This window comes from Caldibacillus debilis DSM 16016, from assembly GCF_000383875.1.
GTDB classification, from domain to species: domain Bacteria; phylum Bacillota; class Bacilli; order Bacillales; family Caldibacillaceae; genus Caldibacillus; species Caldibacillus debilis.
Genome location: NZ_KB912913.1, coordinates 1 through 57,671 on the forward strand (window position 1 = coordinate 1; position 57,671 = coordinate 57,671).

The 57,671-nt window shown below is 54.1% G+C and carries 50 protein-coding genes, 1 other RNA gene, 1 pseudogene and 1 riboswitch; of the genes and pseudogenes, 39 read left to right on the forward strand and 13 right to left on the reverse strand.

Features of this window, described 5'->3' with window-relative positions:
- Positions 1 to 219 (forward strand): annotated as a pseudogene (locus A3EQ_RS22815) (IS1634 family transposase); the annotation flags it as partial.
- 253 nt (positions 220 to 472) lie between these two features.
- On the opposite strand, the gene A3EQ_RS0114535 reads toward A3EQ_RS22815, so the two are convergent.
- Complete coding sequence (locus tag A3EQ_RS0114535) at positions 473 to 3,148, reverse strand: penicillin-binding protein 1A (protein ID WP_020155881.1); 2,676 nt, start codon at positions 3,146 to 3,148, stop codon at positions 473 to 475.
- 48 nt (positions 3,149 to 3,196) lie between these two features.
- A complete protein-coding gene (recU, locus tag A3EQ_RS0114540; RefSeq protein WP_020155882.1) occupies positions 3,197 to 3,808 on the reverse strand; it encodes a Holliday junction resolvase RecU in 612 nt (203 codons plus the stop codon).
- 627 nt (positions 3,809 to 4,435) lie between these two features.
- On the opposite strand from recU, the gene A3EQ_RS0114550 reads away from it, so the two are divergent.
- The 12 genes from A3EQ_RS0114550 to A3EQ_RS0114630 all read left to right on the forward strand — a co-directional run bounded on the left by A3EQ_RS0114550 (position 4,436) and on the right by A3EQ_RS0114630 (position 17,676).
- A complete protein-coding gene (locus A3EQ_RS0114550) occupies positions 4,436 to 4,630 on the forward strand; it encodes a hypothetical protein (RefSeq protein ID WP_020155884.1) in 195 nt (64 codons plus the stop codon).
- A 160-nt stretch (positions 4,631 to 4,790) separates the two neighbouring features.
- A complete protein-coding gene (locus A3EQ_RS0114555; RefSeq protein WP_020155885.1) occupies positions 4,791 to 5,186 on the forward strand; it encodes a YppE family protein in 396 nt (131 codons plus the stop codon).
- Between the two features lie 193 nt (positions 5,187 to 5,379).
- Entirely contained in the window at positions 5,380 to 5,676 is a 297-nt protein-coding gene (locus tag A3EQ_RS21230; protein WP_244874600.1) for a YppG family protein, read from the forward strand.
- A gap of 292 nt (positions 5,677 to 5,968) precedes the next feature.
- On the forward strand, positions 5,969 to 8,275 hold the full coding sequence (locus A3EQ_RS0114570; RefSeq protein WP_040369544.1) for a DEAD/DEAH box helicase: 2,307 nt from the start codon (positions 5,969 to 5,971) through the stop codon (positions 8,273 to 8,275).
- On the forward strand, positions 8,272 to 9,585 hold the full coding sequence (locus A3EQ_RS0114575) for a ribonuclease H-like domain-containing protein (RefSeq protein WP_020155889.1): 1,314 nt from the start codon (positions 8,272 to 8,274) through the stop codon (positions 9,583 to 9,585). Before A3EQ_RS0114570 ends, A3EQ_RS0114575 begins: the two co-directional genes overlap by 4 nt.
- 455 nt (positions 9,586 to 10,040) lie before the next feature.
- Complete coding sequence (locus A3EQ_RS0114585) at positions 10,041 to 10,274, forward strand: CotD family spore coat protein (RefSeq protein ID WP_020155891.1); 234 nt, start codon at positions 10,041 to 10,043, stop codon at positions 10,272 to 10,274.
- A gap of 157 nt (positions 10,275 to 10,431) precedes the next feature.
- Positions 10,432 to 10,728 (forward strand): cell division regulator GpsB, encoded by a 297-nt coding sequence (gpsB, locus tag A3EQ_RS0114590; protein WP_020155892.1) that lies wholly within the window; start codon positions 10,432 to 10,434, stop codon positions 10,726 to 10,728.
- Between the two features lie 662 nt (positions 10,729 to 11,390).
- Positions 11,391 to 13,460: a M14 family zinc carboxypeptidase gene (locus tag A3EQ_RS23010; RefSeq protein ID WP_020155894.1), complete on the forward strand. Its 2,070-nt coding sequence runs from the start codon at positions 11,391 to 11,393 to the stop codon at positions 13,458 to 13,460.
- Positions 13,461 to 13,828: 368 nt separating this feature from the next.
- Positions 13,829 to 14,219, forward strand: an RNA gene (rnpB, locus tag A3EQ_RS22275) — RNase P RNA component class B.
- Positions 14,220 to 14,903: 684 nt separating this feature from the next.
- Positions 14,904 to 15,089, forward strand: coding sequence for a hypothetical protein (locus A3EQ_RS0114620; RefSeq protein ID WP_020155898.1), 186 nt, complete (start codon positions 14,904 to 14,906; stop codon positions 15,087 to 15,089).
- A gap of 90 nt (positions 15,090 to 15,179) precedes the next feature.
- Positions 15,180 to 16,700 (forward strand): carboxypeptidase M32, encoded by a 1,521-nt coding sequence (locus A3EQ_RS0114625; protein ID WP_020155899.1) that lies wholly within the window; start codon positions 15,180 to 15,182, stop codon positions 16,698 to 16,700.
- 79 nt (positions 16,701 to 16,779) lie between these two features.
- A complete protein-coding gene (locus A3EQ_RS0114630) occupies positions 16,780 to 17,676 on the forward strand; it encodes a DMT family transporter (protein ID WP_026499993.1) in 897 nt (298 codons plus the stop codon).
- A 218-nt stretch (positions 17,677 to 17,894) separates the two neighbouring features.
- On the opposite strand, the gene A3EQ_RS0114635 is transcribed toward A3EQ_RS0114630, so the two are convergent.
- Genes A3EQ_RS0114635 through A3EQ_RS22280 form a run of 3 tightly spaced genes read right to left on the reverse strand, consistent with a single transcriptional unit; the run spans position 17,895 to position 20,201 of the window.
- Complete coding sequence (locus A3EQ_RS0114635) at positions 17,895 to 19,544, reverse strand: b(o/a)3-type cytochrome-c oxidase subunit 1 (RefSeq protein ID WP_020155901.1); 1,650 nt, start codon at positions 19,542 to 19,544, stop codon at positions 17,895 to 17,897.
- Positions 19,541 to 20,017, reverse strand: coding sequence for a cytochrome c oxidase subunit II (locus A3EQ_RS0114640; protein WP_020155902.1), 477 nt, complete (start codon positions 20,015 to 20,017; stop codon positions 19,541 to 19,543). Before A3EQ_RS0114640 ends, A3EQ_RS0114635 begins: the two co-directional genes overlap by 4 nt.
- Positions 20,018 to 20,039: 22 nt before the next feature.
- Positions 20,040 to 20,201, reverse strand: coding sequence for a cytochrome c oxidase subunit 2A (locus A3EQ_RS22280; RefSeq protein ID WP_020155903.1), 162 nt, complete (start codon positions 20,199 to 20,201; stop codon positions 20,040 to 20,042).
- Positions 20,202 to 20,453: 252 nt separating this feature from the next.
- Positions 20,454 to 20,555: riboswitch (purine riboswitch) on the forward strand.
- A 117-nt stretch (positions 20,556 to 20,672) separates the two neighbouring features.
- Here A3EQ_RS22280 and A3EQ_RS0114655 point away from each other — a divergent pair.
- Entirely contained in the window at positions 20,673 to 21,269 is a 597-nt protein-coding gene (locus tag A3EQ_RS0114655) for a xanthine phosphoribosyltransferase (RefSeq protein WP_020155905.1), read from the forward strand.
- Positions 21,266 to 22,576 (forward strand): nucleobase:cation symporter-2 family protein, encoded by a 1,311-nt coding sequence (locus tag A3EQ_RS0114660; RefSeq protein WP_020155906.1) that lies wholly within the window; start codon positions 21,266 to 21,268, stop codon positions 22,574 to 22,576. Before A3EQ_RS0114655 ends, A3EQ_RS0114660 begins: the two co-directional genes overlap by 4 nt.
- Before the next feature lie 525 nt (positions 22,577 to 23,101).
- Here the strand turns inward: A3EQ_RS0114660 and cspD are convergent.
- The gene (cspD, locus tag A3EQ_RS0114675) at positions 23,102 to 23,302 is read right to left on the reverse strand and encodes a cold-shock protein CspD (RefSeq protein ID WP_020155909.1); all 201 of its coding nucleotides are present in this window, start codon (positions 23,300 to 23,302) and stop codon (positions 23,102 to 23,104) included.
- Between the two features lie 317 nt (positions 23,303 to 23,619).
- Here cspD and mntR point away from each other — a divergent pair, with 317 nt between their 5' ends.
- A complete protein-coding gene (gene mntR, locus A3EQ_RS0114680) occupies positions 23,620 to 24,036 on the forward strand; it encodes a transcriptional regulator MntR (RefSeq protein WP_020155910.1) in 417 nt (138 codons plus the stop codon).
- A gap of 35 nt (positions 24,037 to 24,071) precedes the next feature.
- Here the strand turns inward: mntR and A3EQ_RS21240 are convergent, their stop codons facing one another.
- Both A3EQ_RS21240 and A3EQ_RS0114690 read right to left on the reverse strand, forming a co-directional pair.
- Positions 24,072 to 24,290 carry a DUF3892 domain-containing protein gene (locus tag A3EQ_RS21240; RefSeq protein WP_020155911.1) on the reverse strand — a complete coding sequence of 73 codons (219 nt, stop codon included), beginning with the start codon at positions 24,288 to 24,290 and terminating at the stop codon, positions 24,072 to 24,074.
- Between the two features lie 81 nt (positions 24,291 to 24,371).
- On the reverse strand, positions 24,372 to 25,526 hold the full coding sequence (locus A3EQ_RS0114690; protein WP_020155912.1) for an MGDG synthase family glycosyltransferase: 1,155 nt from the start codon (positions 25,524 to 25,526) through the stop codon (positions 24,372 to 24,374).
- Between the two features lie 183 nt (positions 25,527 to 25,709).
- Between A3EQ_RS0114690 and A3EQ_RS0114695 the strand changes: the two genes are divergently transcribed.
- From A3EQ_RS0114695 to A3EQ_RS21245, 11 genes are all read left to right on the forward strand, one after another.
- Complete coding sequence (locus A3EQ_RS0114695) at positions 25,710 to 26,255, forward strand: hypothetical protein (RefSeq protein WP_020155913.1); 546 nt, start codon at positions 25,710 to 25,712, stop codon at positions 26,253 to 26,255.
- A gap of 98 nt (positions 26,256 to 26,353) precedes the next feature.
- Positions 26,354 to 27,472, forward strand: coding sequence for a conserved virulence factor C family protein (locus A3EQ_RS0114700; protein ID WP_020155914.1), 1,119 nt, complete (start codon positions 26,354 to 26,356; stop codon positions 27,470 to 27,472).
- A gap of 40 nt (positions 27,473 to 27,512) precedes the next feature.
- Positions 27,513 to 27,947, forward strand: coding sequence for a BrxA/BrxB family bacilliredoxin (locus A3EQ_RS0114705; protein ID WP_020155915.1), 435 nt, complete (start codon positions 27,513 to 27,515; stop codon positions 27,945 to 27,947).
- Positions 27,948 to 28,199: 252 nt separating this feature from the next.
- Positions 28,200 to 28,784, forward strand: coding sequence for a DeoR family transcriptional regulator (locus tag A3EQ_RS0114710; protein WP_020155916.1), 585 nt, complete (start codon positions 28,200 to 28,202; stop codon positions 28,782 to 28,784).
- 61 nt (positions 28,785 to 28,845) lie between these two features.
- Positions 28,846 to 29,580 carry a FixH family protein gene (locus tag A3EQ_RS0114715; RefSeq protein WP_020155917.1) on the forward strand — a complete coding sequence of 245 codons (735 nt, stop codon included), beginning with the start codon at positions 28,846 to 28,848 and terminating at the stop codon, positions 29,578 to 29,580.
- 446 nt (positions 29,581 to 30,026) lie between these two features.
- Positions 30,027 to 30,821: a thymidylate synthase gene (locus A3EQ_RS0114725; protein ID WP_020155919.1), complete on the forward strand. Its 795-nt coding sequence runs from the start codon at positions 30,027 to 30,029 to the stop codon at positions 30,819 to 30,821.
- Positions 30,818 to 31,336, forward strand: a complete 519-nt coding sequence (locus tag A3EQ_RS0114730; protein WP_020155920.1) for a dihydrofolate reductase — start codon at positions 30,818 to 30,820, stop codon at positions 31,334 to 31,336. The genes A3EQ_RS0114725 and A3EQ_RS0114730 overlap by 4 nt, the downstream gene beginning before the upstream one ends.
- A gap of 2 nt (positions 31,337 to 31,338) precedes the next feature.
- Complete coding sequence (locus A3EQ_RS0114735; protein WP_020155921.1) at positions 31,339 to 32,010, forward strand: SOS response-associated peptidase; 672 nt, start codon at positions 31,339 to 31,341, stop codon at positions 32,008 to 32,010.
- Positions 32,011 to 32,061: 51 nt separating this feature from the next.
- Positions 32,062 to 32,904, forward strand: coding sequence for a DegV family protein (locus A3EQ_RS0114740; protein ID WP_211212069.1), 843 nt, complete (start codon positions 32,062 to 32,064; stop codon positions 32,902 to 32,904).
- Positions 32,905 to 33,150: 246 nt separating this feature from the next.
- Positions 33,151 to 33,726: an SCO family protein gene (locus A3EQ_RS0114750; protein ID WP_020155924.1), complete on the forward strand. Its 576-nt coding sequence runs from the start codon at positions 33,151 to 33,153 to the stop codon at positions 33,724 to 33,726.
- 77 nt (positions 33,727 to 33,803) lie between these two features.
- Positions 33,804 to 34,625, forward strand: coding sequence for a GDSL-type esterase/lipase family protein (locus tag A3EQ_RS21245; RefSeq protein ID WP_169382711.1), 822 nt, complete (start codon positions 33,804 to 33,806; stop codon positions 34,623 to 34,625).
- 685 nt (positions 34,626 to 35,310) lie between these two features.
- Here A3EQ_RS21245 and A3EQ_RS0114765 read toward each other — a convergent pair.
- Positions 35,311 to 36,681 carry an RsmB/NOP family class I SAM-dependent RNA methyltransferase gene (locus A3EQ_RS0114765; RefSeq protein WP_020155927.1) on the reverse strand — a complete coding sequence of 457 codons (1,371 nt, stop codon included), beginning with the start codon at positions 36,679 to 36,681 and terminating at the stop codon, positions 35,311 to 35,313.
- Between the two features lie 424 nt (positions 36,682 to 37,105).
- Between A3EQ_RS0114765 and A3EQ_RS0114770 the strand changes: the two genes are divergently transcribed.
- The 6 genes from A3EQ_RS0114770 (at position 37,106) to A3EQ_RS0114805 (ending at position 43,476) form a co-directional block, all read left to right on the forward strand.
- A complete protein-coding gene (locus A3EQ_RS0114770; protein ID WP_020155928.1) occupies positions 37,106 to 38,587 on the forward strand; it encodes an NAD(P)/FAD-dependent oxidoreductase in 1,482 nt (493 codons plus the stop codon).
- A gap of 32 nt (positions 38,588 to 38,619) precedes the next feature.
- Complete coding sequence (locus tag A3EQ_RS0114775; RefSeq protein WP_020155929.1) at positions 38,620 to 38,859, forward strand: YozE family protein; 240 nt, start codon at positions 38,620 to 38,622, stop codon at positions 38,857 to 38,859.
- A gap of 135 nt (positions 38,860 to 38,994) precedes the next feature.
- Positions 38,995 to 39,615, forward strand: coding sequence for a hypothetical protein (locus A3EQ_RS0114780; protein WP_020155930.1), 621 nt, complete (start codon positions 38,995 to 38,997; stop codon positions 39,613 to 39,615).
- Positions 39,616 to 40,179: 564 nt separating this feature from the next.
- Positions 40,180 to 40,884, forward strand: coding sequence for a purine-nucleoside phosphorylase (gene deoD, locus A3EQ_RS0114790; RefSeq protein WP_020155932.1), 705 nt, complete (start codon positions 40,180 to 40,182; stop codon positions 40,882 to 40,884).
- A gap of 164 nt (positions 40,885 to 41,048) precedes the next feature.
- Positions 41,049 to 41,945: a M15 family metallopeptidase gene (locus A3EQ_RS0114800; protein WP_020155934.1), complete on the forward strand. Its 897-nt coding sequence runs from the start codon at positions 41,049 to 41,051 to the stop codon at positions 41,943 to 41,945.
- A gap of 70 nt (positions 41,946 to 42,015) precedes the next feature.
- Positions 42,016 to 43,476: a lmo1851 family serine protease gene (locus A3EQ_RS0114805; RefSeq protein WP_020155935.1), complete on the forward strand. Its 1,461-nt coding sequence runs from the start codon at positions 42,016 to 42,018 to the stop codon at positions 43,474 to 43,476.
- Positions 43,477 to 43,636: 160 nt separating this feature from the next.
- On the opposite strand, the gene A3EQ_RS21820 is transcribed toward A3EQ_RS0114805, so the two are convergent.
- The gene (locus A3EQ_RS21820) at positions 43,637 to 44,098 is read right to left on the reverse strand and encodes an Hsp20/alpha crystallin family protein (RefSeq protein WP_020155936.1); all 462 of its coding nucleotides are present in this window, start codon (positions 44,096 to 44,098) and stop codon (positions 43,637 to 43,639) included.
- Positions 44,099 to 44,550: 452 nt separating this feature from the next.
- Here A3EQ_RS21820 and A3EQ_RS0114820 point away from each other — a divergent pair, with 452 nt between their 5' ends.
- The gene (locus A3EQ_RS0114820; protein WP_020155938.1) at positions 44,551 to 45,324 is read left to right on the forward strand and encodes an SDR family oxidoreductase; all 774 of its coding nucleotides are present in this window, start codon (positions 44,551 to 44,553) and stop codon (positions 45,322 to 45,324) included.
- An 8-nt stretch (positions 45,325 to 45,332) separates the two neighbouring features.
- On the opposite strand, the gene A3EQ_RS0114825 is transcribed toward A3EQ_RS0114820, so the two are convergent.
- Both A3EQ_RS0114825 and A3EQ_RS0114830 read right to left on the reverse strand, forming a co-directional pair.
- Positions 45,333 to 46,706, reverse strand: a complete 1,374-nt coding sequence (locus A3EQ_RS0114825) for an MATE family efflux transporter (protein WP_020155939.1) — start codon at positions 46,704 to 46,706, stop codon at positions 45,333 to 45,335.
- 60 nt (positions 46,707 to 46,766) lie between these two features.
- A complete protein-coding gene (locus A3EQ_RS0114830) occupies positions 46,767 to 47,324 on the reverse strand; it encodes a GNAT family N-acetyltransferase (RefSeq protein WP_020155940.1) in 558 nt (185 codons plus the stop codon).
- A 390-nt stretch (positions 47,325 to 47,714) separates the two neighbouring features.
- Between A3EQ_RS0114830 and A3EQ_RS0114845 the strand changes: the two genes are divergently transcribed.
- Positions 47,715 to 48,287 (forward strand): TlpA family protein disulfide reductase, encoded by a 573-nt coding sequence (locus tag A3EQ_RS0114845; RefSeq protein ID WP_020155943.1) that lies wholly within the window; start codon positions 47,715 to 47,717, stop codon positions 48,285 to 48,287.
- Positions 48,284 to 49,276, forward strand: a complete 993-nt coding sequence (dapF, locus tag A3EQ_RS0114850; protein WP_020155944.1) for a diaminopimelate epimerase — start codon at positions 48,284 to 48,286, stop codon at positions 49,274 to 49,276. The genes A3EQ_RS0114845 and dapF overlap by 4 nt, the downstream gene beginning before the upstream one ends.
- 221 nt (positions 49,277 to 49,497) lie before the next feature.
- On the opposite strand, the gene ligD is transcribed toward dapF, so the two are convergent.
- A complete protein-coding gene (gene ligD / locus A3EQ_RS0114860) occupies positions 49,498 to 51,318 on the reverse strand; it encodes a DNA ligase D (protein ID WP_020155946.1) in 1,821 nt (606 codons plus the stop codon).
- A gap of 119 nt (positions 51,319 to 51,437) precedes the next feature.
- On the opposite strand from ligD, the gene ku reads away from it, so the two are divergent.
- The 3 genes from ku to A3EQ_RS0114875 all read left to right on the forward strand — a co-directional run bounded on the left by ku (position 51,438) and on the right by A3EQ_RS0114875 (position 57,227).
- Entirely contained in the window at positions 51,438 to 52,262 is an 825-nt protein-coding gene (gene ku, locus A3EQ_RS0114865; protein ID WP_020155947.1) for a non-homologous end joining protein Ku, read from the forward strand.
- 252 nt (positions 52,263 to 52,514) lie between these two features.
- On the forward strand, positions 52,515 to 56,831 hold the full coding sequence (locus A3EQ_RS0114870; RefSeq protein ID WP_020155948.1) for a S8 family peptidase: 4,317 nt from the start codon (positions 52,515 to 52,517) through the stop codon (positions 56,829 to 56,831).
- Between the two features lie 195 nt (positions 56,832 to 57,026).
- Positions 57,027 to 57,227 carry a cold-shock protein gene (locus A3EQ_RS0114875; RefSeq protein WP_020155949.1) on the forward strand — a complete coding sequence of 67 codons (201 nt, stop codon included), beginning with the start codon at positions 57,027 to 57,029 and terminating at the stop codon, positions 57,225 to 57,227.
- Positions 57,228 to 57,671 lie beyond the last annotated feature (444 nt).

Genomic DNA, 57,671 nt, shown 5'->3' on the forward strand with positions numbered 1-57,671 from the left:
CTTCACACCAAGGGAATTGATTATTCAACAGAAAAAATCCAGGATGCCATCCGGAGTGCGACGATTACGAAAGTGCACTTGGATGGAAAAGAAATCTTTATAAAAAATAAATCTGACGACGTATTTTCCGATATTTTAAAGGCATTTGGGCTAGAAGATATCCCCGCATATGGGGTTAAAGATAAAAGGACGAAAACATATCTACATACCAAAAAATAAAGAACTCCCCAAAAAACGCGATCATGACGCTGTTTTCGGGGAGTTTTTGTTTCTGGAACTGTAAAAGTCGGGAAATCGGCCGGTTTCCGGTTTTTCGCCCATTTCTTTTTCCGCGGCGGCAAAAGATAAGGCTGTTTCCGGAGGGATTCCTCCGAAAACAGCCTTTTTCCTTTTCCGGCCGGGACAAGTATTGTCCGGCGCCGTTTTCGCGGGAAGAAACCTAAACGTTTCTTCCCGCCTGTTTCATGAATCCTCAATCAGCGCCATTTTCCCTGGCGGGCGTCGTGAAATTCCTGCTGTTTTGATTGTTCAGGCCGCCGTTCCTTCCTTCGCTGCTGTTTCCGCCGTTTCCGCCGTTTCCACCGCTTCCGCTGCTGCCGCTGCCCCCGTTATTTCCGCCGTTTCCTCCCTGACCGTTGCCGTTTCCGCCATTATTCTGGCCTCCGCCGCCCTGGTCGTTTCCTTGGCCGTTGTCATCCCCGCCATCATCCTGCGGCTGTTCCTCGGAGGCTTCATCGTCGTCATCCGACCCGTTCTGTCCGCCGTTCGGCTGGCCGTTCCCGTTTTCGGGCAGGCCGGGCTGCTCCTCGTCGGAATAGGCCGTCAAATCGACGGTCACGCTGGCCGGGCGGCTCTTCATCCCTTCATATACCGCATAGACGGTAAAGGTATATTTGACCCCGGGCGTCACGTTTTCGATGACGAGCCCTCTTTCGTCCGTCGTCTTCAGCAATTGCGGCGCGCCGCCGTTTTCGGACACGTACACCTCAAAGGCAAGCCCTTCCGCTTTTTTGGCCTTCCATTGCAAGGTGATGGAATTTTCCTTTTCATTGAAGCGCGCCTTCAGATTTTCGGGCGCGGGAATCTCGCTGATTTGATCGGAAACTTCCTTCGGCTCATAACCTTTGACGAAGTATTCATAGATGATTTGGCTGGACGGGGTAAAAGGACCGGCCAGCTGGGGCGGGTTCGTCCCCCTCACGACGCCCAGCCGCACCACGCTTTTCGGCTGGGTGAAATCGGGCGTGTCGATGCCTTGATGGACATAGGCCATTAAGTTTTTGAAGATTTGTTTGGCCAGCGGTTGTTCCGCGGGGCTTAATCCGTCCTTTTTCTTTTCGTACCCGACCCAGACGGCGGCGGTGTAGTTGGTGGAATATCCGCCCATCCAGGAATCGGGCACGAATCGGTCATCCAGCCCGTATTTTCTCAATTCCTCATCCGTATAGTTCGTCGTCCCGGTTTTTCCCGCCAGGGGGATCCCCGGAACATTTGCGCTGACCCCGGTTCCGGCCCGCATGACCGTTTTCAGCATGTCGGTGATCATGAAGGCGGTATAGTCGCTCATGGCGACTTTGGAGACGATGTTCGGTTTGATCTCCGTCTCGCCGTCGCTCAGCACGATCTTCTTGACCGCATGGGGCTCGTTGTATACCCCGTTGTTTCCGAAGGCGCTGTAAGCCCCGGCCAGATGGATCGGCGCGATTCCCTTCTTCATTCCCCCGATGGCGTACGATTCATAGATCGTATCCTCCAAGGGGATGCCCAAATTGACGGCGAATGACCGGGCCTTTTCGAGGCCGACGGTCTGCAGGGCCTTTACCGCCGGAATGTTCAGCGATTTTTGCAGGGCGAACCGCATCGTGACATTTCCGTAATACCGGTTGCCGAAGTTGTTGACCTTCGTTCCGTCCGAGTAGGTGTGGGGCTTATCCTCGAAGATCTGGGCGGTCGACCATTTTAAATATTCGATGGCCGGTCCGTAGTCCAAAATCGGCTTGATCGTCGACCCGGGCTGGCGCCGGATGTCCGTCGCATAATTGAGCCCCCGGAGCACCTTTTGATGGCGGCCGCCGCCGATCGCCCGGATTTCTCCGGTTTTCGTGTCGAGCAGAACGACCCCGGACTGGATTTTGTCATTCGGGAAGGCGATAATTTTATCCGTATTCAGCAGTGTATGGACGTATTCCTGGGCCTTCGGATCCATGGTCGTATAAATTTTTAACCCGTCGGTGTACACGTTGTAGCCCATTTTTTCCACTTCGTCGATGACCCGGTCGATGAACGATTGATACGGGGAATCGTCCTTGAGGTTTTCTTGTTCTTTCACGATCAGATCTTTAACTTTTACCTTTTGCGCCTCTTTCATTTCCTTTTCCGAAATGAACCCGTGCTGGTGCATCAGGCTGAGGACGGTGTTCTTCCGTTTGTCGGCCAGATCCGGGTTGACGAAGGGATTGTAGGCGTTCGGGCGCTGGGGCAGCCCGGCGATCAAGGCGGCTTCCGGCAGGGTCAGTTCGTCCAGGTCCTTTCCGAAATAGGTGTTGGCCGCTGTCTTGATGCCGTAAATATTTCCCCCCATCGGGATTTTGTTGACATAGATCTCGAAGATTTCTTCTTTGGACAAGTTCTGTTCCAGCTGAAAGGCGAGCCAGGCCTCCTGGACCTTTCGTTTGATCGTTTTTTCATTGGATAAATACGACATTTTGACCACTTGCTGGGTTAAGGTGCTTGCGCCCTGGGAGCCGAATCCGTCGGTGATGTTGCTGATGACCGCTCCCCCCAGGCGGATCAGGTCGATCCCGTGGTGTTTGAAGAAGCGGACGTCTTCCGTGGCCAAAATGGCGTTTTTCACGAGATCCGGGATTTCTTCAAATGGCACGTAATCCCGTTTCTGGATGCCGACTTCCGTGATGAGGTCGTTATTCATGTCATAGATCTGCGAAGAAACCGGATCCTTCAATTTTTCCGGATCCAGCTTAGGCGCATCGCTGACCATGATGGCAAAGGCGCTGACGCCGGCAACCAAACAGAAAAAGCAGGCAAGAAGGCAAGTCAAAAACACCTTTTTGGCGATATCCTTCTTTGCCGACCGTTTTTTTCGCTTGATCTTCTTTCTTTCCACTCTCGATTTATATTGTTCGCTCATGGGGAACCTTCCTTTCCTTCCGAATTGGAAGCAGTGCCGCGTCCGTGCTTACGGACAAAGAATGTCGCGGTAAATGGAATCTATTATTCTAATATAATCAATTCTCGGCCGTATTCCAAGGGGAATCCGATGGCCGAATGCGGCGATCTCCTCTTTCTTGATGGATTTCCTTCCGCCCGCTTTCATCCGGTCCCAAAATTGCAGCAGGTATTTCCCTTCCAGCAAAAAAATTTCTTCCGATTTGGCGAAGCGGATGATCAGAAAGGAAATCCCGCCGCAATCGATGACATCGCGGATATGCCGGATCTGGTGCTCGTGGATGTTTTTCAGCGGGAAGCTGGTTTCGTTTCTCGTTTCCTTCGCTTCGAAATCGATGTATCTCCCTTTGTAGACCCCGTTGTAATCCGTCGTCGAGGGGGTTTTGAAATAGGCTTCCTTGATGACCGCCGCGCTTCGGTGCGGATAATCCACCTGAACGATTTGCACGGGAGTGGGCTTTTTATGGATAACGGCGATTCGATGGGCCAGATAATAGGCGTTCGTTTCGTTGATATCCTCTTCCAGGGTCATTCCCCGGTTGGCATATCCGTATTTTTTTTCATCGGTTCGGGATTCGTGCCGGGAATCGTACTTTTTCCCGTTCGGGTAATGGATCGTCATGTTCTTCCCTCCGGTCCGTCCCGATTCCGCTGCACCCATTATTATTCGACGTAAACGGAACGGGTTCGGTTTCATTTTTTCACCGGCACCTCGGAAGGCCGATGGAAAACACGGGCAAGGATGAAGCGTTCCGGGTGCTACTCCCATTTTACCAAAAAACGTTCCTTTCTTCCTCTTTTGGTCCGTTCCCATGGAACCGGACGGTGCCGCCGCTAAGTACATCCGTTCGATCCCGAAAAATTTTTCCCGGCCCGCTTATCAGCGGGGGACGCCATGGACGGGGAGGGATGGAAATCCGAAAAAAACAAGGGATGGCCCCTTGTCTTTTGGAAAACAGATCCGATTCAGGTCGACGGGATGTTCGGCCCTTCCGTTTTTTTCTCCTGTTGGGCGGCCTTTAAATCCTTCCCTTTTCCTTTGCCCGTTTTCCCTTTTTCCGCTTTCTTCTTTCCCATCCGCATTCACCCCCTTCCGTTAGTATCTTTCCCTTTCGGGAGTTCATGCAAAATTGGTCCGGAATTGTCTGATTCCTTCTTTCTTTGCCGATTTCCTTCTGTTTTTGTCAACGGGGAAGGAAGGGGAATCCCCATGCAGAATAAGCTAATACAGAAGAGGGAGGGATGGGTGATGAAAAAGATGGACTTTTCCTCTGCCCTGGAGGAACTGGAGCTGCTCTTGGAAACTGCGGAGCGCCGATTGAGTGCAGCCGTGAAGACGGAAAAAAGGCGTTTGGAGAGGGAGATGGATGTGCAGCTGGTCCGGCTGGAAAAAAACGTGGCCCGGTTATCCTACGGGAACGGAGCGGAGAAAAAGGCGATTTGAGGGATGAAAAGTGATGCGGAACCATATGCGCTTGCGGCCATCGGGACGGGCACGCTTGATTGCCCGAAATACCGGATGGTTTTTCTTTTTCTTATCATTTGCCTTTTTCCGGGGAAGAAAGCTAAGATGGAGATGAATCAAGCAAAAAGAGGGAAGGGAAATGGCGGACATTCCAAAACTTGCCGAATTGACCAAGGAACTGCTCCATTATTTAAAAGAAACCGATGAAATCTTTCAGGAAGTCAAAAGAAAGGGAGAAAAAAGGGATTTTTACACGGAGGTCAAACCTTATTGCGACCGCCTCCACGGCGTCGTCAGCCGGTGGAAGGATCTCGCCGCCGAATGGCAGCGGGAGGCGAAACCGAAAAACATTTTTCCGGTCCAGATTGAAAATACCGCCGAAAATTTCAATACGATCGCCGTGCAGGCCTTCTATCCGGAAACGAGCTATAAGCGGTTCAAGCATCATGCTTCCTCCATCCATTACATCCTGGAAAAAATGCTGGCGGAACTGGAAGGGGATTCCGCCGATGAAAAATCACCTCCCTCCGCATGATCCCATACATTAAAAGCAAAGGGAATCCTGTGGAACGGAAGGAGAAAGGATCATGTTTATGCCGCTCTATCGCCGCCAAGGCGGATTCATGTACAGAAACCTGCCGCAATGGCCCCCCTATCCACCCTTTCCCCTGCCCCCCCAGGGGATGCCGGCGATCCGGCCGTTTGCGCCTCCCCTTTCATCCGGCGGGATGGCGGCGGAAAATTTTTCCGGAGGAAACCCGGCCCAGCCCGCATACGGACAAGGGAATCCTTCCCTCCCCAATCCGGTTCAAGGGAATCCGTTTTCCCAACCGCCGGTTTTTCCGGGCGTCTTTCCCCCAGTTCCCGGCAGGCCTCCGGGATTTTCGCTCCTGCTGAATTCCTTTAAAAACAAGGATGGAACGATCGATTTTCAAAAAATGGTCAACACCGCGGGTCAAATGGTGAACACCCTGAATCAGGTCACCGGTTTGATCAAAGGTTTTTCCCAAATATTTAAAGCGTAGACGTAAATGGGGAAAGGGCGTTTCCAAGGCGGGGGAATGGGGGGTAAAGCGGCGGATCATTCGGGGGAAGACCGGAGATGCGCCCCTTTGACGGATTCGGTCAAGGAAAGGGCGGCCAACGGAAATGGGCCCCGGGGAAAGAGGCCCTCATTTTCCGATCTTTCAAAACGAACATCTATTCGATATAATGAAGATACGGTTGGCCATGCCGGCTCGCAGCGGGGGATGGCGGCTTCGGGGCCGCATCCATCCCGTACGGAGAAAAATATGTTGAAGGCACCGGGTGAAAAAGATGGAGAGGAAAAAGGATATCGGCACGTTCATCGAGTGGTTTCGCAATCATGAAGCGTTCAGGGAAAATATCGTCCATTGGGAAACGATTCCCGAACGGGAGGCCCAATACGCCCCCTTTCCCGAAGCGCTGCATCCGAAATTGAAGGAGATTTTGGAAAAACGGGGGATCAAACGGCTGTACACCCATCAGAAAACGGCCTTTGAATACGCCGCGGCGGGAACGGACGTGACGATCGTCACGCCCACGGCATCGGGGAAGTCCCTCTGCTATCACTTGCCCGTGCTGCAAAAAATTTTGTCGGACCCGAACGCGAGGGCCCTGTACATCTTTCCGACCAAGGCCTTAAGCAACGACCAAAAAAGCGAATTGAACGAGTGGCTGGATGAAGGGGAATTGCCCGTCCACTGCCATACATACGACGGCGACACGAGCCCGACCGTCCGGCAAAAGATCAGGAAGGCGGGCCATATTGTCATCACCAACCCGGACATGCTCCATACCGGGATCCTGCCCCATCATACGAAATGGATCTCCCTGTTCGAAAATTTGCAATATGTGGTCATTGATGAGCTCCATATTTACCGCGGGGTATTCGGCAGCCACACCGCCAACGTGATCCGGAGGCTCCGGCGTCTCTGTAGATTTTACGGTTCGGATCCGACCTTTATCTGCACCTCCGCCACCATCGCCAATCCGAAGGAACTGGCGGAAAAATTGACCGAAAAGCCGATGAAGCTGATCGAGGAAAACGGCGCGCCGGCAAGCCGGAAACACTTTGTCTTTTACAATCCCCCGGTCGTCAACAAGATGATGAACATCCGGAAGAGCCTGATCGCGGAAAGCACCCGCATCGCCGGGGAACTGCTGAAAAACGGGATCCAGACGGTCATTTTCGCAAGAAGCCGGGTAATGGTGGAGCTCATTTTGACCCGCTTGCGGAAGATGATGGGCGACGGGGCCATGGGTCAAAGGATCAGCGGCTACCGGGGAGGATACCTGCCTTCCGAACGGCGACGGATTGAAAAGGGATTGCGGAGCGGCGACATCATCGGGGTGGTGAGCACGAACGCCCTCGAGCTCGGCGTCGATATCGGCCAATTGAAGGCGAGCGTGTTGACCGGATTTCCCGGCACGATTGCCAGCGCCTGGCAGCAGGCGGGACGGGCCGGACGGAGGGACGGGGAGGCCTTCATCCTCTTCGTTGCCGGTTCCTCTCCCTTGGACCAATACATCGTCCGGCATCCCGAATACTTTTTCGGGAAATCTCCGGAAACCGCCCGGATCAATCCGGACAACCTGATTATTTTGGCCGATCATATCAAATGCGCCGCCTATGAGCTACCCTTCCGGAAAGGGGAGGCTTTCGGCGGGGCGGAAGTGGAAGATCTTCTCGATTATTTGGCGGAAAAGAAAGTCCTCTATCCGAACGGGGACAAGTTTTACTGGATGGGGGATTCCTTTCCGGCCCACAACATCAGCCTCCGTTCCGCTACCCAGGAAAACGTGGTCATCATCGAACGGATGGAAGGCAATCGGACGAGGGTGATCGGGGAGATGGACACCTTCAGCGCCTTGACTCTCCTCCATGAAGAGGCCATCTATTTTCATCAGGGCAACCAGTATCAGGTGGAGGAGCTGGACTGGCCGGAAAAAAAGGCTTATGTCCGGGAGGTGCAGGTCAATTACTACACGGACGCCCATCTGGCAGTTCAGTTGAAGGTGCTGGAATCGGACCGGGAAAGGAAAATCCCGAACGCCTCCGTCTTCTTCGGCGACGTGAGCGTCCAGGCGATGGCCACGGTCTTCAAAAAGATCAAACTGGAAACGGGGGAAAATATCGGTTCGGGCCCGATCCATCTGCCCGAGCAGATCCTGCATACCCAATCGGCCTGGTTTTCCCTGGATGAACCGCTCACCAACCGGTTTGAGATCGAGCATATGGAAGAGGCGCTGGAGGGGATCAGCCATGCCCTCCGCCACATCGTCTCCGTGTTCATCATGTGCGATCCGCAGGACGTCCACGTCGTCCCCCAGGTCAAATCGACCTTCAACGGCAAACCGACCGTATTTTTCTATGACCACTATCCGGGAGGCGTCGGTTTGAGCGAACAAATCTACGACCAACTGGAAGAAATCATCGAGGCGGCCAAATCCCTCGTGGAAGGCTGCCCCTGTGAAAACGGCTGTCCTTCCTGCATCGGCGCCGGGTTTCAAAGCCCGAAAGGGAAGAGGGATTGCCTGCGGCTCTTCTCCGGTTTGCTCGGCGCCGGAAGCGGAACGGGGAAAGAAGGGACGGAACGTTGAGCTTGAAAAGGAAACTTTCCCTTTACGAATCCTATGTTGTCCGGAAAGAACATCCGCCGGATGCGGCGGAGGATGTTTCCGCCGGACAGGAAGGGAAAAACCGATCCGGTTCCGCCGCTCTCCCGGCGGAAGCCGCACCCGCCGGACCGAAACGGCGGGAGATCCCCTATATGCGGGAATGGGAGGCGGCGGGCGTCCGCCCCTACTTTTCCGGGGACGGCTATTGCCTGATTCGGGAGACCTCCTTTCCCCTGGATCGGCAAAGGGGCCGATACCGTTTCAGCGATTTTTTTGCCGCCATGGCGGCCTGGCAGGAGGTTTCCTTCGACCATCCCTTATCCGGCAAAGGATACCGGCCGGAGCAGCTCTTCTTTTTTGACATCGAGACAACCGGGCTGACGACGGGAGCCGGCAACACGATTTTTTTGCTCGGTTACGCCTTTTTTTCCGGGGACCGGCTCATCCTGCGCCAGCATTTTCTGCCCGAGCCGGGGCAGGAGATTCCCCTTTACGAAAGTTTTTTGAAAAGCGTCGATTACCGCCTGCTCGTCACGTATAACGGGAAGGCCTTCGACTGGCCGCAGGTGAAAACCCAGCACGCCCTGATCCGGGAGCACCTGCCCAAACTGCCCAAGTTCGGCCATTTCGACCTGTATCACGGTTCGAGAAGATTGTGGAAGCATCGGCTCGATTCCGTCCGGCTGACGGACGTGGAACGGGACGTCCTCGGGATCGAAAGGGAGGAGGACGTTCCGGGTCATCTGGCGCCGATGATTTATTACGATTTTTTGGAGACGAAACGGCCGAAGGGCATCCTGAAAATCATGGAACACAACGAAAAGGATATTTTGACCCTCGTTCCTTTATACACCCACCTCAGCTTCCAGCTGCTGGATCTCGATCCCCGGCAGACGGACGCGGAAAAATTGGCGGCGGGGCGCTGGTACGCCTCCTTGAAGGAAAGCGAGCGGGCCGTCCGGCTCCTGGAAGAGGCCGCCTTTGACGCAAAGGACGAAACCGATTTGTACGAACTGTCCCTCCAATACAAAAGGTTGGGGGAATACGGGAAGGCGATGGAAATCTGGGAATATTTGGCGGATGAGGGGGGCGGAAAACACAAAGTGCTGGCCGCCATTGAAGCCGCCAAATATTTGGAACATCAGAAAAAGGATGCGAAAGCCGCCCTGGCCCTCTGCCGCCGCATCGCTTCCGAGCTTGCCGGCGGCGGTCTGGATTCGGAGAAGTTCCGGGAAGATTTGGCCCGCCGCATTCTCCGTCTGGAAAAAAAGGCGGCGAAACAGGTACCGTAAGTTCCGATGGGAATGGCTGAAGGCGGATGTTTCGGGCGGAAACGGGCGGGATTTTCCGGGAGGGGGGTTCCGCCGCCGTTTTTGTTGCGGCTAGGATTTGCCGGACAGCTTCGTCATTTGGAAAGCGGGGACTTTTGCCGCCGTTTTTTTGCGGGGCAAAAGTTTTCGGCTAAAAAGGCGGCGGAAAAACGGCGGAAACGGAATGGGAGGACGGATCGGCCCCGGATGCGAAGGGGAATGACCGGGACGTCCGGCTCCGGCAGGGTGCGGCCCGCCGTACCGGGCGACCGGTCTTTAGCGGACGCACCGTTTGAAAAAGGCCGGAAACCGGGCGGCTGCGGGAAGGGCTCGCGCCGGCAAAAGGCGGGGAAAATAGGTCAATTCCTTAGTACAGGTTTCCGCCGCTCTTCATAGTGTATTAGTGTATAAACTCTTTCAGGAAAGGAGTTTGCGCGATGTCCCAATTTCCGCCCAATGTTTTGCGGCCGATCGTCTATCCGACGCAGCATTTTGTCAATACAAACCGATTCACCCATGTCGTCCCCCATATTCATCCCTCCCACACGACGACGGTGAACCGGCATTTTTTCAAACATGAACATCATTGCCCGCATACCCACTCCGTCGTCAACGAGGTTTGCCATCAGCACATCGATTGCTGCCATCGTCCGCCGATGTACCCGTTCTGACCGGAGAAAGGAATAGTGCCCGCGACAAAGACGGGCGCTATTTTTTTCCTTTGCGTGCTTTGGAATCGCCGGTTCCCGGTCCCTGATACGAATTGACAAAATCACCGTTTTTTGAAAAAATGTTAGTAATGAGTGTAGACATGACGGGGTGAAAACTGTGATTGCGAGCAAACTGCATCTTTCTGCCCAGGAAATATTGGAGAAGGAATTTAAAACGAGCATGCGCGGATACAATCAAAAGGAAGTCGACGAATTTTTAGATATTATTATTAAAGATTATGAAATCTTCCAGAAAGAATACGAGGAATTGTTAAAAGAGAATCAAAGGCTGAAAAAACAGTTGGAAGAAGCGAGGCGGCAATCGTATCCGTCTCCCGGGGTCACCAATTTTGACATTTTGAAGCGGCTGAGCAATTTGGAAAAGCATGTGTTCGGCGACAAGCTCAACGAATGAGTTCGGCAGGGATCAAAGGTTTCAGAACTTCGATACATACGCCGCGTTGCCTGTCAAGGATCATCCCTCCGCTTTTTAAATCCATCGCGGTCTTTTCCATGCCGGGGCCGGGTTCTCGGGAATTTTCCCACCATGGCCCCGTTTTTTTTCTTGGACGGAATTACTAGCACCAAGCAATGAAAGGATATTATTGATGATGGTTGGTGTTTATGCGTCTTGACTTAAATAAAAATTAGGATCTCGTTTAAATCTTCATTGTTTGACTTGTTCAGCGGAAAAGATATGGATGGGGCATAACTAACCTTTGGTGTTAGTTATGCCGTCCAAGTTTTTTTTGCCCGAAATCATCCCCCCTGGCGTCGGCGAATCCACCGGGATGGTCATGACTTTTCCCGTGGGGGTCTTCCATTTTTCCGTTCCTTTTCCCCCTATTTTTTGTAAATCGGATCCTATTTTCATTTTTTCACTCTTTTTATCTTTTTTTCCTTTAATATGGAAATTTTTCTTTTTTTGCCGATACATCATCAATGAACAATCTTCCCGTGGGGCCTTTCGCCCGCCGTTTCCGGTGACCGGTCTGCCGCCCGGATGAGGAAGGCCCTTTTATGCCTGAAACCGCCGAAAGGCCATTGATTCTGCCAGACATTTAGAGGGGGATCGGAATGCGCAAGTTCAAGGCTGTTCAGTTTCTCGCTGTTTCCTTGCTCTTGATCCAGCTGTTCATTCCGTACGCGCAGGCGGCGGAAGTCCAACCGGATCCGGAAATGTTCGAAGGTTTTGCCGGGAAACAGCCGGTATATGTATACGCAAGTCCGGCGAAAAATGCGAAAATCATCAAAACCTATGCTTACGGCGATAAAATCGCCTACCGGAATTTTTCGGCCGATTGGCATGCGACGGATGTCACGGTGAACGGCAAAGTGCAGACCGGCTATATTGCGGCTGGGGATGTGGGGCAGGCGGTGCCGGGCGCCAGAGGGATTGCCCTGAATGAGAAGACGAATATTTACAGCCAGCCGTCGGTAAATGCCAAAATATTGAAAACCTACCCGGCCGGGACGATCCTGAACTACCAGGCACACGATGCCGAATGGTTCCGGACGACGGTCGACGCCGGAGGAAAACGGCTCACCGGATATATTTACCGTCCCGATGTGGAAACGATTGTCACCCATCCGTCCGCCGGCAGCGGCTTCGCTGCAAAAATACCGACGAACGTGTATGCGTCGCCTTCGGCAAAAGCAAAGGTCATAAAAACCTATAAGCAAGGATCTCCGCTCCAATACCATACCTTTACTTCCCGATGGCATGAAGTCACGGTTGTGGTCAGCGGGAAGAAAATGACGGGCTATGTAAGCAAAGGGGATGTCGGGGATCGGAATACCCAGCTGAGCGGCTACGCCGTAAACAACGAAGCGGCCGTTTACAGCCAGCCTTCCGTCAAATCGCAGAAGTTGAAAACCTATAAAAAAGGAACCCTATTAAAATACAAAGTTTATAACGCCAGCTGGTTTCAAGCCGTCGTCTATGTAAATGGCAAGGCGAAAACGGGCTATATCCAGGCGAGTGACGTCGGAGCGGCGCCGACGCTGAAAGGTTTGTCCCTTAAGAACCCCACGAGGGTGTACAGCAAAATGTCCAGGAGTTCCAAAGTTTTAAAGGCATACGCTAAAGGGCTTGTTTTAACCTACAAACCGGTAAACAATGAATGGCACCAGGCGACGGTAACCGTCAACGGGAAGAAATATACCGGATACATCGCGGCGGGCGATGTGAAGACGATCATTCCGACGGGCGACACGAAGATCGTCAATCCCTACCAGGTCTATTCCTATAACGAAATGGTGCGGGACATCGAAAAATTGTATCTCGCGTATCCGGAACTCATTTCGTATAAAGTCATCGGAAAATCGGAGTACGGCCGGCCCATCTACGCCGTGGCCTTGGGCAAAGGGAAGGCTGCCGCCCTGATCCACGGTTCCCACCACGCGCGGGAATGGCTGACGACCAATTTGAACATGTATATGATCGAGCAATACGCGAAGGCCTATTATAAAAAGCAAAAAATCGGCGGCTTCAATGTGTACGACATTTTGAACGCCGCGACCATCTGGTTCATTCCGATGGTCAATCCGGACGGGGTGACCCTCCAACAGGAAGGTTTAAAGGCCTTCCCGAAAAGTTTGCATAAAAACCTGATCAAAATGAATAAAGGGAGCAAAAATTTCAAACGTTGGAAGGCGAATGCGAAGGGGGTCGACCTGAACCGGCAATACAATGCGGGATGGAAGACCATCAAGGGCAGCCCGAGCGGCCCGATGTACAAAAACTTTAAAGGGTATAAGCCGGAAAGCGCCGCGGAAGTCAAGGCCGTCTTGAAACTCGTTCGGGAAGTGGATCCGGAAATGGCCGTCGCCTATCATTCGAGCGGCAAGATCATCTATTGGAACTACCTGCAGACCGGCGCCCGGTACAAGCGGGACCATGAATATGCGAAAAAGCTGCGGAGCTTGACGGGATACCGGCTCGTTTACCCGAAAGGCGTGCCGTCCGGCGGAGGATTTACCGATTGGTTCATCCAGGCGAAGAAGCGGCCGGGTTTTACCATCGAAATCTGCAAATACGTCTATGAAACGAACCCGCCCGTTTCGGAGTTCAAGCATGTTTGGAAAGAAAACCAGGCCGTCGGTCTGTATGTGGCCCGAGAAAGCGCGAAACTTGCAAAAAAATGAAGGTTTGCCGATGCGCGGCTGGTGTCCCGGCGGCTGTCCCTATAAATCCCAAGAGAGGCGGGGACCGGGCCTTCTTTCTGTGGCAGGCATGAGGAATCATGCCGGGAAGTTTGCCGCCGGCGTTAACGCGCCCATCCGGCAAGCGCCGCGGGATGAGGATGTCCCGGTGGAAAAGCCCTTTCCGGCCGGGAAAATGGCGCCCGGGTCCCCTCGGGAAGGGGACGATCGGCCGGGGATGGGGGATTGCCGGGAAAAACAGGCATGCGGGCCGTTCTTTTTGAACAGTCTGCCGCCCGGTTTGGCAATCATTTCTATTGTCACGGCCGGAATTTTTCGTTATAATATTAAAACGCAAAAATCCGTCCATAGCGTTCGGGTAATCGCTGCAACGCGGCCCTTCGGCCCGTTGTAGAGGAAAGTCCATGCTCGCACGGTGCTGAGATGCCCGTAGTGTTCGTGCCTAGCGAAACCATAAGCTAGGGCAGTCTGGTCTTGCGACTGGGCTGACGGCTGGGGAACAGCCTAAGTCCGTTAAGGATATGGCTTAGTACCCTATAAAAGTGCCACAGTGACGCAGCTCTAAGGGAAACCTTAGAGGTGGAACGCGGTAAACCCCACGAGCGAGAAACCCAAATTATGGTAGGGGCGCTTTCTCCGAGGAAATGAACGAGGAGAAAGGCGGGGATTTCCCCGCAGATAGATGATTACCGCCGGCCTTCCGTCCAAGACGGCGGCCGGTACAGAACATGGCTTATAGAACGTTATGGACGGATCAATAATTGGAAGAAGGTCCCGTTGCATGGGGCCTTTTTCCTGACTTTTGCAGTTAAAATCCCTAATATTCTTTAAAAACGTTGATATATCAAGGGTTTTAAAGGATGTTTGTTATAAATTTAATGTATATATGCTAAAATAGGCAAAATATCCAAATTTTTGTTGTTATAAAAGGATTTATTTGCATATATACAAAAAATAATGATAAAAATTTTTTGTAACCTAAAAAAATCAGTATTCTCAAGGGTTTGGAGGTAATTCTCTCCGGCACAACTGTAAAAGTCGGAAGGTCCCGTTGCATGGGGCCTTTTTTCATGCCCGGATGATGCGGACGAATGAAGGAAATTCCGGCAGCGAAGCGATGGAGCCCATCCCGGCGGATGGAGCGGTACGGGAGCGGGGGAAAAGGCGGCGGGCACCGCAAGTTTGCGGGCCGTGCTTTTCTTCGGTAAAAATGGGTTCATCGCCGCTTCGGCAAGGGAAGGGGAGAAATGGGGTCCGGTTTTAACGCGGGGCCGGGCGGCACCACGGCCGTTCCGGGAGGCGGGCCGGAGGACGGCCGTGCCGCAAAGGATTCTCCCCGGACCGCCGCCATTTGTCCGGTTCGTTGCGGCGAATCATTTTTTCCCCTCCGAATAGAATAGTAAAAAACAAGGAGGGGAACACGGAATGGACTGCAGCGGTTTGGATTTCATGAAGATATCGAAGGCGCTTTCCGCCCTGCACAAAGAGATGGAAAAGGAGGAAAACAACGAAAAGGCATTGGCCAAATTGGAAGAGGCGGAAAAAGAACTGCAAAAGGCCCTCTATTTTTCTTTGGATGCCAACGCCCCTTTCCGAAATTCCGTCCTTTGAAAATTTTTCCGCAAATCATTCTTTTTGCCGGCCGCTTTGTGCTACAATAAATGTCAAACGGTTTGATACTGGAACAAGGGGGAGTATGGATTGACCGTAACATCCATCCAACAAACAGAAAAAGCGTTTTTCGAGGAAATCAAAAAGATTCTTGCCTATCAGGAGGCATTGAACCTCATCTATTGGGATTTGCGGACGAAGGCTCCCGCCAAAGCGGTGGAAGGCCGTTCGCAGGTCATCGGGACGTTGACCGGTGAAGTTTATCAATTGATGACCTCGGAAAAAATGCGGGAATACGTCGGGGAGTTATTGGACCCCGGGGTTCGGGACCGGCTGTCGGAAATTACGGTAAAGTCGGCGGAGCATCTGAAGAAGGAAATCGACCGGATGATCAAAATTCCTTCCGACGAATACCGGCAATTTGTCGAGCTTCAGGCCAAATCGGAGTCGGTGTGGGAAGAGGCGAAGGAGAAGCGGGACTTTCAGCTTTTCAAGCCCTACCTTGAACAGCTGGTGGAAATGACGAAAAAATTCATCGGTTATTGGGGCTATGAAGGGCATCCCTATAACACCTTGCTGGATCAGTATGAACCGGGAATGACCGTCGAACAACTCGACACCGTTTTCCGTCAATTGCGGGACGGCATCGTCCGCCTGCTGGAAAAAATCGAAGGATCGAACGTCCGTTGGAATTCCGAATTTTTACATACCCGTTTTCCCAAGGAAAAACAGGAAGCTTTTTCATTGGAAATCCTCCGCCAGCTCGGTTACGATTTTGCGGCCGGCCGGCTGGATGAAACCGTCCATCCCTTCGCCATCGGCCTGAACGGCGGGGACGTGCGGATCACCACCAAATACAACGAACAGGATTTTCGCGTCGCCATTTTCGGAACGATTCACGAAGCGGGGCATGCCATCTACGAACAGAACTTTTCCGAACGGCTGAAGGGAACGCCCCTTTTCGGCGGGGCATCCATGGGCATCCATGAGTCCCAATCCCTGTTCCATGAAAATTTCATCGGCAGGAACTTGCATTTTTGGGAACATAATTACGGGCTTTTGCAGCAATATGCCGGCGGGGCCTTCGATTCCGTCTCCCTGGACGATTTTTACCGGGCGATCAACGAGGTGAAACCGTCCCTGATCCGCATCGAAGCGGATGAGCTCACCTATCCGTTGCACATCATCATCCGCTATGAACTGGAAAAGGCCCTGTTCACCGGGGAGTTGGCGGTGGACGACTTGCCGGCGGTTTGGAACGACAAATACGAACAATATCTGGGCGTAAGGCCGGAGCATGACGGCCATGGGGTGCTGCAGGACGTTCACTGGTCTTCCGCATCCTTCGGTTATTTCCCGTCTTACGCATTGGGCTATATGTATGCCGCCCAATTGAAAGCGGCGATGCTGAAGAGCATCCCGGATTTCGACCGGCTGCTTGCCAAAGGGGAAATCGCCCCCATCCGGAAATGGCTGACCGAGCATGTCCATCAGTACGGGCGTTTGAAAAAACCGTTGGAGATCTTGCGGGATGCCGCCGGGGAAGGGCTGAACGCCAGCCATCTGTTGAACTATTTGCGGGAGAAATATGCTTATATTTATCAATTTTAGAAGGTACTGAACGAACGGACGGCCTCCGTCCGAATGCCGGGATGGCTCCTCGAGTCATCCCTATTTGCGGGTGATCGGCATGAAAAAATACCGTCCCCATTTCCTCATCGTGGCGGCCGCTTCCCTGTGGGGGCTCATTTCCGTCTTCGTAAAAAATTTAACGGCCATCGGCTTTTCCGCCATGGAGATCGTGGCGGTGCGGGCCGCCTTTGCCTTTTTGCTCCTCGGCTTCTTCGGCATGTTCCGCCGGCGGGGGGAGCTCCGGCTGGACATCCGTCATTTTCCCTATTTTGTCGGGACGGGGATCTTCAGCATCGTCTTTTTTAATTGGTGCTATTTTACCGCCATCAACGAATTGTCCGTATCGCTGGCGGTCATCCTGCTGTATACGGCTCCCGCTTTTGTCGCCCTTTTGTCCGTCCTCTTCTTGAAGGAGCCCTTCTCCCGGCGAAAGGGATGGGGCGTGGCAGGGACGATGGCCGGCTGCCTTCTTTTGTCCGGCGTCATGGATGACCGGCTTTCGGGAAGCAGCCTGTTCGGATTTGCCGCCGGCCTCGGTTCCGGGTTGGGGTACGCGCTGTATACGATCTTCGGAAAATTTTGCATCAGACATTATTCATCCTTTGCCACCACCCTCTATACCTTTTTAGCCGCTTCCCTGTTTTTGGTTCCGTACACCCGGCTCTGGGAAAAGCTTCCGCTGCTCGCCGACGGAAAGGCCCTCCTTTTTTCCCTCGGCCTCGCCTTTGTTCCGACGGTGCTGGCCTATCTGCTGTATACGGAAGGCCTGCGGGGGGTGGACGGCAGCGTGGCCGCCGTTCTGGCGACGGTGGAACCGGTGGTGGCCTTCCTCATCGGGATGACCCTATACGGCGAACGCTTTGCCCCCGTCCAATGGATCGGCGGGATCGTCGTCCTTCTCTCCGTCCTCCTCGTTCAGAAGGAAGATAAGGGGAACATCGGACAGGCGGGGTAGGACCGCAGGTTTCTTGCGTCGCGGACGGCGGTTTTCAGCGGAAGAAAAAACGGGGGATAGGCGCCCCGATTCTTTAGAAGAGGGGGGCCTTCGGGAAGGAAAAAATCGGGTGCAAACTTGCACAAACAAACCGGGGGTTGCCCTCGACAAGCCGTTTACCGGCCTGCGGGGAGAACCCCCATAAAAACAGCCTCACCATTACGGTGAGGCTGTTCCCGTTACCAAAGCTTGAAGCCCTTTGCCCCGGGAGGCGCGTTTTGGATCATGTCGATAAACGGGATCGTGTAGGCGAACAGGATCAATGCGGCAGTGATCCCCACCCACAATTTCCAGTTTTCAAAAACAGGGGACGGCTGCGCCGCATGTTCGCTCGCTTCGCTCACCGGGAATTCTTCTTCCCCCTTCGGAGCGAAGAAGGCCAGATTGATGAAGATGATCAGGCACAGGATGATCGACAGGAAGAGGATGGCTCCTCCCACCGCCTGGGCGATTTGATAGGGGATCCATTCCAGGGCCTGGGGCGCGTCACCGTAAGTGGAAAATGCCGAACGGCGCGGGCCGCCGAGGAGGCCTTCCGCATGCATGGCGCCGGACATGAAGGTCATGCCGACCGCCCATGTCACCCCTTGGATGATCGCCAGGCGGTTCATTTTTTTCGTCAAAACCCTGCCCGTCAAGTGGGGAACGAGCCAATAGGCAACCCCGAAGTAGGTTAAAATTACCGTCGTGGCGATCGTCAAATGGAAGTGGCCCGTCACCCAGATCGTGTTGTGAACCACCGCGTTCAATTGGTGGGAAGCGTTGATTAATCCGCCGATGCCCCCCGGAATGAAGGCGAGCATCCCGATGAACGGGACGGTAAAGCGGGCGTCGTTCCAAGGCAGCTTCTTCACCCAGCCGAACAGGCCTTTCGCCCCTTGGGAACGGCCGTATAATTCAAAGGTCGCAAACATGGCGAACGCCGTCATCAAAGACGGGATGGCAACCATGAAGGTTAAAATGACCTGAATGAATTTCCATGCCGGATCAATCCCCGGTTCCACCAATTGGTGGTGGAATCCGACCGGGATGGAGAAGATCAGGAACAGGATGAAGGCCAGACGGGCCATCGTGTCCGAAAACATCTTTCCGCCGATCACCTTCGGGATGATCACATACCAGCACATATAGGCGGGCAAGAGCCAGAAATAGACGAGCGGGTGGCCGAAATACCAGAACAAGGTCCGGCTGACGGCGACGTTGACCCGATCCACAAGGCCCATGGACCAGGGCAGCAATTGGAACAGGACGGTGGCAGCCACGCCCAGGGTGGCGATGAACCACAGCACCGCGTTTACGACGGACATGAAGGTGAGGAGCGGGCCCGGTTTCCCCGGATTCGCCTTCCGCCATTTTACGTAAGCGGCGACCATGCCCGCGCAGCTGATCCAGCTGCCGACGACGACCAGCGTCAGTCCCAAATAGAAAAGAAAATGGGCTTGCAACGGCGCGTAAAAGGTATACAGGACCGATGCCTCGTTCAAAAGGATCATGGTTGCCGCAAGAACGGTGCCGATCAGCATCGTCCAAAAGCCGGCCCATCCCGTTTTCCGGATCCCGTTCGACAGGGTGCCGGCCGTCCGGCTGATGGCGGCGAATTGGAATCCGATGATAAAGAATGTGGTCAACACGAGGGCGAGAATGACGCCGTGGACGGTCAAAATTTGATAATAACTGATTCCCGCGGGAAGCTGCACCTTCCCCGTACGGACGAGCACCTGAAGCAGGCCGCACAATCCGCCGATGGCCAGGGAAACGAAGGCGACGTATAAATGGGCCATCACCATTTTGGCGTCTTTCCGGTCGATTTTTGTCAGCGCTTTACTCATTGATTTTCCACCACCTTAATCTTGGAATACATCATGTGGTGCCCGGCTCCGCAATATTCGTTGCAAAGCACCAAATATTCCCCGGGTTTATCGAAGGTCGCGACTTTTTCGCTGATATATCCGGGTTCGACCATCATGTTCACATTGGTCCCCGCAACTTCGAAGCCGTGAATGACGTCCTTCGTCGTCACGATGAATTTGACCTTGGCACCCTTCGGAATCTCCACTTCGTTCGGCGTGTAGCTGAACGCTTGGGCGACATAGACGAGTTCATAATCCCAGTCTTTTCCTTCCACTTTCTTCAAACCCGGTTCGTTGAAGGGCGCCGTCTGATCCACCTTATCGGGGTCGATGGTCGCCAAGCAGCTGGGCGGCTGATTTCCCAGATAGAAGGCGCTGACGCCGATGACGGATAAAAAGAAAATTAATGCACCGATACCAAAAACGAGCCATATTTTTTCATACTTATGCATAATGCCCTTTTACCCCCTTCATTTACGGACGGTTTAAAAACAACTGGAATACGCCCAACCAGACGGCGATGATCAATACGCCCATCGTCATGACGGCAACGAGCGTCCCTTTCAGGTTTCCGGATTCTTCGGCGTCCTTCCATTTCTTCTTTTCCGTATCATTTTGCAATGCGGCCTTTGCCATTATCCACCCTCCTTTATTCATGCGAACCTTAACCGATTATACCGGTTACTATCATCATAATAGGGCAAATAGTCTTAAACTGTGATAAAAGTCACATATACGAAGGCCGAATGTGAAATCTTCGTGAAAAAAACGAAATTTTTTGTTTCTTCCCCCAAACGGGTCCCGGCCGGGATAAAATTTTCAGGGAATGAAACGCTTTCATTTCATTTCAACGGTTGATTTCCTTTCTGCCAATGATATAATGGAACCAATAAAATTGTTGTACTCACTCATATAATTGCAAGGATATGGCTTGCAAGTCTCTACCAGGTTACCGTAAATAACCTGACTATGGGTGAGCGATGACTCCTATTGTCTTTTTTGGATCATGACCGTTTTGCCAAAAGTCATTGCTCATCTCATAGATCGAGGTGGGTACAATGATTTTTGGCTTTTCTTTTTTCCGGAATCATTCAGGGAGGTGAAAGGATGGAGAAGCTGATTGAAAAGATCAGGAAGGAAGGAACCGTCCTGGGAGAGGACATTTTGAAGGTGGACCGGTTTTTGAACCATCAGATCGATCCGTTGTTCATGGACGAGATCGGACGGGAATTTGCCCGCCGTTTCCGGGATGACCGGGTGACGAAAGTCCTGACGGCGGAATCGTCGGGAATCGCGCCGGCCGTGATGACCGGCTTGCATCTCGGGGTGCCTGTCGTTTTCGCCAGGAAAAAGAAGTCGGTCACAATGACGGATGCGCTTTATTCGGAAAAGGTATTTTCCTTTACGAAAAAAAGCGAGTACGAACTTTCGGTGTCAAAGAAATTTTTGAGCGCCGATGACCGGGTTCTCATCATCGACGATTTTTTGGCCAACGGCCAGGCGGCAGGCGCCCTCGTGAAGATCACGGAAAAATCGGGGGCATCCTTGGCAGGGATCGGGATCGTCATTGAAAAAAGCTTCCAGGAAGGCGGAAGCCTCCTGCGGAAACAGGGGATCCGGGTCGAATCGTTGGCGAAAATCGAGTCGCTGGCGGGCGGCGTCATTCATTTTGCCGATACAAAAAGGGAGGTTTACGCGCGATGAAATTGTCAGGGGGAAAAATCGCTTCTTTGGGCATCCAGCATGTGTTGGCCATGTATGCGGGGGCTGTCATCGTTCCTTTGATTGTCGGGAGCTCCCTCGGATTGACGGCCGAGCAATTGACTTATCTCGTATCCGTGGATATTTTCATGTGCGGTGTCGCGACCATCTTGCAAGTTTGGAAGAACCGCTTTTTCGGGATCGGCTTGCCGGTCGTGTTAGGCTGCACCTTTACCGCGGTCGCGCCGATGATCGAAATCGGAAATCAATACGGGATCCCGTCCATATACGGAGCCATTCTCGTTTCGGGGGCGGTCGTCCTCCTCATCGCCAAGCACTTCAGCAAACTGATCAAATTTTTCCCGCCCGTCGTCACCGGATCGGTCGTGACGATCATCGGGGTGACCTTGATTCCGGTGGCCGTGGGGAATATGGCCGGCGGCGAAGGGAGCCCGGATTACGGCTCTCCGGAAAATATTTTGTTGTCCTTCGGGACTTTGCTCCTGATCTTGGCCATCTTCCGCTTTTTTAAAGGTTTTGTCCGGTCCATCGCCATCCTCCTCGGGCTGATCGCCGGAACCGCGGCGGCTTCCTTTTTCGGTAAGGTCGACTTTTCCGCCGTCCGGGAGGCGGATGTTTTTCAAGTGGCGCAACCCTTTTATTTCGGCCTTCCCGAGTTCCATTTGGCGCCCATCTTAATGATGACGATCGTCGCCGTCGTCAGTTTGGTCGAATCCACCGGCGTCTATTTCGCCCTCGGGGACATATGCGATAAGCGGCCGGACGACCGGGATTTGACCAGGGGCTACCGTTCGGAAGGCATCGCCATCCTTTTGGGCGGCATCGTCAATTCTTTTCCGTATACCACCTTTTCCCAAAACGTGGGGCTTATCCAGCTGTCGGGCGTCAAGAGCCGGAACGTCATCTATACCGCCGGCGCCTTTTTGATCGCCTTGGGCTCGGTGCCGAAGCTCGGGGCTTTGACGACGATCATCCCGGCATCGGTATTGGGCGGGGCGATGATGGCCATGTTCGGGATGGTGATCGCCTACGGCATTAAAATGTTGAGCACGGTGGATTTTTCGAAACAGGAAAATTTATTGGTCATGGCCTGTTCCATCGGCATGGGCCTGGGCGTCACCGTTGCCCCGGATCTGTTCGAACGGCTGCCCGGGGCCTTGCAAATCATCACTTCCAACGGGATTGTCATCGGCAGCCTGACGGCCATCCTTTTGAACCTGATCTTTAATTTGACCCGGGGAAAAGGGATGGAAGCCCAGCTGGCCGCGGAAAACGTCCCCGCGAAATGACGGGGATTCCCTGAAGGGGCGCCGGAAGCCGGCCTTCTCCGGACGGCGGTTCGGGGAGGGGTCCGGCTGCAAAGACGCGGCCCGTCGGGAAGGGCCCCGTTCTTTCGTTTGTTTCCTTTTGGGGAAAATCGGACCTGGCCAAGCCCGGGCGCGGGAAAGGACGGCAGGCCGGGAAGGCTGTTCGTCTTTTCGCCCCTTTGAATCCCACCCGTCTGCGGCGGACGTTGTCGGGAAAGCCCAAGGAAAGTATTTCTTCTCCCTTTGAATCCCACCCGTCTGCGGCGGACCCCGGGACCGCGGAATCGGAAGGAAAATCGGGACGGCGGCCGGGTCCGAATCTTCCGATCGCCCGGTCATCCCCGCCGGGCCGGGGATCGGGCGGCCGTCCCGGCCGGTCAAGGGGGAGGTGCTTCGCGATTCGTGGCCCGGACGTTCGGTCACGAAATGCGGATATGGAAATGCGGACATAAAAAAAGCCGGCTCAGCCGGCCGGTTTTATCTATTGGAATTTGTCTTCGGTTGCGTTTATAATTTTACCACGTTCGCTGCTTGAGGTCCGCGGTTTCCTTCCACGATTTCAAAGGAAACTTCTTGACCTTCTTCCAGCGTCTTGTACCCTTCGCCTTGGATGGCGGTGAAGTGTACGAAGACGTCGCCCCCACCTTCCACTTCGATAAATCCGTAACCTTTCTCATTGTTAAACCATTTTACTCTACCGGTTTGCATTTTTTTTCCTCCTAAATATCGAGCACTTGCACGTGCAACAGAATTTCAATCAAAAACTAAAATATCTTCCCATTCGAAGTGGAGGATACCGGAATATCTTCTACTTCAAAGCGGAGGATATTCAGTTTTGATTAACTCAACTATACATGAACCGATCGGCAAAGTCAAGGAAGTTGGAGGAAATAATTTTAAAATTCTTTTGCCGCGCCATTTTTTGCATTATCTCCTTGTTCCCGCTCCTTTTCTATAGTACACTTTAGATAATAACGGGCCCATGTCCGAAAAACGGGCCGATGTTCGTCTTGGAGGAAAGAGATATGACGACACCGAGCATGGAAGATTATATCGAACAAATTTATTTGCTGATCGAAACGAAAGGCTATGCCCGGGTTTCCGATATCGCCGACGCGCTGTCCGTCCATCCTTCATCGGTCACGAAAATGGTTCAGAAACTCGATAAAAACGAATATTTGGTATATGAAAAATACCGGGGTTTCGTTCTCACCCCGAAAGGGAAAAAGATCGGGAAACGGCTGGTTTACCGCCACGATTTGCTGGAACAATTTTTGCAGATGATCGGGGTGGACGAGGAAAATATTTACCGGGACGTGGAAGGGATCGAACATCATCTGAGCTGGAACGCGATCGACAGGATCGGGGATCTGGTCCAATATTTCGAGGAAAATCCGGAACGGTTGAACGAGTTGAAACAATTCCAAATGAGGCTCGAATAAAAATCAAAAATCGGCGGGATCGCCGATTTTTATTGCTAAAAAATGGGAGGATAGCCGGCAAAGTCCTGGTCCCCGGGATCGTCGGGGACAATTTTCGGCAGGCCGGAACCGTCCGGCAGGACTTGCGCCCGGCCGATCTTCCCGTTTTTTATTTCCTCCGCCGCTTTGCGGTAGGAGATGATCCTTCCTTCGGAAGTTTGGAAATTGATGATCTCCCCCTGGCGGTTCCGTTCGACGGCCGTGAGGTATTCCAAGGGTTTCCCCTCCTTTTTTTATCCATCTTTCCCATGAAGGAATAAAAATATCCGGCCGCCGCCGAAAGGGCGGGGCCGGTTTTATTTTTCTTTGGAGGCTGCCGTTTTAGGATAGGGGACACGGTTTTCGAGGGAACGGATCACCTCGGAGACGATCGTTCCGGAGGCGTGGGGTTTGTAGATCCGTTCCATCGCCTTTTTCATCTCCCGCTGCTTGTTTCCGTCCCGCAGCAGCCAATTGATTTTCTCTTTGATTTCCGAAAGGTGGTAGGTGACGAAGGCCGCCCCCGACGCCTGGAAAAACTCGGCATTTTCCCTTTCCTGGCCGGGAACGGGTTTGAAAAAAATCAACGGAACCTTCATCGCCGCCGCTTCCGTGATGGAGATTCCCCCCGGCTTCGTAATGACGCAATAGGAGGCGGCCAATATCTCGTGGATGTTTTCCACGTAGCCGAAAACGGTCAAGCGTCCGGGGTATTCCTCCCTCAGGGGGACGATCTTCTGGTAAAGCTTTTCGTTGTTGCCGCAAATGACGATCACCTGGATATCCCGGTTTTCCAGGATTTCCGGCACCAGTTTTTCCACATTGCGCAGCTGGCCGACGGCTCCCGCGACAACGGTGACAATTTTTTTTGCGGGATCGACCGGATAGGTTCTGTAAAATTTTTCCACATCCGGCTCCGATTCAAAGGAAGCGCGGATCGGGATCCCGGAAACGACGATCTTTTCCCGCGCCACCCCCAACTTGTGAAGCTCTTCCCCGACTTTGTCGGAACTGACAAAATAGCGGTGGATATTGGGATGAATCCAAAAGGAATGCAGGCAGTAATCGGTGATCACGGTATAGGTCGGGATCGCATATTGTTCCGTGCTGCCGAGCTTGGGCGCCGAAAGGATCGGGAAAGTGGTGATGATGGCGTCCGGCCGCTCCCTTTCGATGATCTCCCTGATCCGCTTCAGGCCGATGAACTGGCTCAAATAGGCGAGGCCGCTCCGGGAATATCTGTCCGTCCCGTAATAGAACGCCTTGTAGATCGGCAAGCCGATAGGCTTATAGCTTTTTTCGTAAAGGGTGCGGGTAAAATTCGCGAATTTCGGGTATGATTCAATATATACATCCGACAAAATGACCTTTTGGGCACCTTGCCGATAAAATTCCTGTTCAAGGGCATAGGCGGCCTGCTTGTGGCCGTTGCCGTAACTGGCGTACAGGATGAGTATCTTCAAATCTTTCACGATGAATCCCCTTCTCCGGAATTTTAACTTGCGGAAAAATGATGTATATTTTAATTAAATCATAAATACAAGGAATGGAAAGATTTTTTGCATCATTTTTACGATATTTTTAAAATGGCGATAGGGAAAAATGGGAGAAACGGCCCTTTGCCGCGGAATTCATTCTAAAAGGAGACCGGTCGAATGTTTGATCCGACAGCCTATGAAAATATGAAAGTCATTCTGGAAGGGTATTTATATGATTATGACATGCAGGGGGAAATATTAATTAAGGAGAGGAACGATCTCATCAACCTAGCCGATATGTCCAGGACCTTTTCCCTCCTTTTTTCGTTGAACCTCGCCCCCCAGGCCAAGAGAATCCATGTGTACAACGGGGATAAGCTGGAGATTAAAGCGGAGTTCCACGCCGATCTTTGGAAGATGGCCTCCGAATGGTACCCGCTCCAACAGGAAGGGGGAGCGGAATTTAATCTCTATTTGCGGATGTATGAAGATTTCAACGAGGTGCTGCGGAAACGGGTCGACAAATTTCTCCACGAGCAATTTTCCCACGAATACTATATCCATTGGGAAAAAACGATCAGCCAGCATTCCGCCTTTCATCAGTACCTGCTCAAGCGGAAGCAGCCGCTCTTCGAAGAGGAAGCGGACCGGATTCCCGAAATGGTCGATGCCATCATCGATGCCGTCCGCGCCTTGCACCGCCTGATCGATTTTCCCGGTTGACAAAAAATAGCCGGAGGAAAGGCCCGCTTCAGCAAAGAACGGCAGGCGGCGAATCCGCGCGGGGGCCAGAGGGAATTTTCTGAAAAGGAGGATGTCCGATGAAAATCGTCCGTATTGAACCGACCCCGAGTCCGAATACGATGAAGGTCATATTGGACGAGGAGCTTCCCCGGGGGGAGCGGAACAATTATAAAAAGGAGACGATGGACCAAGCGCCGGAAAAGATCAAAGCAATTCTCGCCATCGAAGGGGTGAAGGGGGTTTATCACGTCGCCGACTTTTTGGCCGTCGAACGGAACCCCAAGCATGAATGGCCGGCGATTTTGGCGGAGATCCGGGAAATATTCGGGGAAGCGGAAGCGGCCTCAGGCGGGAAGGAGCCGGCGCCGGCCGAAAAGTTTGGCGCCGTGCAGGTGTTTGTCCAATATTTTAAAGGGATCCCGATGCAGGTGAAATTAACCGACGCCGCGGAAGAAAGGCGTTACGGCCTGCCGGAGATCTTCGCGAAGGCGGCAACGGAAGCCCAGCTCCCCGGCGACAACATCGTCCTGTTGCGGAAGTGGGTGGAAAAGGGGGTCCGTTACGGGGATTTCGATGAAATCGGCAGGACGGTCGTGGAAGAGCTGCAGGCGGCTTACCCCGAGGAACGTTTGGAGGAGCTGGTCAAAAAAGCCAAGGGGATGGAGACGTACCGCCCCAAGTATATCAAGCTCGTGCCGGAAATGCTGGATCATCCCGATTGGCGGGAACGCTACCGCCTGCTCGAACAGATGGCCGAGCCGTCCCTGGAGGATTTGCCCGTTTTGCGGAAGGCGCTGGCCGATGAGAAGCCTTCGATCCGGCGGCTGGCCGTCGTATATTTGGGCATGATCAAGGACAAAGCCGTCTTGCCTTATATTTACGAGGCTTTGAAGGATAAAAACGTCGCCGTCCGCCGGACGGCGGGGGATTGTTTGAGCGACCTCGGCTATGCGGAAGCCCAGGACGCGATGATCGAGGCGTTGAAGGACCCGAGCAAGCTCGTCCGCTGGCGGGCGGCGATGTTCCTCTATGAAACCGGAGACGAACGGGCCTTGCCCGCTCTGCAGGAAGCGGAAAACGATCCGGAGTTTGAAGTCGCCCTCCAGGTGAAAATGGCCATCGAACGGATCCGGGGCGGACAGGAAGGCCCGGGATCCGTTTGGAAGCGGATGACCGAGGCGAGGAAAAAGACTTGACGCAAAAAGCGCGAAAAAAGGAACGAAAGGAGCGGTCGCCATGTCCATGGCATATGAAGAATACATGCGGCAAATCGTAAAACCGATGCGGGAAGAATTGGTGAAGGCCGGTTTCAAGGAACTGTTGACCGCCGAGGAAGTGGAGCGGTTCATGAAGGAGGCGGCGGGAACCGTTTTTGTCGCCGTCAATTCGGTTTGCGGCTGCGCCGGCGGATTGGCCAGGCCGGCGGCGATAAGGGCCCTTTCGGAAACGGAGAAACGGCCCGATCATCTCGTGACGGTGTTTGCCGGTCAAGACCGGGAGGCGACGGCAAAAATGCGGGAATACTTTACCGGATGCGAGCCTTCGTCGCCTTCCTTCGCCCTTTTGAAGGACGGAAAACTCGTCCGCTTTATTCCGAGGGAAGAGATCGAATACCGAAGCGTGGAGGAAATCACCGCCGATCTCGTCGCATTGTTCGACGAATATTGCTGAAGCCGGCGTCGGCTTTGGTTGGTTATGCGTTGATTTCGGCGGGGGAAACCGACCGCCGCAAAAGCCCGTGGGTTCCGGCCGGGGTTTCTGGCAGGGCCCGCGGGCTTTTTCATTGATTTTCAAAAAATGTCCACATTTTCCATATTGATGGCGGAAGGAAAATCCATCATAATGAAGTTATAAAATGTGAAAACATGTTAAAAAATAACAAAACTGAACATCGCAGCCAAAGGGAAAGGGAGGGGATTTCCGGTGCTGGCGGCGGAACGCAGGAATAAAATCAAGGAGTTGATTTTGCAGAAGGGCTATTTGAAAATTTCCGAATTAAGCCGACGGTTCGGCGTTTCGGAAATGACGATCCACCGGGATTTGAAGCCGCTGATCGAAGAGGGGATGATCGTCAAAACCTTCGGCGGCGTCGCCCTCCGGGACAACGGGCAATCCGCGGGGGCATCCGGCAATGAATGTGCGTACTGCAGCCGGAGGATCAACGAACGGCTCTCCTTCCGCCTCATCCTGCCCGACAACCGGATCGAGGTGTTTTGTTGCGCCCATTGCGGCCTGATCCGCTGGCATCAGTGCGAAGATGAGGTGATCCAGGCCATCTGTTATGATTTTCTCAGGCAAACGACGATGAGCGCGTTCCTTGCCGCCTACGTGATGGATACGCCGGTACATATCGGCTGCTGCCAGCCCCAGCTGCTTCCCTTTGAATGGAGGGAACATGCGGAAAATTTTGTGAAAGGGTTCGGGGGCAAGGTGTATTCTTTCAAGGAAGCGGCCGAAGAACTGATGCGAAGAATGGGCGGGGAAGCCCGCCATTGCCGGCACGGATGAACAGGACCGTACGGGGAATTTTAAAAAGCCCGAAAAAAAGAAACCGAGGGGGATGAACCGAATGAAAAAATTTGCCGGAATCATGGCCGTATTGCTGGCCATTCTGTTCCTTGGCGCCTGCGGAAAAGAAGAGGAAGGCCACGATGGGGACCGGGGGGAAATGATCGATGTGGCCCTCGAGGTCCCGGAAAAATCCGATCCCGGGGAGAAAGTGGAATTGCGGGCCGTCGTGACCCAGGGGAAAGAAAAGGTAAAGGACGCCGATGAAGTAAAATTTGAAATATGGAAGGAAGGGGCGAAAGACGACAGCAGCATGCTCGACGCAAAAAATAACGGGGACGGCTCCTATACGGCGGAAACGACCTTCGCCGCCGACGGCGTCTATACCGTTCAAGTCCATGTAACGGCGAGGGGCATGCACACCATGCCGAAGAAAAATATCACCGTCGGCAGCGGGGAGACGGGAGAAGCCGGCCATCAGGGCCATGAAGGGGACGAAGGGCAGGTCGCCATCCACCTGATGAAGGAAGATCCCATCACCGCAGGGAAGGAAACGGCCTTGACCGTCCATGTCCAAAAGGACGGCGCGCCGCTGGAAAAGGCGAAAGTGACGTTGGAGATCGCCGGCACCGGCGCCTCGCAAAAGGAAATGGTCCCGGCCGCCGAGGCAGCGAAGGGCGCGTACAAGGCCTCCTACACCTTCCCGGAAAAAGGAAATTACCGGATCACGATCCATGTGGAAAAAGAAGAGGGCAAGCTGCATACCCATCAGGAAGAAGAAGTGGCGGTCCGATAAATCCGCCTCCGCTTCCGCCCTATTCTCTAGCATTGAATCTTCCCCGGGAAGGCGGGTTCCGGGGATTTCTTTTTTTCATAGAATCAGGCGATGGTTCATGTTATAATAAGAGAATAATAACGGGTTCGAGCGGTCCGGCTCCGGGGTTTGCGCCCGTCCGCCGGGAGCCGCTTTTCTTTCCCGAAAATCCGCCTTCATTCGCGATTTCCGCGGTATGTCGGCGAAAGGGAACCGCCGGATGGCCGGCCTCAAGCCGGGCAGGACAATCCGGCGGCAATTTTTCAGGACAAGGAGGAAAAGGCATCCCCGGATCCCGGCTTATTTTCCTTCCGTTCCCGGCACATCCTCTCTGTGCCGGGCGGGATAACCGCGGGACCGGCGGGGAATGCCTTAAGGAAGACCGATACGGATCAGGAAAAGGAAAGGAATAAAGGAAGTGGCGACGGATGAAACAGTACTTGGAGCTTTGCGAACACATCTTAAAAAACGGGGTGAAAAAGGCGGACCGGACCGGCACGGGGACGATCAGCATCTTCGGTTATCAGATGCGCTTTGACCTCCGCGCGGGATTCCCCCTTTTGACGACGAAAAAATTGCATCTGAAATCGATTATTTACGAACTTCTATGGTTTTTGCGCGGAGATACCAACGTCAAATATCTGCAGGAAAACGGCGTGCGGATTTGGAATGAATGGGCCGATGAAAACGGCGATCTGGGCCCGATTTACGGGCATCAGTGGCGTTCCTGGCGAACGGCGGACGGAAGGACGGTCGACCAGATCAGCGAAGTGATCGAAGAAATCAAGCGGAATCCGGATTCCCGCAGGCTCGTCGTCAGCGCCTGGAACGTGGGGGATTTGCCGAAAATGAAGCTGCCGCCTTGCCATGTTCTTTTTCAATTTTACGTGGCCAACGGCGAGCTTTCCTGCCAATTATACCAGCGGTCCGCCGACGTCTTTTTGGGGCTGCCGTTCAACATCGCCTCCTATTCCTTGTTGACGATGATGATCGCCCAAGTTTGCGGCCTGAAGCCCGGTGAATTTATCCATACCATCGGGGATGCCCATATTTACCTCAACCATATCGACCAGGTGAAATTGCAGCTGACCCGGGAACCGCGCCCGTTGCCCGTCATGAAAATCAACCCGGCGGTAAAAAATATTTTCGATTTCCGCTACGAAGATTTTCAATTGGAAAATTACAATCCCCACCCCCACATCAAGGGGGAAGTCAGCGTATGATTTCCTTCATCGCCGCCATGGACCGGAAGGGGGTCATCGGAAAGAAGAATCAGCTGCCCTGGCATTTGCCCGAAGACATGCGCTATTTTAAAAAGACGACGATGGGACGCCCCGTCGTCATGGGAAGGAAGACCTTCGAGGCCATCGGAAAACCTCTGCCGGGCAGGAAAAACATCGTCCTGACGAAAAATGCCCGTTTTCATCCGCCCGGCTGCACCGTCTTCCGCCGTTTGGATGAATTCCTGGATTACGCCGCCGGCGCGAAGGAGGAGATTTTCGTCATCGGCGGAGCGGAGATCTTCAGGCAATTGCTCCCTTATGCGGAACGGCTCTACATTACCCGCATTCACCACGACTTTGAAGGGGACGCCTTTTTCCCGGAAACGGATTGGCGGGAATGGAAACTCGCATCCCGGACGAAAGGGATCAAGGATGAAAAAAATCCCTATGATTATGAATTTCTCGTTTATGTGAAGAAGGATCCCGGATCCCTTTCCGGCGGAAGGGAGGAGTGAACATGTGCGGAAGGTTCACGTTGACCGCCGATGCCGAACAGTTGATGGCGCTGTTTCAGCTGTCCTTCTTTCCGGAAGGGTACGTGCCGCGCTTTAATATTTCCCCGTCCCAGCAGGTGCTGTCGGCGGTCAAGGCGGCGGAAGGATACAAGGCGGGTTATTTGAAGTGGGGGCTCGTGCCGTTTTGGGTGAAGGATGCGAAAAAATGGAAGCCGCTGATCAACGCCCGCGCCGAATCCCTCGAGGAAAAGGCGAGCTTTAAGCATCTTTTGGACAAGCGGCGATGCATCATTTTTGCCGACGGGTACTATGAATGGAAAGAGGAGGGCGGAAAGAAGCGGCCATACCGCATCGTGAAACAGGACGGAAAGCCCTTCGCCTTTGCCGGGCTGTGGGACAAAAACGACGGGGAGGCGGGCGGCCTCCCGACGTGCACGATCATCACCGTCCCCGCCAACGGGGAATTGGGGGAGATCCATGACCGCATGCCCGCGATCTTCACCGCCCGGGAAGAAATCGCCGCCTGGCTGGACAAAAGCAAGCCCTTTCCGGAGGTCCGCCCGTTGTTAAAAACGGCGCCGGAGAATTTGTTTTACGCCTACGAAGTATCTCCGGCCGTCAATTCTCCGAAAAACGAAAGCGAGGTGTGCATCCGGCCGGCGGAGGAGGAATGACAAATCCCCTGCGGGCGTAAAGGAAAAATGAACAGACAGGATGTGAATGAATTGAAAGGTATTCGAATTGTTACCGATTCCACGGCGGATCTGGACAGAGAAACCCTCCGCCGCTATGGGATCCATGTGATTCCGTTGCATATTCACGTGAACGGAAGATCATATTTGGACGGCGTGGATCTGTCTCCCGATGAATTGCTGCACATGATGAAGGAAGCGGATGAACTTCCGAAAACGTCCCAACCTTCTTTTGCCGCCTTTTCGCAAATTTATGAAAAGCTGACGAAGGAAGGGCATGAAGTGTTGTCCATCCATTTGTCGGGAAAATTGAGCGGCACCATCCAAACCGCCCGGATGGCCGCAGAAGCCTTTCGCGGAAAAGTGAAGGTCATCGACTCCTTTTTCATCTCAAAGGCCTTGAGCTTCCAGGTGGTCGAAGCGGCGAAAATGGCGATGGAGCGCCTGCCGATGGAAAGGATCATCCGCAGGATGGAAGACATCCGGCAGAAGACGAAATTGTACGTGGTCGTCGACACCCTGGAAAACTTGGTGAAGGGCGGCCGGATCGGGAAGGGGAAGGCATTGCTCGGTTCCCTGTTGAACATCAAACCGATCGCCTCCCTGGAAGACGGCGTCTACACCCCGGTCACCAACGCCAGAAGCCACCGCCAGGCGGTCAGACATTTAATGGAAACCTTCATCCGCGAAACGATGGGAAAGACGGTCAAAGGCATCGGCATCGTCCATGCGGAAGGCCTTGAACTCGCCAAAAGCTTGAAGGAAAAAATTCTGGAGCGTTTCGCCCATCTGGAAATCCCGGTGGAAAAGACGACCCCGGTCATCAGCATCCATACCGGCCCGGGGGCGATCGGCTTCATGTACTATGCGGAGTAGCCCGGTGAAAACCGTCCGTTTTTCGGCCCGTGTCCCGTAAGGCATGTTTCCTTTGGCTGCCCGGGTTCGCAAGGAGATTCCGCAGGGGGCGGACCGGCAGGGAGGGGGATCTTTTCCGAAAGGAGGATTCCCTTTCTTCTTGTTTGTCAAATTTTTGTCAAGAAAGGCGGCCGGACATCCGAAAGTTTTCCCTGATTCTATGGTAAAATGGAAAAGATCGGGGGGAGAAAATTGACACGCAGAAAGATGATCTTGTTTGCCTTGGCGATGCTTGCCCTGTCCATCCTGATCGCCGGCTGCGGCAGGGAAAAAATCAAAAATGCCAAAAATTGGCCGGTCGATTCCTTTGAGTATACGGATCAAAACGGCGAACCTTTATCCTTGGACGACTTGAAAGGAAAGGTTTGGGTGGCCAATTTTATTTTTACCAGTTGCGAAACGGTCTGTCCGCCGATGACGGCCAATATGGCCAGGCTGCAGCAAAGAATCAGGGAGGAAGGGCTGAAAAACGTGGAACTGGTTTCCTTCAGCGTCGATCCGGAAGTGGATACGCCGGAAAAACTGAAGGAATATGCGGCGAAGTTTACGGAAGACCAGTCCGATTGGCATTTTTTGACGGGGTATGCGCAAAAACACATCGAACAGTTCGCCAAGGATGTTTTCAAAACCCATGTGTACAAGCCGAAAAACGACGATCAAGTGATCCACGGCACCGATTTCTATTTGGTGAACCAAAAAGGGGTCATCGTCAAATATTATGACGGTTTGGACGTTCCTTATGATGAAATCCTCCATGACATAAAGGTTTTGTTGAATGAGTGACGATCCGGGGAAACCGGATTTTTTTTACCCATGAATCCGTGGTGGAAAAAATGATTGGAATGAGGAGATCTTGCCCTTTGCGGGCCGTTCGAATCGCCATATCCGCCGTTTTAATCCTTTCCTTTGTCCTCCTTCCGGGCTGTTCCGGCCAGGGGCAGGCCGGTCTGCATCCCGGCACGGAATGGGCCGGCGCGGAAAACCGGCTGCTGAAAGGCGGCATCCCGGCGGATTTTTTTCCGGTCTCCGTCCAAATTGCCGCCCTCGGGGACTCCCTGACCAAAGGGACGGGGGATGAATCCGGGCAAGGGGGGTATTTGCCCGTTCTGGAGCGGAAGATGGAAGGGTTGCGGGGGATCCAAAAGGTTTCCGCGCAAAATTTTGCGGTGAACGGTTTGACGTCCGGGGGGCTCCTGAGCATGCTGAAGGAGGAAAGGGTGGTCCGGGCGGTCAAGGAAGCCGACCTGATCTGCCTTTCCATCGGAGGCAATGACCTGGTGGCGGCCGCGAAGGAAAGCTTCCGGACGTTCAATCTGGAAATCTTCGAAAGCGAACGGAAGCTGTTTGAAGAGAGGCTGAACGAAATTCTCCGGAGATTGAAGGACGTCAATCCCCGGGCCGCCATCCTCTATATCGGCCTGTATAATCCCTTCGCATCCCGGCTTCCGGAGATGGAGGCCCTAAACGGGATCGTCGGGGATTGGAACCGTGCCGCGGAAAGGACGGCGTCCCGGTACGAATCCGTCCGGTTCGTGGACATCGCCGGCATCTTCCGCAGCGGGCAAAGGGATTTTCTCGCCGGGGATTCCTTCCATCCGAACCGGGAGGGGTACGAAAGGATCGGTGAGAAGGCCTTTGCCGCCTTCAAAGCGGAGTTCTACGGCACGCCGGATGAGGAATGAGACGGACGCGGCGGGCATCATTCCCTTTCGTGCACGGCCTGCCCGCTTCCGAAGGAAAGCGGGAATCGGGGGCTGGAATGATACCGTCAGTCCTTGCTTTACTGACTGTCGTCCTTTTCATCACCGTCGGCCATGGCAGAAAAGGAAAGGGCGGGATTATAAAAATTTTTGACCCCGCTTTTTTTGCCGCTGATCGGGGCCGTGCATTCATTCGCTTTTGGTTCCGATTTTCCGGCCGTATCGCTTGGCTCATCACGGTAATTCTTATTTTGTTAAGCGCTTACTTTGCGCAATGCATGAAACATCCCCATTGTTCGTTTTCCCCCGCGATTTTTGCGGTTCTTGCCGGCTGCCGGCCCCATGGCCGCCCCGGCATGTGCGGGGAATTTTTCCCATGTTTTTTCCGCGGCAAAACGCGGCCGAAGGTTGAAGCCCCGGTTGGGAGGACAAGCCATGGAGAAACCGCGAGCCCCGGTTTAACCTCCCCGACGTTCCGGCCGGGAACAGGCCATCGATAAACCCGCCGCGAGGACAGGTTTGGACGCTGAAATGCCCGCCCGGTTGATCTATGGCTTTCTGTGTTTCTAAGCCGCTTGTCCGATCTCCCTTGAATCGGGGCTCATCCGGAACTCCCCTTTCCTTCGGCGGATGGCGCGATCCGGCGCGGGACCCTTCCCGGCCTCCTTCAGTAAATGATCCGCAATCCCTTCGGATAATAATTTTTGATCGTCCCCTGGACCTCCTTCCCCCAGCCGAGCGGGAAGCCGTCCACCGTGATCAGGATCCAGCCGTCCTGGCCGATCCCCTTTAACGTTTCCCCCTTTAAAAATTTTTCCCAGTCCTTTTCCTCGGAGGAGAAGTTCAACGACCGTTTCACATTTTCCCGTTTCAAGGCGAGGGCGAGGGCGTGGTTCGGCTCAAAACGGTTTTTTTTCATGTCGCCGAGGTGGATCCCCGCCCGCAGGATCCGCAAATCCTTCAGATCCGGACATCCTTCCGGGAGGGCGTAAAGCCGGTGGCCGAGGAGGAAAAACCGGGAAAAATCCACATCGGTTAAATACCGGTCTTGAAACTCGTAAAAGTCGTTCAATTTCCCCCCGGAAACCGTTCCTTTCATTTCCCTAAAGGGGAAACGGCTTCCCTCTCCTTCTTTTTTCACCATTTTGGCGACGAAGTGCCCCTCGCCCCTGACCAGGTGGGGCCAGATTCTCGCGCATTTCGCGAGCTCGGGGGAACCGTGTTTCGACCATTCCGGTCTTCCGTCGGCAATGCCGGAAATTTTCTCGATCTCCACCAGCTCCATTTCCGGGTGCTGGTGGAGGAAGCGTTCGATCACCTGTTCATTTTCTTCCGGGGAGAAGGTGCAGGTGGAATAGACCAGCGTCCCTCCTTCCCGGAGCATCACGAAGGCCTTTTCCAAAATCCGGTACTGGGTCTCGGCCAATTTCTTCACAAATCGCGGCGACCAGTAGATGGTGGTTTCCGGATCCTTCCGGAACATCCCTTCCCCGGAACAGGGAGCGTCGACCAGGATTTTATCGAAATATTCCGGAAAGCGTTTGGCCAGTTTTTCCGGGGTTTCGCTCGTCACGATGCAATTTTTGATTCCCATTCGTTCGACGTTTTCCGATAAAACCTTCGCCCGCTTGCCGGATATTTCGTTGGCGATAAGGATGCCTTTCCCTTGCAAATGGCCGGCGATCTGCGTCGATTTTCCGCCGGGGGAAGCGCACAAATCCAGCACCCTGTCCCCGGGCTTCGCATCCAGCACCTCCGCCGGAAAACCGGCGCTCGGTTCCTGCACGTAATATAGGCCGGCCGCGTGGTACGGATGTTTACCCGGCCTGTCGTTCCGCGGGGAAAAGTAGTAGCCGCCCGTGACAAAAGGGATCTTCTCCAAAGGAAAAGGGCTGATCGCCTTCCATGTTTCTTCGTCGACCTTGAGGGGGTTGATCCGCAGGCCGGCGGTTTTTTCTCCGGCCAGGCTTTCCAGAAAAGGTTCGGCTTCTTCTTTCAACAGTGCGCGCATTTTTTCCACAAATTCCTCCGGGAGCATGCGGTTTCCACTCCTTTCCGGTGAGCATTCGGTTCCCTTGCGTCGCGCGGAACCCGGTTTTGGCGCGGGCCATCGCCGGGAAATGTCTTGACCGGCGGCGAGAGATGCGGGGGATCTCCCGGTGAACGGGAAGCCCGGATCATTTTCAGAAAAAATTTTTCCGATGCGGGGCCGCCCATTCCTGTTCCGCGTGGCAGGCTCTTTGGAAACAGCCCTATTTTATCACAGGGACGGATAAAAAGGGAAACGGAATCCGGAAAAGGGGACCGGTTCGCCGCGGACAGCCGGATAAAAACACGAACATTGTATAAATATAAATCTATAATATTCGTAAATAATATTGATTTTGCTGGTTTTATCCGGTAACATTTTTATTGTGACATTAAATTTACGAACGACCTGCGCATGATGGGAGGAATGGCGGATGAGCTTCGATTATGACGTGATCGTCGTCGGTGCGGGACCGACGGGGATTTTTGCCTGCTACGAATTGACATTGAAGCATCCGGAAGCGAAAGTGCTGCTGATCGACAAGGGGCATGATATCTACCGGAGGCGCTGTCCGATTTTGGAAGGGAAGATCCGGAAGTGCCCGCCGGCCATCGGGAAGAAGAAGTTTGCCGGCTGTCTGCCGGCCTGTTCGATCACAGCCGGGTTCGGCGGCGCCGGCGCCTATTCGGACGGAAAATTTAACATCACGAGCGAATACGGCGGATGGCTGAACGATTATCTCCCGAATTCCACCGTCTTGGAATTGATCAAGTACGTGGACGCCATCAATTTGAAGCATGGCGCGCCGACGGAGATCACCGATCCCGACACGGAGGAAATCAGGAAGATCGAAAGGCGGGCCTACGCCGCCGGGCTTAAGCTCCTGCGGGCCCGAATCCGCCATTTGGGGACGGAGGAAAATATCCGGATTTTGCAAAGCATCTACGAATACTTGAAAGACCATGTGGAGATGATGTTCGGGCAGGAAGTGGAAGACATCGAAACGGTCAAAACGGGAGAAAAATATGTCGCCCGGGGCGTCCGCCTGAAGTCGGGCGGGACGGTCACGGCCAAAAAGATCCTGCTCGCCCCCGGCCGGGACGGCTCCGCCTGGCTGACGGAAATCATGAGAAAGCGGCGCTTGAAGATGCTGTCCAATCAGGTGGACATCGGCGTCCGGGTGGAAACGTCCAACATCGTTATGGAGGAGATCAATCGCCATTTGTACGAAGGAAAATTGATCTACCGATCCTCGGTCGGGACGACGGTCCGGACGTTTTGCAGCAACCCTTCCGGCCATGTGGTGGTGGAAAACCATTCCGGGACGATGCTCGCCAACGGCCACAGCTATCAGGACCCGTCCTTGGGAAGCCCGAACACCAATTTTGCCATCCTCGTTTCCCACCAATTTTCCGAACCCTTCGACCAGCCGAATGAATACGCCCACGCCATCTCCCGGTTGGCCAACATCCTTTCGGGCGGCGGGATCATCGTGCAAAAGTACGGGGATTTGCTGAAAGGAAGGCGTTCGACGGAGAAAAGGATCCGGGAAGGGTTCATCGAGCCGACGCTGAAGGAAGCCGTTCCCGGGGATTTGTCCCTCGTGCTTCCCTACAATACGCTGAAAAGCATCATGGAAATGACGGAGGCCCTCGACCGGGTGCTCCCCGGCATCGCCTCCGAACATACCCTTTTTTACGGGGTGGAAGCGAAATTTTATTCGGCCCGTCCGGTGTTGAACGACCGGTTTGAATCGGAAATCGCCAATCTGTATATCGGCGGGGACGGCGGGGGCATCACCCGCGGCCTGGCCCAGGCCAGCGCCTGCGGGGTATGGATCGCCCGCGACATCGCGGAAAAATTGAAGAAGGAGCCCCTTTCCTCCCCCGATCCGGCCGGAATTGTGATAGGATAGATAAAAAAGAATTTTGACGGACGGGAGATGCGATGGCAAAATCCTTCTATCATTTTCTCATGCGATACCGGAATCCGGGAGGAAAGGACGAATTGGCCCGGTTCGCGGAAAATGTCTACCGGGACCACGGCTTTCCGAAACAATCCAGGAAATTTGATGAGATTTCCCGCTATCTGGAACTGAACGGGGAATATTTGCCTTCGATGGACGTCTTTGACCGGGCCTGGGCGCTTTATAGGGAATGGGAGCGGGATATGGACGAAGGAATCTGATCATCTCCGGCTGTGGCCCCCGGCCGGACGGAACGTCCGCAATCCGACTTCCCGTTTTCCCGGCCGGCCCCCCTTTCTCATTTTTTTCCGATGTGCATATAATGGTTTAAAGATTGAGGAGAAAGAGTGGGGGCAATGACGAAGGGAAGGATGGCGAAATATAAAATCGGGGATTACGTCATGGGCCGGAACGAGGAGATTTTCGGGAAAATCGTCAACGTCCATCTGGTGGAAGGCCAGTGGTTTTACCGGCTTCACAACCGCGAGGAACTGTACCGGGAGGACCAATTGTCCCCGGCCGATGAAGATGCGGAATTGGTGCAAAAAGAAAACGTCCATATCGATTATCGGTTCCAATTCGGGGACATCGTCCATGTAAAAGGCTACGGCAGCGATCTGTTCGTTGTCATCGGTTTCCGCGCCGAGATTTGGCGGTATAAAAATTCCGCATGGGAAGATTTGATCTATGAGTTGTCCCGGCTGAAGGACGGGGAATGGCTCGAGGCATCGGAAGAAGAGCTGATTTACATCGCCGACGAACAAAAGGCGAAAAAATTTCTTTTGCACCCCCAATTGCGGAATAATCCGCCGCAGAAGCCGGAGCGGAAAAAGGATATGGCGGATATCGACATGCTCTTGGATATGTATAACGATTATAAACGGCTGTATGAGTTGTTCGGGGAAAACACCTACAGGAAAAAGATGAAAGAAGTGCTGAAAAAATTGGAGGCCATCGTCAGGCACTTTCAAAAATAATGAAGGGGATCCGGCCGGATGGCCTCCCAGGAGGCGCCCCGCCCTTTGCGGAAGGCTGATCGTTCGGCCTTCCTTTTTTCCTTTGCCGGGGAACTTTCTTTTTGGAACCGCGGTGACCCTGCTTGCCTTATACCGGCCGGGGCCCTGCCGGAGGGATTTTCATTTGGGACGGCCGCGATTTTTCCTCCGTCCGGCCGGCAGGCACGAAAAGGCAAACATCGGAGGGGAGACTTTCTGCCGGAGGGGCGGCTCCGTCCTCCCGACAACGCTTTCGGCGCGCTTCCATCCCGGGATGGGCCGGCCGGCGGTTTCCGGTAGAAATGGTAAACGGTTGCTTCCGGAAGCCGGAAGAGGGGCGAATCCCCCCTTCCGGCGGGCCGAAACGGTACCTCTTTCGCCCATCCCCCTTTTGTCGGCTGCACGGGTTTCCATCGGTTTTTTTGGGTGCGTTTGAAGGACGAACCGCAAAATCCATTCCCTTCCTCCTTTTCCCGGCTACCAAACGACGCAAAATATGGTATATTGGAAACGAAAAAAGTATTCGTTCTTAAGGAGGATTTTTTCATGAGCATTCACATCGCCGCCAAAGCGCATGAAATTGCGGATACGGTGCTCCTGCCGGGGGATCCCCTTCGGGCGAAATACATCGCCGAAAATTTTTTGGAAAACCCGGTGCTTTACAATGAGGTCCGCAACATGTACGGCTATACGGGCACATACAAAGGGAAACGGATCTCCGTCCAAGGGACGGGCATGGGCGTTCCGTCCATCGCGATCTACATTACCGAACTGATGCAGAGCTACAACGTGCAGAAGCTGATCCGCGTCGGCACCTGCGGGGCCATCCAGAAAGACGTAAAGGTGCGGGACGTCATATTGGCGATGAGCGCCTCCACCGATTCGTACATAAACCGGAAAATCTTTAACGGGATCGACTACGCGCCGACCGCCAATTTTGAATTGCTGAAGAAGGCCTATGACGCCGGAACGGAAAAGGGCCTGGATTTGAAGGTGGGCAGCGTCTTTACCGCCGACCTCTTCTACGACGATTATGCGGAGCACGAAAAATGGGCGAAGTACGGCATCTTGGCTGTGGAAATGGAAACGGCCGCCCTGTATACCCTTGCGGCGAAATTCGGCAGGAAGGCCCTTTCCATCTTGACCGTCAGCGACCATATTTTAACCGGAGAGGAAACGACCGCCGAGGAGCGGCAAACGACCTTCAACGATATGATCGAAGTGGCGCTGGAGGCGGCTGTCAAAGAATGAAATCTTCCCGGCCGATCGGAAAAGATCGGCCCTGTTTTTTTGGCGGGAAATAACTCTACCCAAGGGATTTCGGCAGTGATAAAATTTATTCATGCGATTCAAGAAACGGATGATTCCGGCACGGACGGAATGCGGCAGCCGCGCCGCGGCGCCGCGGGACCGGCATGCTGCCGGGGAAGCGGGGGATTTTTTTGACGAGAAAAATTTTCATCCTTTTACTGGCCATTCCTTTGCTCGTTGCCTGCCAAGGCCTCTTTTCCAAGGGAAAAGAGAAGGGCGAAACGGGTGGGACGGCCGGTCAAGAGCAAAAGCAAAAGGAAAACAACCAGGATCAACCGGATACCGGCGCCGAACCTTCGGAAAAAACCGGCGGACATCCAGGGGGGAACGGAGCGCCCGGTGAAGGGGAGGGCGGGGAAATCCTGCTGGATGCCAGCCTGTTCAACGAAATCGAAGTGATCAACGGGCAAAAAGTCATCAAAAACCCGGACAACATCCTGATCATCGTCAACAAGGACTACAGCCTTCCTCCCGGCTACAAACCGAAGGATCTTGTCAGGCCGAAAGTCCCCTTTTCCTTCGGCGACCGGGACATCGAAAAAAGCTATATGCGCAAAGAGGCGGCCGAGGCCCTGGAAAGGATGTTCCGGGCCGCGGCAAAGGAAGGAATCCGCCTGTATGCCGTCTCCGGCTACCGGTCGTACGAACGGCAGAAGGAGCTGTTTGACGCGGAGGTGGCGGAGAGGGGGAAGGAATTGGCGGTGCAGGCCGTTGCCGTGCCGGGGCAAAGCGAGCATCAGACCGGGCTCGCCATGGATATCTCCAGCGCCAGCAACGGCTTCCAATTGAATGAAAAATTCGAGGAAACGCCGGAAGGAAAATGGCTTTTCAAAAACGCCCACAAGTTCGGGTTTATCCTGCGCTATCCGAAGGGAAAGGAAGACATTACCGGGTACATGTACGAACCGTGGCACTACCGGTACGTCGGCGAATATGCGGAAACGATCTACAAAAACGGCTGGACCTTGGAGGAATTTTTCGAGCAGGCAAGGGCCATTTAATCGTTTGTAATTTTCATGAAACATGATATTCTTTTGTATATGAGCATATCGTCGAAAGTGGTGAAATCCTATGGAAGATGAGAAAAAAGGACAGATGGATGACCAAGGAAAAACGGTTACGATAAAAAAATTCCATTTCATCATGCTGCTGTTTTTGACGGTCTTTCTGACGGCGGGGATTACGGCCTTCGCTTTGTCTTTCGGCGATGAAAAAGTCGTGGAAAGGATCCAGGTGCGGGACCGGGAAGAATTCAAAAAGCTGTATGATGTATACGACCAGATCAAATCTTCGTATATCGAGAAAGTGGATGAATCGGCTTTGATCGACGGCGCCATCAACGGGATGGTGGAAGCGGTGGGCGACCCCTATTCCGATTACATGACAAAGGAAGAAGCGGAAAGTTTCCATGAAAGCATTTCTTCCTCCTTTGAAGGAATCGGCGCCCAGATCGAAGAAAGGGACGGCTACATCGTCATCGTCGCGCCGATTAAAGGAAGCCCGGCGGAAAAGGCCGGCTTGAAAGCCAACGACAAAATACTGGAAGTGGACGGCAAAAACATTCAAGGCATGAGCGCCAATGAAGCGGTGACGCTGATCAGGGGCAAAAAGGGGACCCAGGTGGAATTGACGATCCTCCGCCCGGGCGTGGATGAGCCGATCAAGGTCAAAATCACCCGCGACGTGATCCCGATCGAAACGGTGTACAGCGAAATGCTGGACGGAAAAATCGGCAAAATTCAAATCACTTCCTTTTCCGAGCGGACGACCGAGGAATTGAAACAACATTTGGAAAAGCTGAAGAAAGAGGGAATGAAAGGCTTGATCCTCGACCTCCGGCAAAATCCCGGCGGGCTGTTGGATCAGGTCATTGAAATCGCCAATATCTTCATTCCCAACGGAAAAGTGATCTATCAGCTGGAATACAAAGACGGGAAAGTGGAGAAACAGACTTCCGCCCAAAAGGAACCCTTCGAATTCCCCTTTGTCGTCCTGGTGGATAACGGAAGCGCCAGCGCTTCGGAAATCTTGGCGGCTGCGGTGCAGGAATCGGCCGGCATGCCCCTCGTCGGGGAAAAGACGTTCGGCAAAGGCACCGTCCAGTCTTCCAGCGATTTCCAAGACGGTTCCACGATCAAACTGACCACCGCCAAGTGGCTGACGCCCAACGGCAATTGGATCCACGAAAAGGGGATTGAGCCCGATTATCCGGTGAAATATCCGGATTATGCCAATCTTCCTTACATCGATCCGAATTTGAAGCTGAAAGAAGGGACGGAATCGGAGCAGGTGAAGACCGCCGAACGGTTCCTGGAAGTCCTCGGCTATCATCCCGGAAAAGTGGACGGACAGTTCGACGAAAACACGAAGGCGGCGGTGGAAGCCTTCCAAAGGGATGAGAAGCTGAAAGCGACGGGGATCGTCACGGGCGAAACGACGGCGAGATTGTATGAAAACATAAGGGAAAAACTGGAAAAAGATGATCCCCAATTGAAAAAAGCCATCGAAGTGCTGAAAGAAAAAATGAAATAGATGCCCGTCCCGGGCATCTTTTTTTCTGGGAAATTCTTCCTGCGCCGGCATGCGGAAAGGCCGTGCAAAAAGGGAGGCGGCCGCCGGAATGGGAATAAGCGGGATCGGAAAGGAGCGGAGGCGTTTCAAAGAATCGCCCCGCGAATGGGGGGATGTGGTTTTACCGCCCGTCTTCCTTCCGGATGGGGATCTCGCTGATTTGGACGTCGGTGTTCTTCGGGATTTTAATCTCCAACATTTGATCGCGGAAGGCGGCCCGGGCCCCTTTTTTTCGGACGAGGGCGGGCAATGGGATGACGTGGCGTCCTTTGTTCAGCCCCTCGATAAAACATTGGTTCTGGGTGTAATAGATCCTTGCCCGCCTCAGCAGCTGTTTATTTTCCAACGGGATTTGAATATAGATATCTTCCAATGTTTCAAAGACCCGTTCGTTCAGGCCGCGATCCGGGCTTTCCTCCGGCGTTTTTCCCCCTTCGGGCGCCGGAGGCTGCCCGTTCGAAAAATTCCAAAGGTTGTTCGGCAATGTCATTTTCATCCATTGGTCGAAAATCTTCTGGAACTGTTCGGGATTCATCCCTTGAAAAAAGTCCTTCGTTTCGCCAAACCAGTTCCAAGGAAACACGGCCGCCACCTTCCTTCCGTCCCGAAAACCCCTTTTATCAACAAATTATGAAGCCGGAAACGGGAAGGTGAAGAAAACCCCGCCGCGGTTTTTCCTGCTGCCGCATTGAGGCCCGGTTCTTGCCGGTTTCGGCCATGGACAGGCAGGGTGCGGGATGATCGGTTTCCGGCCCGCCCCGAGGGATTGCGCGGGCGGCCTTCCCCGCTGCGAATCGGCGATTTCGCCATGCAAAAGCATTTTGTGCGGCCTGGAAGGTTCCCGGGTTCACGAGCATCGGCGATTCCGCCATCGTCGACGACCGTTTTCCTGCCGCCGGGGGCCCCGTCCGGGCCCCGGCGACGGACGCGCCCGCCCCGGTTGAGGAGTCGAGGCGTCCTTATTGCATTGGATAAGAAACATGTATACTATAAGAAAAGAATACAGGATCGGAATTTTGTCAGTGGAGGGTAACGATGAAGGAAAAAACGGCGTTGATCACCGGGGGTGCGGCGGGGATCGGCAAGATGACGGCGGAACTTCTCGCGGAAAAAGGGTTCCATATCGTCATCAATTACCGCAAAAGCGAGGAAAAAGCCCGGAAGCTCGCGGAAGAGATTCAAAGGAAGCACCGCGTCAAGGCCGCCGCCGTCAAAGGGGACGTGGCCTCGATGGAGGATTGCCGGAGGATTTACGAACAGGCCATCTCCCTGACCGGGCGCGTGGACGTTCTCATCCATAATGCCGGCCCCTATATCCGCGAACGGAGAAAAATGGCGGATTACAGCCTGGACGAATGGCTGTACCTCGTGAACGGCAATTTGAACGCGGTCTTTTATTTGACGAAACTCTGCCTGCCCGCCATGCGGGAAAACAGATGGGGACGGATCATCACCATGGGATTCGACCGGGCGGAAACGGCGGCGGGGTGGCCGGAGAGGTCGGCCTTTGCGGCGGCGAAAAGCGCCGTTGCTTCGCTGACGAAAACGCTGAGCCGGGAAGAAGCGGAATACGGGATTACCGTGAACATGGTCTCACCCGGGGACATTGAAGGGGATTGGAAGGAAAAACGAATCGGGGAAGCGATGGGGCACCCCGATCCCGGCACCCCGGTCGGAAGGCCGGGGACGGGGGAAGATGTGGCCAGGGTGATTTCTTTTTTGTGCGGGGAAGAATCCGATTTTATCACCGGAGCGGTCATTTCCGTAACGGGCGGCAAAGATGTCCTCGGAAAAGGGAAGGGGAAATGACCCGGTTTTCATCGTCTTTCCCCTTTTACGAACGCTCCGCCGTATTTTATTTTCTGGATATAGAACAGGCGCGCCGACAGCCCGACGGCGCCGGCGGTCAATCCGGAAATGATCCCGATCCAATAGCCGTCAGGGCCCATGCCGCCGTACCCGGCAAGGAGATAACCGGCCGGGAGCCCGATGACCCAATAGGCGACAAAAGTGGTGATGAAGCTGGCGTTCACGTCCTTATAGCCGCGCAACGCCCCTTGCACGGAGGCCTGAATCGCGTCGGAAAACTGGAAGCCGATGGCGAACAGCAAAAAGCGGGCGGTAATTTCCAACACCCTTTCTTCATTCGTGTACAGGGAAGCGATCGGATACCGGAAGACGTACAGGATGACCGCGTTCAGGAAGGCCAGGATAAGGGCGGTCAGTATGCCGAGCCGGCTGTATTGCCCGGCGTCCCGGAGCCGGTCGGCCCCGACTTCATAGGCCACCAATATCGTCAACGACATGGAAATGCTGAGGGGGAACATGTACAGGATCGTCGTGAAATTGGCCGCCGCCTGGTAGGAAGCGACGGTGGCCGTATCGTACTGGCTCATGAGCAGGGTGATCGCCGCAAATATGCTCGTTTCAAAAAAGATGGCCATCCCGATCGGGATCCCGACGCGGAAAAGTTCCTTTAAAACGGGGAAATGGATCCCGTAAAAGGCCCGGAAAATCCCGTACCGGGAAAAGGGCCTTATCCGTGTGATCAGGAGGATGGCGATGAGGCAAATGATCCAATAGGTGATCGCCGACGCCACGCCGGCGCCGACCCCGCCCAGCTTCGGGAAACCGAATTTGCCGAAGATGAACAAATAATTGAAGAAGACATTGATCGGGACCGACAAAAGGGTGATGATCATCGTCGTCTTCGTCTGGCCGAGGGCGTCGATAAAGTAGCGGAGCACGTTGTAAACGAGCAGCGGGACGATGCCGAAGGACAAGGAAACGAGATAATCATGCGCCGTCCGTTTTACCTCTTCTTCCAGGTCCATCAGGTTTAATATCTTTTCCAGGCTCAGCGCCCCGGCGGCAATCAGCGACATGGAAATAAAAAAAGCGGCCAATATGCCCTGCTGGACCGTTTTGGGGACTTCCCTTTCCCTGCCTGCGCCCACGAGCTGGGAAACGGTGGGCGTGACGGCCACGAGGATCCCGCTCAAACCGGTGTAAACCGGGCTCCAGAGGGAATTTCCGATGGCGACGCCGGCCAAATCCGCCGAGGCGACATTTCCGGACATGGACGCATTAAAAAAGCCCATCAGGGACATGGCGACTTGGGTGACGAAAATGGGGCTGAAGATGGCAACAAACAACCGGAATTTCTCTTTTCTATTTTTTGTCGGGTGCATGGTTTCCTCCCTTTCCGAAACGGTTTACGGCAACAAAAAAATATCCGTCCTCCTGCGGTGTCAGGCTTCCAGCGGGGGCAGCTGCCCCCCGTACGGAAAACCGTTCTTTTTATGGTACAAGTTGTAGGCGTCCTTCCGTACGACGTACAGCTCGTAATTTCCTTCCTGTTCCGGTCCGAGGCGCATCTGTTTTTCCCCGCCGCCGATCTTTACGGTGTAGGGAAGCTTTTCGGCCGCTTTGATCGAACGGATATTTTCCTTCTTTATCCGTAAATAGACATTTTCAATCTCGTAATCAAAAAAGATTTCGTTGAAAAAGTCCTCCTTGGCGGAACGGTTATACCCTTTCCCGTGGTAGGGTTTGCCGAGCCAAGTGCCCAAAAATCCCGCCTTATCGGCAATGTCGTAGAGGGAAATGGTGCCGATCGGCTGCCCCCATTCATCGAGGATCGTTCTGGAAATCACTTCCCCCCGTTCTTCCGCCTCGATCATTTGCTTGGTGATAAACAAATATTCTTCAAAGGACCCGGGTTTATGGCGGACATAGGGGAAAACATCCGGGTGGACGATCAATGAATATAGGGCTTGGCAATCTTGCAAATCCCTTTTTTTGAGCATGGGGATCCCTCCTCCATGAGGGCAGTACTGCTTGAGCATTCCCACCCTCGAAATGATGGCTCCGATAAAAATTTTCGGGGTGGGAATCGAACCCACTAGTACCGGCGGAGAGCCGGTGGCGCACCATTTGCCTTCCCTTGCGTCGCGGGATGCCGCGAGATTGGATTACGAACGTATCATACAGGAAAATGGATAAAAAATAAACAGCTTTGGGCGAAAATTTTTCATCATTTTTTGTCACTTTTTTCAGCCTGTGCCGATCCGGGGAAACGGCTTGAAACCGACGGAAGGGGTAATAAAAATGTATAAAAAAAATCGGGCAAAAGCAAGCAAAAAATCCCGGAATCGGTTATTCTTAAAATGCGAGAAATCGGATCCGGGGGTGGCGACATGAAAAGATTCCTGATCGGAATGGCCGCCTTGTTATTCCTGTTGGCCGCTTTCGAGTTCGCCGGAGAAAAGATCTCCCCGAAGGATTCCGGGGAAGGCGGGGCGAGGCGGGGCGAGGCGCCGGGGGAAACCCCCGGGGAAAAAGCGGGCGGCGAGGCGCCGGTGCTCCCCTTGCGGACATTGGACGGAACGGAACTTTCCCTTGCCGATTTCCGCGGGAAAAAAGTGCTGCTCAATTTTTGGGCGAGCTGGTGCTCCCCTTGCCGGGAGGAGATCCCGCATCTGCAAAAGTTTTATCGCCGGCACGGCGGCGAGATCGCCGTCTTGGCCGTCAATTTGACCTTCGGCAAGGAAAATCCGGAAACGGTGAAAAAATTTGTGGAGGATCATGGCCTGACCTTTCCCGTCCTTTTGGACCGGGAAGGAAAAATGATGAAGGAATATGGCGTGGTCGGCATCCCGACCAGCTTCTTCATTGACGAAAAAGGGATGATCCGCCGCAAATACGTAGGACCGATGAAGGAAAAAGACATGGATAAAATTTTCAGACAAATGGAGGAATCATCCGAATGATCCTTGAGGTTCCCTTTCGCAAAGTGCACGGATCGCGAAACGATTTCCTGCTGATCGATGAAGAACATCTTCCCGCACCCCCGGACAGGGAGACGAAAAAACGCTGGGCAATCACCCTTTGCGACAGGAAAAAGGGGATCGGGGCGGACGGGATTTTATTCCTGTCCCCGAGCGGGCAGGCGGACGGGGCCATGCGGATCTATAACGCGGACGGCACCGAGGCATCGATGTGCGGGAACGGGCTCCGCTGCGCCGGAAGATATTTCATCGAAAAGACGGGAAAAGATACGATTTTCGTGGAAACGAAAAAGGCGGTGCTGGAAGTCAAAAGGTGGGAGGACGGCCCGGACGTTCCCCTCTTTCAGGTGGAAATCTCCCCCGTCCGCTTTGATCCGGAAAGCCTGCCGATGAATACGGACAAAAGGGAGATCATTAACGAAAAGCTGGAAGATTTGTCCCGGGAGCTCCTGTTTACCGCCCTCAGCGTGCCGAATCCCCACCTGATCGCCATCGTCTCCAAGGAGATGATGCTCTCCGGCGAGCAGGAGCGGATCTCCGCCTTCGTCAACGGGGAAAACCCTTATTTTCCGGACGGGGTCAATGTCAGTTTCGTTTACCCGATCCGGGAAGGGGAAATTTTCGTGAAAACCTACGAACGGGGAGTCGGTTTTACCAATGCCTGCGGCACCGCCATGTCGGCCGCCAGCCTCGTCGCCGCACGAAACGGGTACGCCAAAAGGAATTCCCCCGTCACCGTCTATAATAACGGCGGGTTCGTCCGGACGGTCATCAGCGAAGACGGGGACAAAATTTTCCTGATCGGAAACGGGACCTATGAATACGACGGGATATTCCGCTGGCAGGAGGATGCCGGGCTGGCCGGATGGGCGATCACCCGCCGCTATCCGGAAGAAGAGGCCGCCTATGCGCGGATCGAAAGGAAAGCCCGGGAAAAAATCCGGGAGATCTTCGGCGTGGATAAAGTTTGAGGGCCTCTTTCCGCCTTTGCAAGCGCGTGATCGAACGGCTCGTATCGCCGCCTCACCCGATGCCGTACGGCCAAAGCAAAATCTCCGTTTTTCGGGAGGCGGGCTACCGGAAGGCCCTGAACCTTCTATGCCGGCGGAACGGCGGGCGGCCCGCCGTCATCCATTTTTTGCCGGCGGGAAGGTTCCGCGGTTCCTTCCTCTTGCCGGACGGGCCGCATCCGCTATTTCCTTTTCAAAAATTCGATGATTTCCCGGAGGACCGGCCCGTTGTCGGTTTCGAAATAATCGCCGAAGGGATCGCCCTTTTCAGCTCGTTTGATGGCTTCTTCGAAGGATGGGGGATCGGGGGAAAGGGACGGAAGGTCCCCCCAATCCAGCGGGGCCGCCACACCCGCCTCGCCGGTCCCTCGGGCCGAATAGGGACAAATGATCGTCTTCCCTTCCCCGTGCTGCGTATAATCGATATAAAGCCGCCTGCCGCGGTTTTTTTTCAGCCTTTCGACGGTGAAAATCCTTTCGTTTCCCGCAAGCAGAAACCGGGAGAGGAAGGACGTGAACGCCCGCGATTCCTCCCAGGTGACGGCCCGGCTGCCGCCGACGGGAAAATAGACGTGCAATCCGTGCTTTCCGGAAGATTTCAAATAGCATTTCAACCCGAGCGGGTCGGCAAATTTTTCTTTGATCATGGCCGCGGCCTCCACCGCAAGGGGGAATTCCCGCTTCGACGGCGGATCCAGGTCGATGACGATCTCCGCCGGGTTTTTCTCGTCGTCCGCCCTGCAAAAGGGGATATGGAATTCGATGGCTCCCTGATTGCCGAGCCAAATCAAGGTGTCCGGCGAATTGCACAGGATGTAGCGGATTCCTCCCAGCGCCGCCGTTTCCACAAAGGGCGGGGCGTAATCGGGGCAGTTTTTTTGGAAAAAGGCTTCCCCTTCCACCCCGTGGGGATAGCGGACGACCGTCAGGGGCCTGTCCTTGAGAAAGGGGGCCATGTACGGGCGGATCCTTTGCAAATAATCGATATAGGCGCTTTTCGTAATCCTTTGCTTCGGCCACAAAATTTTTTCCGGGTGGGTCAGGGGGAAGGGAAAGGGATTGGCCGCCTCCTTGAACCGTTCATAGGTGCATTGCTCCGGGGAAAGGCCGAGCAAAAACCGGGAAAAAACCACTTCGCGGAAGTTTTGCTCCGCCCATTGGAGAAACTTCAATTCCACGCAGATCGAAGGTACGATGTAGATGCATCGGCCGTCTTCCTTTGCGGCATTTTCCCGGATCGTTTTTTTCAGGGCCTCATATTCTTCCTTTTCCAGGCCGTGGCGGAAGGAGCCGACCGGAAAGACCTGTTCCCCTTTGAAAACGGCGGCCCGGAAGTAGCCGTTTCTCTTGTCGTAGGCGTGAATGAAGCAGGCCGCCTTCTTCCAGTTTTTGTATTTTAGCCAGCTGCCGCTTTTCCCCTCTTCCCATCGGCTCGAGCTTTTCTTGGCGACGATCCCTTCCCCGCCGAAAATTTGGATTTTTTCCCAAAGCCTTTTCCCGTCCCCGTCGGCCGGGACCATTTGTACGAAGGAAGGGTTTCCCCCGTCCGGGGCGAGGGGCCAGCCCGTTTGTTCAAACAGCGCCCGGAGCATTTTTTTCCGTTCGAGGTAAGGCAGATGGCGGCAAGATTTTCCGCGGTAAACCAGCAGATCGAAGGCGAGAAATTTGCACGGGTGCAGGCGGGCTTCCCTGCCGATCCCCGCTTCCGAACGGAGGCGTCCCCGCCTCTGCATGGCGGCGAAATCCCCCTTCAACGGATTGGTTAACACCGTAAGTTCCCCGTCCAAGGAAAGGGGGAGAAAGGGGGCCAGGACCTCCCGATTTTTTTCGAAAAAGGCCGCGGCTTCCGGAAATTTGTCCGCGAGCTCTTTCCCGTTCCGGCTTACCAGGCTGAAGCCCTTGCCGAAGGCCAGCGTCGCCCGGAATCCGTCGTATTTCACTTCATAGCGCCAGTCCTTCCCTTCCGGAAAGCGGAAAGTCAGCGTCGGCTGCATCGGTTTCATCGCCTTCACCTTCCGTTTTTATTGTATGGAGGCCCCTTTTTTTTTATCCATTTCCATAAATTAGCGGGTTAACGGCAGGGGAAAAGCGGGAAATTAAAGGCAAAAAGGGATGGATGGAGATGCACACGATTTGGAAGGGAAGTCTGCAATTCGGCCTCGTCAACATACCGGTCAAGCTTCATGCGGCGACGGAAGAGAAAGACGTCAAATTCCGCACCCTGCACAAACCTTGCCATACCCCGATCAAATACGAAAAGGTCTGCCCGAACTGCCAAAAGGGTGTCGAAAGCGCCGAACTGGTGAAGGCCTATGAATACACGCCGGGAAAATTTATCGTTTTGGAGGAGGGAGATTTAAACAAGCTGGAAAAGGAAATGGAAGAGCGGGCGGTGGAGATCCTCGACTTTGTCGATATGGCGGAAATCGACCCGATCTTTTTCCGGCGCGCCTATTACCTCTCCCCGAACGAAGGGGGAGGGAAGGCCTATTCCCTGTTAAGGAAGGCCTTGGAAAAATCGAAAAAGGTCGGGATCGCGAAAATCATGATCCGTTCGAAGGTGCAGCTTTCGGCCGTGCGCGTTTTCGAAAATACCCTGGTTTTGGAAACGATCCATTTTCCCGACGAAGTGAGGAAGCCGGCGGATGTGCCGAACGTCCCGGCGGAGGATAAGTTTTCCGACCAGGAACTGGAGATCGCCCTGCTGTTAATCGACCGCCTGAGCACGGAATTTTCCCCGGAAAAATACAAGGACGACTATCGGGAAAGCCTGCTGGAACTGATCGAAGCCAAAAAGAAGGGAGAGGAATTCGTCACCCCGGATCAGGAGGAAAAGCCGAGTGCGGTGACCGATTTGCTCGCGGCATTGCAGGCGTCCATCGACCGGACGAAGCCAAAGAAAACGGCCGGAAAAAAAGGCGGCAAATTGGCGAGAAAAAAAGCCTGAATCGATTCTCCCAATGCGGACACGGACGAAAGGGGACAAAAGACCCATTTTCAGGAACGGCTGCTCGATCGTTCCTGTTTTTATGGGAAAAAATCCCGAATAAGTAGTCCGTTTTTATTATTTTTGGAAAATTTGTTATTTTTGCATCAGAATTCGACAAACTTATCCTCCCGTTTGCGTTAAAGTAAATCTTGCAACCTATGGTATTTTTAACCCCAAGAAAGAATAAAACAAGGGAGGAGAGGTGGAAATTTGAGAAGGAGGAAGGCTTTTTCCGTTCTTCTGACGGCGCTCTTGGTCTTTTCCTGCGTGATTCCGGCCGCCGGCTTTCGCGCGGAGGCCAAAGGCAAAGTGTCTTTCGGCCAAACCGCCGCCGAGCTTGCGAAAGGAAAAATCGACAAAAAGCTTTACAACCAGCTGGAAAAGGCGGACAAGGTCCGGTTTCTCGTCAAGCTGAAAGATCAGGTGAATCCGCAGCAAGTGGTGAAGAATGCCGAAAAAACCGCAAAAGCCAAACAATTGACGAAGGCGAAGGCGAAGCTGCTCAAAAGGTCGCTGTTGGTCTCCGAATTGCGCGCCAAAGCGGAGGAAACCCAGCATGATTTGACTTCCTATTTGCAGCGGGAAAAGAAAGAGGGAAAGGTCTCAAACTATCAATCTTTTTACATCGTCAACGCCCTGGCTGTCACCGGGACGAAAGAAGTCTTGGAGAAGCTCGCCCAGTTTCCCGAAGTGGAGAAAATCCTTCCCGATGAAAAACGGAAATTGGTCGGCGGACAAGCGGTAAAGAAGGCCGCAAGCACCGACCGGGAGGCGGAACCTAAGGCGAAAACGAACGCGATCGAATGGAACGTGGAAAGGGTCGGCGCGCCTGCCGTTTGGGAAATGGGCATCGACGGAACCGGTTCGGTGGTCGCCTCCATCGACACGGGGGTTCAATGGGACCATCCGGCATTGAAACATCAATATCGCGGGTACAATGCCCAAACCGGGGAAGTGAATCACGAATTCAACTGGTTCGATGCGGTGGACGGGGAAGCGGTGCCCTATGACGATATCGGCCACGGCACGCACGTGACCGGGACGATGGTCGGCCGGGAACCGAACGGATCGAACCAAATCGGGGTCGCGCCGGGAGCCAAATGGATCGCGGTAAAGGCTTTCACGGAAAGCGGCGGCTATGATTCCGATTTGCTGGAAGCCGGGGAATGGATCCTGGCGCCGAAGGATGCGGGCGGGAATCCCCATCCCGAAAAGGCGCCTGACGTGGTGAACAATTCCTGGAGCGGCGGTTCCGGAATGGACGAATGGTACCGTCCGATGGTCCAAGCCTGGCGGGCGGCCGATATCTTCCCGGAATTTTCCGCGGGAAATGCGGACCTGTTCAATCCGGGCGGGCCGGGATCGATCGCCAATCCCGCCAACTATCCGGAAGCCTTCGCGACGGGGGCTACGGACATCAACAACCGCCTGGCCAGCTTCTCCCTGCAGGGACCGTCTCCCTACGGGGAAATTAAGCCTGAAGTGACGGCGCCGGGCGTAGGCATCCGTTCTTCGGTACCCGGCGGCGTTTATGAGGGCGGCTGGAACGGGACATCCATGGCAGGGCCCCATGTTTCGGCAGCGGTCGCCTTGTTGCGGCAGGCAAACGCCAACTTGACCGTCGACGATATCGAACAGATCTTGATCAACACGGCGACGCCGCTGACGGACGGAACTTTCCCCCAATCTCCGAACAACGGGTACGGCTACGGTCTGTTGAACGTTTTTGACGCCGTGTCCTCCGTTGTGAGCGGACTGGGGAAAGTGAAGGGACAGGTTGCCGCCGAGGGCGAGGACAATGAGGCGCCGGCGATCAGCCATACGGTTCCCGAATGGGCTTTTGACCAAACCGAATTGGAACTGACGGCCACGGTTACTGACAACGTCAGCGTGACGAACGTCTTCGTGGAATACGAAAAACCCGACGGAACCCGGGGAACGGCTGCGGCGGAAAGGACATCCGGCGATCATTTGAACGGGGAATATTTTGCCGTTGTACCCGCGGAGGACGTCCGTCAGGGGACCTTTGCCTACCGGATCCATGCGGTGGATTTCAGCGGCAATGAAGCGGTCAGCGAAGAGTTCTCCATCAACGTCTTGCCGGCCATCACCGTGGGATACGAACAGGATTTTGAAACGGACATCGCCGGCTGGAAGTCTTACGGGACCAATGATGTTTGGGAATGGGGTGTTCCCGCGAGCGGGCCCGGAAGCGCCTATTCCGGGGAAAAGGTCTATGCCACTTCCCTTGCGGGCAATTATCCCAATTCGGCCAACATGAATCTCCTGATGCCGCCCATCCAATTGCCCGAAGGCCCGTCCTATCTGCAATTTAAACAATGGTATCAGCTGGAGAGGGGCTGGGATTATGCCCACGTCTTCGTCTCTACGGACAAAGTGAACTGGGTGCAAAAGCTCCGGATCACCGACACCTCCAACGGCTGGGTCGACGGCCAGGTCGATTTGAGCGAATATGCCGGGCAAAGGATCTATGTGATCTTCAATTTGACGACGGATTCGAGCGTGCAGCGTTTGGGCTGGTATCTGGACGATGTAAAGATTACAGATCAGCCTTTGGAAAATTCGCGGATTAAGGCCGGATTGCCCTATTCCAAACTGGCGGGCGACAAGGCCGGCTTGGCCTTGAAATCGGGCAAGGTCGATCCGGATCAAATCAAACCCGCAAAAGAACAAAAGAAGCCGGGGAAGGGCGGCAAAAAACCGGCTCCTGCAGCGTTGCCCCTTGAGGCGCAAGTGACCGTCCTCGAAACGGGGCGTTCCGTGCGGACAAAGGCCCAGGACGGCAGCTATGAACTGACCCACAGCGCCGGAACTTACACCCTGCAGGCCGAGGCATACGGCTACCGGACCCAAACCCGGACGGTGGAAATCCCGCGGAACGGGGAAACGACCGCAAACTTCACCCTGGAACCGCTGCCGACCGGAACGGTGACCGGAAGGGTCATCAACGACTTTAACGGAGAGCCGGTCGCAGGGGCGAAGATCTATTTGCTGGAAGACCCGGCCGTTCCGCCGGCAGTAACCGATGCAAACGGGGAATTTACCCTGACCGCCTACGAAGGGGATTATACCCTGAAAGTGGTGGCGGCCAGATTCCACAGCGAAGAGCGGCAAATCCATGTCCAAGGCGGTGAAGAAACCGTCCAAACCGTCCATCTGAAACCGTTCATCGGCTTCCCGGGCGAAATCGGCTATGACGACGGGACGGCGGAAAACGCCAGGGCCTTTTACGATGCCGGAAACGGCTGGGCGGTCAAAATGACCCTGCGGGACGGCTACGAGCGGGCCCTGCTGACGGGCGGATTATTCCGCTTCTGGGACACCGAATGGCCGGTCCCTGGAGGAACGGAATTCCAAGTTGCCGTCTATGACGCATCCGGAACGGACGGCGGACCGGGACGCAAACTGGCCGGTCCCTTTGATGCCGAGGCGCTGCGCAACGGCGAATGGACATTTGTCGATTTGGCCGATCACGGCATCGAAGTCGGCAAAGAGTTCTTCCTCGTCTATATCCAAAGCGATCCTTACCCGAATTCTCCGGGACTTGCGACGGATGAAGACGGCCCGTATGCGGGACGGAGCTGGGAGCTGGTCGGCGGCACTTGGTCTCCCTCTCCGGAAGATGAAGGGAACTACATGATCCGCGCCGTTGTCGACTATGAGGCGGCACCGCCCGTCATCGAATCCCCGGGGGACGGAACCTTCACCAACGAGCAGCACATCACCGTTACCGGGACGGCGGCGCCCAATCTGACCGTGAAGCTGTTCAACAACGGGGAAGAAGCGGGCGAGACTGCGGCCGACGCGTCCGGCAAGTTCTCGGGTACGGTTTCTTTGGCGGAAGGGGAAAACGTATTGACCGCCCGGGTGGCCGCAGATAACGGCATGACCGATCCCTCCGGGGAAGTGCGCGTCGTCTATGACCCGAACGCGCCGCAATTGACGATCGAGTCGCCGAAAAACAAATCGAAACACAATCGGGAAACCATCACCGTCGAAGGGACGGTACAGGACGAAAACCTCAACTGGGTGAAGGTGAACAACAAGCTGGCGACGGTGAAGGACGGCCGGTATTCGGCACGGATCATGCTTGACGAAGGGGAAAACGTCATAAAAGTGATCGCCCAAGACAAGGCGGGGAACAGGACGACGAAGAAAGTGACCATTTCCGTCGATTATACCGCGCCTGTCCTCGAGAACGTGAAACCCGACCGGGATTACCGCCTCAAAGCGGGTGAAACGGTCGTTGTCGAATTCACCAGCGAACCCGGACTGGCCGCCAAGTTCGTCATCCATATGCCCTTGACGAACATCCAGTCGTTGGCCAACGCCAATGAATTGCCGATGATGGAAGTTTCCCCCGGCCGCTATGTCGGCTATTATACCGCCACTTCCAACGTGGTCGCCGACGGGGCGCGGGTGGAAGTGATTGCGACCGACGGCTTCGGCAACGAATCCCGGGCGCTGGCCTCCGGAAGACTGTTCATCAATGTGGATGGAGAGTAAACCGGCCGGGAGAATTTTCAGAAAGGGGTGCCCCTGGCAGATCGGGGGCCCCTTTCTTTTTTCGTTCACGATGCGGGAAGCGCGGTGAAATCCTCCTGCTAAATTCGGGAAAGATTGAAAAAATTTGTTTAGAATTTCTTTTTTCATCCATACTAATAAAAACCATCTTTTGATTTTATTTTTAGGAGGATGAACATGGCTACCGGTAAAGTGAAATGGTTTAACGCGCAAAAAGGATACGGATTTATCGAACAGGACAACGGGGAAGATGTTTTCGTCCACTATACGGGCATTTTAAGCGAAGGGTTTCGTACATTGGAAGAAGGCGAACGGGTAAGCTTTGACATAGAGGAAGGGCAGCGCGGCCCGCAGGCGGTCAATGTGAAAAAATTATAGCTCCTGTCTTCAAAGGGACGCACCCGCGAAAAAACGGGGCGTCCCTTTTCCCTTTTCAAGAGGTTGCTATTTCAGGGGCGGACCCCGGGACGGCATGGACTTCAGCCAACCCCCGCAGGAGCAGATAAATTTTCTTTCGAATTTGGCTGCAATACGGCCATGGACTTCAGCCGGCCCCCGCAGTCCGGCGGGCGGAGCAGGGCATCCGCTTATATCTTTTTCGGAAAACCTGGAGATAGGGAAGCCCGTCATCTCCGCCATGTTGGTACGGGCGGCAATGCCGGCTTTCCATTTTTTCCGCTGGCCGCGGCGGAAACGGAAGATCGATTTTGCCGGCGGCGCTTCCCGACGGAAAACCGGTCGAGGCGCGGGAAAACTCCCCCTTTATTCGTTTGCGGTTTACCGGAACCTCCGGGAAAACGGGTGCGTAGCAGGGAACCGGCG

What these genes read in the sequence shown, in the direction of transcription:
- A3EQ_RS0114535 (WP_020155881.1), bottom strand. Translation starts at nt 3,148, where the DNA reads ATGAGCGAACAATATAAATCGAGAGTGGAAAGAAAGAAGATCAAGCGA.
- recU (WP_020155882.1), bottom strand. Translation starts at nt 3,808, where the DNA reads ATGACGATCCATTACCCGAACGGGAAAAAGTACGATTCCCGGCACGAA.
- A3EQ_RS0114550 (WP_020155884.1), top strand. Translation starts at nt 4,436, where the DNA reads ATGAAAAAGATGGACTTTTCCTCTGCCCTGGAGGAACTGGAGCTGCTC.
- A3EQ_RS0114555 (WP_020155885.1), top strand. Translation starts at nt 4,791, where the DNA reads ATGGCGGACATTCCAAAACTTGCCGAATTGACCAAGGAACTGCTCCAT.
- A3EQ_RS21230 (WP_244874600.1), top strand. Translation starts at nt 5,380, where the DNA reads ATGGCGGCGGAAAATTTTTCCGGAGGAAACCCGGCCCAGCCCGCATAC.
- A3EQ_RS0114570 (WP_040369544.1), top strand. Translation starts at nt 5,969, where the DNA reads ATGGAGAGGAAAAAGGATATCGGCACGTTCATCGAGTGGTTTCGCAAT.
- A3EQ_RS0114585 (WP_020155891.1), top strand. Translation starts at nt 10,041, where the DNA reads ATGTCCCAATTTCCGCCCAATGTTTTGCGGCCGATCGTCTATCCGACG.
- A3EQ_RS23010 (WP_020155894.1), top strand. Translation starts at nt 11,391, where the DNA reads ATGCGCAAGTTCAAGGCTGTTCAGTTTCTCGCTGTTTCCTTGCTCTTG.
- A3EQ_RS0114620 (WP_020155898.1), top strand. Translation starts at nt 14,904, where the DNA reads ATGGACTGCAGCGGTTTGGATTTCATGAAGATATCGAAGGCGCTTTCC.
- A3EQ_RS0114630 (WP_026499993.1), top strand. Translation starts at nt 16,780, where the DNA reads ATGAAAAAATACCGTCCCCATTTCCTCATCGTGGCGGCCGCTTCCCTG.
- A3EQ_RS0114635 (WP_020155901.1), bottom strand. Translation starts at nt 19,544, where the DNA reads ATGAGTAAAGCGCTGACAAAAATCGACCGGAAAGACGCCAAAATGGTG.
- A3EQ_RS0114640 (WP_020155902.1), bottom strand. Translation starts at nt 20,017, where the DNA reads ATGCATAAGTATGAAAAAATATGGCTCGTTTTTGGTATCGGTGCATTA.
- A3EQ_RS22280 (WP_020155903.1), bottom strand. Translation starts at nt 20,201, where the DNA reads ATGGCAAAGGCCGCATTGCAAAATGATACGGAAAAGAAGAAATGGAAG.
- A3EQ_RS0114655 (WP_020155905.1), top strand. Translation starts at nt 20,673, where the DNA reads ATGGAGAAGCTGATTGAAAAGATCAGGAAGGAAGGAACCGTCCTGGGA.
- A3EQ_RS0114660 (WP_020155906.1), top strand. Translation starts at nt 21,266, where the DNA reads ATGAAATTGTCAGGGGGAAAAATCGCTTCTTTGGGCATCCAGCATGTG.
- cspD (WP_020155909.1), bottom strand. Translation starts at nt 23,302, where the DNA reads ATGCAAACCGGTAGAGTAAAATGGTTTAACAATGAGAAAGGTTACGGA.
- mntR (WP_020155910.1), top strand. Translation starts at nt 23,620, where the DNA reads ATGACGACACCGAGCATGGAAGATTATATCGAACAAATTTATTTGCTG.
- A3EQ_RS0114695 (WP_020155913.1), top strand. Translation starts at nt 25,710, where the DNA reads ATGTTTGATCCGACAGCCTATGAAAATATGAAAGTCATTCTGGAAGGG.
- A3EQ_RS0114700 (WP_020155914.1), top strand. Translation starts at nt 26,354, where the DNA reads ATGAAAATCGTCCGTATTGAACCGACCCCGAGTCCGAATACGATGAAG.
- A3EQ_RS0114705 (WP_020155915.1), top strand. Translation starts at nt 27,513, where the DNA reads ATGTCCATGGCATATGAAGAATACATGCGGCAAATCGTAAAACCGATG.
- A3EQ_RS0114715 (WP_020155917.1), top strand. Translation starts at nt 28,846, where the DNA reads ATGAAAAAATTTGCCGGAATCATGGCCGTATTGCTGGCCATTCTGTTC.
- A3EQ_RS0114725 (WP_020155919.1), top strand. Translation starts at nt 30,027, where the DNA reads ATGAAACAGTACTTGGAGCTTTGCGAACACATCTTAAAAAACGGGGTG.
- A3EQ_RS0114730 (WP_020155920.1), top strand. Translation starts at nt 30,818, where the DNA reads ATGATTTCCTTCATCGCCGCCATGGACCGGAAGGGGGTCATCGGAAAG.
- A3EQ_RS0114735 (WP_020155921.1), top strand. Translation starts at nt 31,339, where the DNA reads ATGTGCGGAAGGTTCACGTTGACCGCCGATGCCGAACAGTTGATGGCG.
- A3EQ_RS0114750 (WP_020155924.1), top strand. Translation starts at nt 33,151, where the DNA reads ATGATCTTGTTTGCCTTGGCGATGCTTGCCCTGTCCATCCTGATCGCC.
- A3EQ_RS0114765 (WP_020155927.1), bottom strand. Translation starts at nt 36,681, where the DNA reads ATGCTCCCGGAGGAATTTGTGGAAAAAATGCGCGCACTGTTGAAAGAA.
- A3EQ_RS0114770 (WP_020155928.1), top strand. Translation starts at nt 37,106, where the DNA reads ATGAGCTTCGATTATGACGTGATCGTCGTCGGTGCGGGACCGACGGGG.
- A3EQ_RS0114775 (WP_020155929.1), top strand. Translation starts at nt 38,620, where the DNA reads ATGGCAAAATCCTTCTATCATTTTCTCATGCGATACCGGAATCCGGGA.
- A3EQ_RS0114780 (WP_020155930.1), top strand. Translation starts at nt 38,995, where the DNA reads ATGACGAAGGGAAGGATGGCGAAATATAAAATCGGGGATTACGTCATG.
- deoD (WP_020155932.1), top strand. Translation starts at nt 40,180, where the DNA reads ATGAGCATTCACATCGCCGCCAAAGCGCATGAAATTGCGGATACGGTG.
- A3EQ_RS0114800 (WP_020155934.1), top strand. Translation starts at nt 41,049, where the DNA reads ATGCTGCCGGGGAAGCGGGGGATTTTTTTGACGAGAAAAATTTTCATC.
- A3EQ_RS0114805 (WP_020155935.1), top strand. Translation starts at nt 42,016, where the DNA reads ATGGAAGATGAGAAAAAAGGACAGATGGATGACCAAGGAAAAACGGTT.
- A3EQ_RS0114820 (WP_020155938.1), top strand. Translation starts at nt 44,551, where the DNA reads ATGAAGGAAAAAACGGCGTTGATCACCGGGGGTGCGGCGGGGATCGGC.
- A3EQ_RS0114825 (WP_020155939.1), bottom strand. Translation starts at nt 46,706, where the DNA reads ATGCACCCGACAAAAAATAGAAAAGAGAAATTCCGGTTGTTTGTTGCC.
- A3EQ_RS0114830 (WP_020155940.1), bottom strand. Translation starts at nt 47,324, where the DNA reads ATGCTCAAAAAAAGGGATTTGCAAGATTGCCAAGCCCTATATTCATTG.
- A3EQ_RS0114845 (WP_020155943.1), top strand. Translation starts at nt 47,715, where the DNA reads ATGAAAAGATTCCTGATCGGAATGGCCGCCTTGTTATTCCTGTTGGCC.
- dapF (WP_020155944.1), top strand. Translation starts at nt 48,284, where the DNA reads ATGATCCTTGAGGTTCCCTTTCGCAAAGTGCACGGATCGCGAAACGAT.
- ligD (WP_020155946.1), bottom strand. Translation starts at nt 51,318, where the DNA reads ATGAAACCGATGCAGCCGACGCTGACTTTCCGCTTTCCGGAAGGGAAG.
- ku (WP_020155947.1), top strand. Translation starts at nt 51,438, where the DNA reads ATGCACACGATTTGGAAGGGAAGTCTGCAATTCGGCCTCGTCAACATA.
- A3EQ_RS0114875 (WP_020155949.1), top strand. Translation starts at nt 57,027, where the DNA reads ATGGCTACCGGTAAAGTGAAATGGTTTAACGCGCAAAAAGGATACGGA.